Origin of the sequence: Bacillus timonensis, from assembly GCF_000285535.1 — a bacterium.
Classification (GTDB): domain Bacteria; phylum Bacillota; class Bacilli; order Bacillales; family Bacillaceae_L; genus Ferdinandcohnia; species Ferdinandcohnia timonensis.
In genome coordinates, this window is the sequence record NZ_HE610989.1 from 64,181 (window position 1) to 121,851 (window position 57,671).

Below are 57,671 nucleotides of genomic sequence, written 5' to 3' on the forward strand. Positions count from 1 at the left end.
GTCAACAGTCTGTAAGGATATCGGTTACGATATCCTCTTTTTTTGTATGTTACCCCCTTTTTGACAAAATAGTGAACTCTGCTTGTGAAAGATTGGGATGTGGTAAAATGGGCTTATAAAGTATGGAAAGGTTGTTTATGATGAAAAAAATGTATGTTCTTCTCATGCTTGTTCTTATGTTTGGGATGTTTGGCTGCTCGCAAAAAGAAGAAAGTTCAGAGTCCCATAACAAAGAACAAGTGATGGGAGATATTCGTGAGGAAACAGCCTCAATCGATGTAATGCCTTCCTTTTTAGATGATAAGCCAGAGGAAATGGTAACAATTTATCAAGCTGCCGCCATGCACAAAGATTTGCTTGAAACAATGCCTTGCTATTGTGGCTGTGCTGATTCAGTTGGTCATCGTGATAATTATGATTGCTTTGTTCATGATAATAAAGGGGATGCGGTTGTATGGGATGATCACGGTACTAAATGTAACGTATGTCTAGAAATCGCTACTACAGCGGTCCTTGAATTTTCAAAAGGAAAAACACCAACTGAGATCCGAGCAATGATTGATGAAACATATAAAGAAGGCTATGCGAATCCAACACCAACTCCAATGCCAGAAGCATAAAAAATGACGTGTGAATTGTTCACACGCCATTTTTTTACGGCTTATTCCGCGTAATACATGAATCCAATTGCTCCTGGGCCTGTATGAGTGCTAATAACTGGAGTTGTTTCGACGATATCAATGTCTCCATAACCGGTTAGCTTTTTAATTGCTTCTTTAACATTTTTTGCTAGCTCTATCGCATCTACTTGTGCAATTGCGACACCTTTAATCGTTTTATTACTTACATCTTCAGCAAATTTTTCACTCAGGTATTTTACAATTTTAGCGTGGCTTCTAACCTTTGATACCGGCGTATAGACCCCATCCTGCAATGAAGCAATTGGTTTAATATTTAATAAGGATCCGATTAAGGCCTTCCCTTTTCCAATTCTGCCACCTTTTACAAGGTTTTCCAATGTATCAACCGTTACAAATAAAGTGGAGGCTTTCCTAATTTCCTCAATCCGTTTGATGATTTCCTCTTTCGTTTGCCCCTCATTTGCCATTTTTGCAGCTTCGACAACCTGAAAGGCTAATGCTCTAGAGATATACATGGAATCAATTACAGTAACTTCGGATTCACTCAATCTAGCCGCATTTTCAGCAGAAGCCACTGTTCCACTCATTCCGCTTGTCATGTGGATAGAAATAATTTCACTTCCATCACTACCTAAGTGATTGTAAAGCTCAACGAAATGTCCGACTGCGGGCTGAGAACTCTTCGGTAATTCAGCAGATTGCTTCATCCTCATTAAAAATTCTTGTGGGGTAATATCCACTCGATCAAGAAACGTTTCTCCATCAATCGTAATAGATAATGGGACAATCGAGATTCCTAATTCTTTTGCTTCTTCATCTGTTAAATCGACTGTAGAGTCTGTTACGATTTTAACCTTTGTCATACGTTCACTTCCTACGTCTGGCATACATCTATTTACTCAAAATAGCTTGTCCTTATTATTACGGGCAAATTTGTACCTTTTTATTCATTGTTATATACCTAAGTTCAAAAAAAAGAGCCGATTTTAATGTTTTAAAATCAGCTCATTCTAAAACTATGCATTATGTTTTAACATGTCTAGTTGAAAAATACGTTCATAATCAGTCCATTTTAAAACAGTCTTCAAATATTCTCGAAACGAATACATTTGATTTGGACTTGATTTGGTCATGATTTTCGACAAAAATACCTGTAAACGAAAATCGAGCATAAAGCGATACGTGTTGCCTTTCTCCAAAACTGGAATTTCAATTACTTTAACCTTCTGTCCATAACTATTTTTGAACTCTAGGCTTTTGAATAGCAAACTATCAGTCCTTTTTCACCCGTTTCCTTTATTATACATGAGAACAAGCATTTCGTCTTTGTCTAATTTATTAAAACAATAAATTAAATAATGTACTTTCTTTGTTTAGTTCACGGAATGGGAAGCCTTTTCTCATCATTCGGTTTACTAGCGCTTGATAGTCTTCCTTATGCTTTAGCTCAATTCCAACCAATGCAGGACCGTTATCCTTGTTGTTTTTCTTCGTGTATTCAAATCGCGTAATATCATCGGTTGGTCCTAATACATCAAGTAAGAATTCTCGTAGTGCACCGGCTCTTTGAGGAAAATTCACAATGAAATAGCATTGTAAGCCTTCATAAAGCATCGAACGCTCTTTGATTTCCTGCATTCTGCTGATATCATTATTCCCACCACTTAAAACACAAACAACCGTTTTACCTTTTAGTTTATCCTTGTACAAATCCAGAGCTGCGAGTGATAATGCCCCTGCAGGTTCTGCAACAATCGCATTTTCATTATACAAATCCAAGATGGTTGTACATACCTTTCCCTCTGGTACTACAACAATATCGTCAACCAGATTTTGACTGATTTTAAACGTTTTTTCACCAACTGTTTTAACCGCAGCCCCATCAACGAACTTATCGATTTTTGGCAATGTCGTAACCTCTCCATTGGCAATCGAGGTCTTCATACTTGCGGCACCCTCCGGTTCTACACCTATGATTTTCGTTTCTGGAGAAATGCTCTTCATGTAGGTTGAGATTCCCGAAATGAGTCCACCCCCACCAATTGCAGCAAATACATAGTCAACAGGTTCAGCACAATCATTTAAAATTTCAACTGCTACTGTTCCTTGACCTGCCATGACATCTGGATCATCAAACGGATGAATAAACGTGCGATTTTCTCTTTCACAACATGCCACTGCTTCCTCATAGGAATCATCGAACGTATCACCAGTTAGTATAATCTCCACATATTCACGACCAAAAGCCTCTACTTGAGAAACCTTTTGTCTTGGAGTGGTTGATGGCATAAAGATTTTCCCTTGAATTTTTAACGCAAAACAAGAAAAAGCCACTCCTTGTGCATGGTTTCCGGCACTTGCACAAACGACTCCATTCTCAAGTTCCTGCTCAGATAAGTTTTTTACACGATTGTAAGCTCCACGAATTTTAAAAGAACGAACAATTTGTAAATCCTCTCGTTTTATTAATAAGTTACATTCGTAACGTTCTGATAGCAATTCATTTCTTTGTAAAGGTGTATGGATTATAACATCCTTTAATGTTTGATTTGCTTTTATGATATCCTCTACATGGATCCCATCTAGTTTTTGTTTTACTTCGTTTGCCATGAGCCCCATATCCCCTTTCGTGTGTTTCTACAACAATACAGTACAGTAATGAAGATTTAATTTGTTCATTATAACATGGATTCGCCTAACCGGAGTAGAATTTTCTAAATATTTTATTACTTATTTATATTGAATTCGCTTCCAGTCGCATGATTTGGATAACTCCTATAAAGAAAAAAATTACATGATAAAAAAACATTGGTTTTACACTTTTTTAGGTTTTTATGACAATTGTCATTTGTCATCCACTTTTTTTAGCAGTATGATTGGAAGAAGAAATTTAGTATGAGGTGAAAAAATATGACATTTCGACATGAGACCTTAAAAGAAGAAATTGCAAATGCGATCACACATGGTCTCGGGGTACTTTTAAGCATACCAGCGCTTGTACTGTTGATTGTTTTTGCAGTCAAATACGGGAATGTTTGGCATGTTGTAAGCTTCTCTATCTTTGGAGCCACAATGTTTCTTCTTTATTTATTTTCTACCCTATTGCATAGCATCACCCACCCAAAAGCGAAAAAAGTGTTTGCGATTTTAGATCATTCAGCGATTTATTTATTGATAGCCGGTACTTACACACCTTTTGTTTTGGTTACGATACGCGGCTGGTTTGGCTGGACCATTTTTGGAGTTGTATGGGGACTAGCGATTATTGGCATTGTGTTTAAAATCTTTTTTGTAGAAAAATTTATGATTCTCTCAACCGTTTGTTATGTATTGATGGGCTGGTTAATTGTGGTTGGCATTAAGCCACTATATGAAGGTATAGGCTTTAACGGCTTTATGTTATTGCTAACAGGCGGAATTTTATACACAGTTGGGGCTATCTTTTATGTTTGGAGAAAGTTGCCGTTTAACCATGCAATTTGGCATTTGTTCGTGCTAGCAGGAAGTGCAGCTATGTTTTTCTCTATCTTGTTTTATGTAGTGGATGTACCGTTTATTTCTTAAAAAGAAACCCGCAGATTTTAGTTCTGCGGGATTTTTTCATAGACAAAAAACGTATAATCATATGGATTTTTCTCATCTTTCGTGCCTTTTTCCTTTGATACGACTTTCCACTCAGCTTTATTAAACGCTGGAAAAAAAGTATCACCATCAAATTCCTCTTCGATTTCGGTTATATATAAGCGGTCTGAAAATGGTAGAATTTCTTTAAAAATTTCAGCACCACCGATTACAAAAAGCTCTTGTTCAGTTTCTTCACTCATTTTGACAATCTCATCAATAGAATGAATAATCTTACAGCCCTCTGCTTTATATGTAGTGTCGCGAGTAACAATGATGTTTTCACGTCCTGGGAGAGCTCGTCCGATTGAATCATATGTTTTTCGTCCCATAATAATGGGGTGCCCCATCGTCACTCTTTTAAAATAAGCTAAATCCGCAGGCAAACTCCAAGGAAGATCATTGTCTTTCCCAATAAGCTGATTTTTGTCCATTGCTACGAGTAATGAAATCATGTCTATTCTCCTTACTAAAAGATCCTAAGGTCGATTATACCCTAGGATCATAGAAATAGAAATGATTTATACAGCAACTGGTGCCTTTATAGTAGGATGTGGGTCATACCCCACGATTTCGATATCGTCCATTTCAAAGTCAAAAACAGAGTTTACTGCAGGATTCAATTTAATAGTCGGGAAAGGACGTGGGTCACGACTAAGCTGTAATTGAACCTGCTCGATGTGATTTGTGTAAATATGGGCATCCCCAATCGTATGGATGAAATCCCCAACCTCTAATCCACATTCAAATGCAATTAAATGAGTTAACAACGCATAACTAGCGATGTTGAAAGGAATTCCCAAAAACAAATCTCCCGATCTTTGATAAAGTTGGCAACTCAATTTCCCATCTGCTACATAGAATTGGAACAGACTGTGACATGGTGGCAATGCCATGAATTCCACATCACCTGGGTTATAACCAACAACAAGATGACGTCTGCTATCTGGGTTATTTTTGATTTGGTTGATGACATTTTTTAGCTGGTCAATAGTTTCACCACGTGATGTTTCCCACGCTCTCCACTGCTTTCCATAAACAGGTCCAAGTTCACCGTATTTAGAAGCAAACTCATCATCCTCTATAATTCGTGCTTTAAACTTGTCCATCTCAGCTTGGTACAACTCATTGAAGTCTGCATCAGCTAAACTTCTGTTACCGAAATCCGTCATATCGGGTCCTGTGTACTCGTCGCTCTCAACCCAATTTTTAAAAGCCCACTCATTCCAGATATTATTATTATTTTTAATAGATATCTGATATTCGTATCCCCTTTAATAAACCAAAGCAGCTCGCTCGCAATTAGACGGAACGGTACCCTCTTTGTTGTCAGTAAAGGAAATCCCTCACGTAAATCAAAACGCATTTGGTACCCAAAAACTGAGACAGTGCCTGTCCCTGTACGGTCCATTTTTTTCGTCCCGTTATCAAGAACATGTTTTAATAGATTCAAATACGTGTTCTCTCCATGTTTCAATAGATTCACTCCTTGCAAAACTTCATGCTATTATCTTACTACAAAAAACAGTTGAAATCATTGCTGAGTTTAACTTAATTCGACAAAAAACTGATAAGTCATTGGTGCTGTAAGTCTCAGCTGATTTCTTGTTTTGTTCGACAGATAATACATCGCAAAGGATTCAGCAAAATACTCTTCCGGATAATCATGAAAATAGGATTGATTCGGGAATAACTGATTGACTTCATTCTTCCAAATAGCCAAATAATATGGATCCTCACTAATTGAACCAAACACGAATTTGTCAATTGAATGTGCCAATTCATGAAGCTCCAAATTTATAGAACCATGTCCTTTTCCCTTTTCACTGGCTCCAATTTTTGCGAGCACAACCTCCGAGCCACCGATTCCCGGCACATCGTCCCAAGTGGGGCCATTTTCACTATAACCACGAGGCTTTTTCCCTTTCAAATAGGCTACAGTAGGCTCGTCCGTTAAATTTCCTGTAAATAGCTTTAACACAACACCCTCTTTAACCAACCCTTGTAAAATAAGTTCGTCAATTTGATCTATACGTTCTATCATTTTTGCTGCAGCCGTTTCATCAAAGTTTGTTTCTGGTAATAAAACGATATTTTTAATTATTTCATAGTTTTTAAGGTAAGATGTTTCTGTAAAAAGTGTGAGAGATTGATAATCTTTAAGTGGAATTCCATGGGGTGACGCTTCACCTGGATGATAGGTAAAACCGACTAGTACAAAAAGAAGTGTAAGAATAACTATTTTTTTCATAAAATGTTCACCTTAATGTAGTAGATTCATGATGTCAGTATTGTAAAAATAGTATATCATATTTTGAAAAGTGAGTTTGGTAGTTTCAAAGTGGAAAGTTTTTCTAAGTGAAAATAGCGAACAAAAAAAGCAGTCCCAAAAACGAATACTCGACTTTGGACTGCTTTATCCTTTTATTAACTTAACCATTTCGGAGGTGTATTCTTATCCCAATAAATATCACCTAGTGCATGGTGTGTTTGGAATCCATCGTGATGTGTATGGTAATGGAAGTTAAACCAATAACCTTCCTGTGGTGGATGATCCTTTCTTACATGGAAGCGAACAATGTCCTTCCCATTCGTTTTATCGAAAATATGGAAAATCTTTTCTCCATTTCCACCAGAAGGTTGCTCTGATATTTCAAGTTGATCAAGCTGTTCAGATGGGTATTGCTGTGCTACTAATTCAATTACTTCTTCAATTTTAGGTAAAATTACATTACGGAATTCATCTTCAATAACAGGCCCGATTTTACTCCCGAACTTCTCGAAGGATTTTGTTTCTGCCTGTGTCATTGCATACGTAACAAAGCTTCTACTATCATATCCATAATTTGATTCATAATTTGAATAAAGCTTTGACTCAGCATCTTGCTCATTAAACGCATTTAACTTGCTCGGCTTATCCGCATTCGGCTGCTCCATTGTCAGAGCAGGAGGAGGCGCTACCAAACCAAGGGTTAGAATGGAAAATGAGACGACTAAAGCTTTTCTCAACCATTTCTTCATAACAAAAACGCCCTTTCAGAACATTTACCCTTACGCCCATTTTAACACAATCTAGCAAAAAATTTTACTATGAAATGTACAAAACTCAAAAAAATAAGGATAAAATGCCCATCATGGCTAGTTCAAAAAAAGCATCATATTGATATGTCTTGAATTATTTTGAAAAATTAACGTTCATAAAATCTTCATTATTTGATAAAATAGGGGTAACTTTATTCACCAGAAGTTCCTCACTTCTGTAAGTTGTGATGAATGCAAAATTGATATTAAATTCACCAGATTTAATACTTGGCTGAATAAAGGTAAACCTCCGGCAGATGCCACGATTTTTCAGAGGAAATTTTTCGAGCAGAAAGAGTAAAGACTAAGTACGCCATTTCTTGTGGCAAAGTCTTTATGACCCACTTCCTGTGGGCCTAAAAAACGGGTGCAAATACGACAATGCGTATTTGACTATACATAATTGAAAGGTGGAATTTGGGAGATGACATGGATTTTTGGAATAGCAAGTGTAGCTACATTAGTATATTTTATAACTTGTTGTGTGACTGAATAATGAAACCCGCTTCTACAGCGGGCTTTTTTTGTGATATGTAATACTGCCTGTACGTTACATCTTCTTCTTTTTCTTACGTCTAGACGAATCCATTTCCATTCGTCCTGTTTCTTGATTGGTAGTCCCCTGTCCTTCTACATCCGAAGAGCCTAAGCCGATTGTTGAAGGGTCCTTCTTTCGTTCTGCCATCATCATCACCTCCGTTATTTAAAATGTCCAAAGGTGCGACAAAATATCAGGACCTCGTCACGTCAATCACTCCAAAATGGAATTTAGCTGATTTTCGTTTATTAACATGAAATCCGTATTTTTCAAATTGTTCACTTTTCCAGTGGTCCTTTAGCACCACTTTTTGTTTTGCAACCCGTTTTGCGGCTTCGATTGCTTCCGAACTGATTTTGGAGTAGATGGCAAACCTGCGAAGACCTTTAATCCCTTCAGATTCTTCAATCGTTTCTTCAAACATTGGGTCAAAATACACAACATCAATGCTTTTCGAAGGACATGAAGCTAAAAACCTTTCGTATGTATCATGCTTTACATCTATTTTGGACATTGCGTCATTCATTAACGGATAGCCGGTATCCCAGCTTTTCAGCCCACCTCTTAAAAGATAATACAAAAACAGATTGCCTTCCAGAGATGTGACTTTTCCAGCTGCACCAACGACAAAGCTTGCGACTATGCTGTCAGACCCCAACCCTAACGTACAATCTAAAAGGGTGTTCCCTTCCTTCAAACCTGATGCCTGGATGAACGGATCATGCTCACCTTTTAAAATTCTCTTCATACGAAACATTGCAGAATTCGGGTGGAAGAAAAGTGGATCCTCTCCATCTCGAGGATATATTTCAATTCGGTTTTTCCCAACAACAAGAATATCTTCCTTCGTTTGTTTTTGAAGAGTGCTAATGGACTGCTTATTCCTAGTTGTATAAAGTACCCCAAGTTCAGCAGCTATTTTTTTGCTAACTCCATCATTTCATCATTTGTCCGGCCTGCAGTCGTTACTATCATATGATCACCTATTTGCACAAAAAAGGATGTCGAGATGACATCCTTTTATCACTTATTTTTTTAGCTTTGAACGCATATTTTTAGCAATGCTTGTTTAAAGCAGATGTTACATTTTCCATAATAACTTCCATTGGGTTTGACTCAATGTCATGTCTTGGAATGAAGTGGACAACTTCTTTTCCTTTTAATAAAGCCATGGAAGGTGACGAAGGTTCATAACCTTCAAAATACTCTCTCATCTTAGCAGTTGCTTCTTTATCTTGACCAGCAAAAACAGTTACGAGATGGTCTGGCCTCTTCTCGTTATTTAAAACCGCTTGAGTTACAGCTGGTCTTGCTAGACCTGCAGCACATCCACAGACAGAGTTGACAACAACAAGTGTTGTACCTTCTGCTTTCTCCATGAAGTTTTCTACTTCTTCCTCTGTTTGAAGCTCTTCAAAACCCGCAACCACAAGTTCTTGACGCATAGGCTTTACAATTTGCTTCATATATTCATCATATGCCATTGACATAAAAAACCCTCCCTTTATATTTTAGTAAAATAAGCATACTATATGTCCACAAGGAAAATCAATTTTCAAACAACCATCAAATACCAGTACTTTTTAAATCACTTCGTTGCTAAGAGAAAAAATTAGTGGTTATTCCGGCTTTCAGTCATTTGTTTCCAAACAGAGCCTTTTGCTTCTTCGCCACCTTCGATTCGCTCAACAGCCATTTTAATTTGCATTTTCACTTCGAATTCTGGATCATTTTCAGCAGCTTTTAAGGCCCCGAGTGCTGTTTCGTCACCAACTTCAAATAAAAACATGGCAGCGCGCCATCTTACCAGCTTACTTGAATCCTTCAATGCTTCACACATTGCTCCAATTGCAGCAGGATCGCCGATATCTGACAAACAATCGCCCGCTGTTCTTCTAACTGTAACCGACTTATCTTTTAGTGCTTCATATAAATATGGCAACACTGATGGCTTCTCGATCATGCCTAAATATACTGTCGCTAAACGACGTATTGACGGCTTTTCGTCCTTTAAGGCTTTTGCAAGGACTGGAATATCCTCTTCTTCTGGATCCATTTGCTCTAAGTTTGCATACCGTTTTGTCCAATCAGGATCATCTAACATTTCCACAGTAACCTTATAGGATTGTCTTTTTTGGACAGTTGGAGCAGATGTTTGCTCAGAGATTTGCTTACCAATACGTTCTAGTCTGTCTTTCGGATAGGCTGCAGCAAGTTCATCGACAACTTCTTTCCCAATCTCATCAGGATTACCGTATCGAACGCCTTGCTCTTTCCATTCTCTCTCTAACACGACATTCCCAGAAACCTCTTGCGCCCTTAACAGCGCGTCTCTAAACACCTCTGGTAAGCCAAAACGGAATTCCTGTTCACCGTCATGAAGCTTAACCTGCATTGGAAGACCTTTGTACATTTGAACAAATACCTTCACTTCTCCAAAATGCTCATCTAACTTTGGGCTTTCATTTTCACCTTCTGCGACGTCTTCCCCAAACACTTTACGAACATTTGGTAATAACTCTTGCCAATCATATCTTGCATTTCGTTCAACTGCTAAGAAATCCGCAACATGGTAGACTCCTTTAATACCTTCGATTGCCATTATTTCCTGAATCAGAGGTGGAGCTTGATCGATATTATCTTTTTTATAATTATTACTTTTTCCCTTTGGGAGTTCCTCATCTAAAATGATTTTCATTGTATTCGGACTTGGTGTTGGTTCTATTGACTTAATTTTCAACTCTACCGCTCCTTCTCCTACTTAATATCCTACCGTAATTGTAGCACACGAATTAAGCTTATATCCATTGTGAGACATTAGATTACTTGATATCCTCTTTTAGCGCTTACGTACTAATTATCTGAACTTTTGTCATAATAGCTTATTTGCCTAAATATCATAAATGTGTATGAAATGAAAGGTTGTTTTCGCTTTTGTTGTTATAAGGATTTAAATCGAAATACGCTTTACCCGAGTTACTGCACTACATCATTCCATAGCCTTTTTTACAACAAACTATTCGAAAACATGACTATTTTTGCTTTCGCAAACACCAAGGAGGAACATCAATGAAAAAACGCTATGGAACACGCGAAGCCATTGTCGTGACATCTCTAGCTGCTGGATTTTTCTTTAACGCTCCACTTGCGGCTGATGCATCTGAAAAGCAAAACCTGGATCCATTACTAGACAAAAACTATCAATTCGATACAAAACAGGAATTACGATATGGACATACTGGTTATCCAGTCCGCTTTCTTCAATTTGAGTTACATAAGTTCAACTTTTATTATGAAACAATTGATGGGCACTATGGCGCGTCAACCCAGGAAGCCGTTAAGAGATTCCAAGAATTATATGATATAAAAATCGACGGAGTTGCTGGTGAAAAAACACTAGAAAAATTAAATGAAGTTATCCTACAGCCAACTCCACCTTTTCTGTCTGTTGGCGACGAGGGACCAGCGGTGAAACAAATTCAATCTAAATTACAAAAACTTAGGTTTTATAGTGGTTTAGTAGATGGAAAGTTTGAAAACGTTACGGAGGCGAGCGTGAAGGCATACCAAAAGAAGTTTAAATTGGAAGCGAATGGGCTTGCTACTGATGAAACGATTGACCATATTATGAAAAATAAAAATGTTAGAGGCCTCAGCATCAAAAAAGCAACGGTTGTGACAGCTCAGCCTAAATCATCAAACAATCCAGAAAATAACGAGGCAACAACTGAAACAATCGAACCACCACCAGTTGATGCGGGAGTGATTTCAATTGCAATGAATTACATTGGTGTTCCTTATGTTTGGGGCGGGACTACACCAAATGGATTTGATTGTAGTGGCTTTTTGCAATTTGTTTATGCCCAAAAAGGTGTTACTGTTTCACGAACTGTCTCAGGAATCTGGAGCCAAGGTGCAAGTGTATCTACCCCAAGTGTGGGTGATCTCGTCTTTTTCCAAACATATAAACCAGGTCCTTCACACGCGGGTATCTACCTCGGCAACAATAAATTTATCCATGCAGATTCAACGGATGGTGTGAGTATTGATGATATGACCATCAACTATTGGCAATCTCGCTATTTAGGAGCTAAGCGACTATAAGATAAAAAGCTCGGCATTTGCTAAAGGGTTCCGATTTTAGGTGTTTATTAATAAATGACATAAAAAATACTCCCCTTAAGTAGCCAGATTTTTATTTTTTAATCTGTCTACCTAATGGGGAGCATATCAAATTGGCACACGTCATTTTCTTTAATCCTTCGTATTTGACCTAAAATTGACACTCATTAGTATGACAGCAAAAAGGGTCGAACAATGTAAAATGTGTGTCAAATCTTCTATCAATTGGAATGTCGTTTCAAGCAACTACCCGTTGTGGGCAATGGCTAAGCACCCGGGCCGTTGAAAAGACGGAAAAATTCCACCTAATCAGTAATAAACACTAAAAAAGCCTTAATAGCCGGAGAAATTCCGCTTATTGACTCTAAAAATATGAAAAAGAGGTCTTTACTTTGAATAACAGGAAAACCTCTGCTTATTTAGGTCTAATTGAACTTCATTCTATATTTAAACGAAAAACCTCCGTTTATTAATTTCAACAGTTCCTCATTAATGGCAAGACAACTCACCAATTGCTAGGACAAGTTTAATGGACAATTATGTTGCAAAATCCAACTGTCATTTCGGCACTTATTTTAAGAAAAGCGCCTCAAAACAGAACCCCTTAAGCATTTGCCGAGCCACTTATTTATTCATTGACAAGTTCAGATAGTTCAGCCCATCTCTCAAGTAACTGGTCAAGGTTTTCTGATTCCTTTGCATGATCATCCATTGCCTGTTGTGCTTTCTGATAATCACTACCGGCTGCTTCAATTTCTTTCACAAGTGCTGCAACCTTTTCTTCCTGCGCTTCAATTTTGCCTTCAATTTCATCCCATTCAAGTTGGTCCTTATAGGAAAGTTTCTTTTTCTTAGGTTTCGGTACATCGTGGTTTGATGCTTTTTCAACTTTTTCCTTTGGCATCGTCTTCTTTGATTCAGCTACATTTTTCTCAAGATAATCAGAGTAATCGCCAAAATATGTTGTAATCTGATGTCCCTCTTCAAAAATTAATAACTGGTCGGTAACCTTATCCAAGAAATAACGGTCATGAGAAACTGTGATGACAACACCTGGGAAGTCATCCAAATAATCCTCTAATACAGTCAAGGTTTGTGTGTCCAAATCATTTGTTGGCTCATCCAGTAATAACACATTCGGTTCACCCATTATGATTTTCAATAAATACAACCTTCTTCGTTCCCCACCAGACAACTTTCGAATCGGTGTGCCATGTGTATTCATTGGGAATAAAAAGCGCTCAAGCATTTGTGCTGCTGAAATCATCTTTCCGTCCAAAGTATGAATCATTTCAGCTGTTTCCTTAATATACTCAATCATTCGCTTATTAAGGTCCATATCCATGCTTTCTTGCGTATAATAAGCGATTTTTACCGTTTGTCCTATTTCAATTTCGCCCGTATCAGCAGGAATTCTACCAGCAATTACATTTAATAATGTGGATTTTCCGCTTCCATTTCGACCAACGATTCCAATTCGGTCACCTGGTTTAACAAGTAAATTTACATCCTCTAAAATTTTCGTTCCGTTAAAACTTTTTGAAACATTCTTTAACTCGATTACCTTTTTACCAAGTCTACTACCGCCAACAGAAATATCAAGTGTTTCTGTGTTCACTGTTTTTTTCGCGTTCTCAATATCCTCAAAGCGTTGAATTCTTGCTTTTTGCTTAGTAGTTCTTGCCTTAGCACCACGACGAATCCATGCAAGCTCACGTCGATATAAATTTTGACGTTTTTGTTCGGAGGCTTGCTCCTGTTCAATGCGAATCGCCTTCGCCTCTAGAAAGCTGCTATAGTTTCCGGTATAGGAGTACAGTTTTCCTTCATCTAGCTCAATAATACGATTGGTCACTCGGTCCAAAAAATAACGATCATGGGTAACAACAAGCAAAGCGCCATTGTATTTTGCAAGGTAATCTTCAAGCCAAGTAATTGTATCGTAATCTAAATGGTTAGTCGGCTCATCTAAAATTAATAAGTCAGGAATCTCAATTAAGCTTTGTGCGAGAGCAACCCGTTTTTTCTGACCCCCGGACATTGCCATTACATCCTGAGAAAAATCGGTAATCCCTAACTTTGACAACACAGCCTTTGCATTTGAATTTGCCTCCCACGCATTTGCTGCATCCATTTTTTGTTGAAGGTCATATAACTTCTCCTGATTCACTGTGTTCATCGGATCCTTTTCAATCCGAATCATTGCCTCTTCGTATTCTTTTAATAATCGAAGCAATGGTGTATTCCCTTTGAAAACTTGATCAAGTACGGTGTTTCCCTCGGTGAACACAGGTTGCTGCGGTAAATAACTGATTGTATATCCTTTAGAATGGGTAATCTCACCATGGTCTGCCTCTTCGACACCCGCAATAATTTTTAATAGTGTTGACTTTCCTGTACCATTAACACCGATTATCCCTATCCGTTCATTATCCGTAATACTAAAAGAGATATCTTCAAATAATGTTTTTTCAGCATAGCTCTTCGCTACATTTTCAACCGTTAAAAGCCTCATAACTTTCCATTCCATTCTTTATAAAATTGATCAAGAAACGCTACCATAAAATCGTGACGCTCATTAGCTGCCTCTTTTGCTGCATCTGTATTAAGTGTATCTTTTAATTTTAACAATTTTTCATAAAAGTGATTAACTGCTGTGGATTTACCATTTCGGTACTCTTCCTTTGTCATGTTTTCACGGTATGGAAGATTGGGATCATACATTAAATCTCCATGAGATCCCGCATAGGCAAAGGTTCTTGCAATACCAATTGCACCAATTGCATCCAAACGGTCTGCATCTTGTACAACCTTGCCTTCTATTGTTTTCATAGGAGGTCGGTTCCCACCCTTAAAAGACATTGTTGAAATAATTTCAAGGATCTCCTCCTGGTCAGATTCAGCTATAGGTAAAGAAGATAGCCAATTTCGTACTTTTCCAAGGCCTTCTTCTTCTGATTTATTTAATTTCTCATCTGCTACATCATGTAGTAACGCAGCCATTTCAACGATAAATAAATTAGCTTTTTCTTTTTCACCAATTTGTAGGGCTGCCTTTCTGACACGTTCAATATGCCACCAGTCATGACCACTGCTATCATGTTGCAAGATGTTTTTTACAAAAGTAGTTGTTGCTTCAATTACATTTTGTTGATCCATTTTATCCTCCACTGACTTCAATATCGTAACCATTGTACCATATTACAGTTACTACTGAACGGTTGCACACGACCAATCCGTTGCATAAACTAAAAAAAGCCAGAGTAACTCCAGCTCTTTTTGAAAGGTGGTAAACTTTTATGTATCAACCATATGAAAGTTATCGGGAAATTGGAACCGCATGGTATGGACGTCATGTCGTATTCATTACTTGTAATCCGGTTACAAATCAATTTCTACAACTTCATAAAAGCCTGCATGCTCCTACTGAACCGCCACATCGAAATTGTGCAGAAACAATCTCCCAATTCTTAAGTATTGGGTATAAAATTGCTGCCATTTCCCCTTTATCAAACAACAATTTGCAATACGTGCTCGTTAAATAAATTATTTATTCATCCAGCTGATTCCGATTGTATTTTCACCGGCATGAACCCCAATTGCTACTCCTAGCGGACATGTCTTAATAGTTATAGTGTCAGGGGCAAATTCTCTAATCTTCTGTTCCCATTCCTTTGTCTTAGAATCGTCCAAGCCGTATAAAATATATATCTCTTCAATCGTATTCTTCTTGATTGCATCCTTCAGATAGCCAAGTATTTTTGTAGTCGCTTTATTTTCAGAACGAACCTTCTCTTTTACGGATAGAGCACCATCCAAAATCTGTATGACCGGCTTTATTTGCAACATGCTTCCAAGAAAATATTGGGCCGTGTTCATACGGCCACTCCGATGCAATTGCTCTAAACTACCAATGATCACATATGTTTCAAGTCTCTCCGATAAATCGACTATATGCTTTTTCACATCTGTTGATGTACCACCGTCCTGGATTAGCTCCATGCCTTCCTTCATTAATTTTGTCATTGGATAAGTTAGAATCTTTGAATCAATGACCGTTACAGGGATATTCACCAATTCTGCTGCTTGTCTAGCAGACGAAACGGTCCCACTTAACTTTTCAGAAATATGAACGGATATGATTTCATCATATTTATTTTCAAGACTCGTGTATAATTCTACAAAGCTCCCAATGGAAGGCTGAGATGTCTTCGGAATGGTTTTAGTGGTTTTTAATCTCTCAAAAAACTGAGCCGGTGTAATCGTAACCCCATCAAGGTATTCTTCCTCATCAAAGAAAACCGTCATTGGTATGACGTAAACGTCCTCATGTTTCGAAAGTTCCTCATCCAAAAATCCTGTGCTATCGGTTACCCATGCAATCTTCCCCATAATTTCGCCCCCTTATAAATGCATTTATAACTATTTTACTATATATGCCATAACGATATCATTGAAAACGATAAATTATCTGATAATTTCATTCCTTCAGCGTAAAAAAAGAGGCATAGCTGCCTCTTACGTTATAGCGTTATATAATTGTTGAATCGAATCGATCATATAGTCAATCATTTCAAGCAAATCATCGATATTGTCTTCATGAATTAAACGATGAAAAATAATTTTACTATTGTTCAGATAGTGATTTTCGGTGCCGAATTGAAATGATATTTCCTGTTGAATTTCCCTATTGTCACCCCAGATGGTAGTTAAGACTCGTTCGATGTCTAGACATGCATTCAATGATTCGAGATTCATAACAAACCCAATTTCAAGATGACAGCCCGGGTTTCGTTCATCTTGAGTACGAAGTTCGGTGACCAAATTATCAAGATCAATTTTTAAGTCGATATAAGCATGGATTTCGTTGATTGTTTTATCTTTAAAAACGATACGATAATGCCTACCCATTTTTGCCATTTCCACTTGATCCTGGCGATCTATAATCAGAAGTTGACCTACCAGATCTAAGTCATAAAGGGCTCCTTCGATTACGACCTTTAGGTTATCAAATACAGTTGGATCAAACATGTTTATACCTTCCTTTTTGTAAAAAAAGGGGGACAAGCCCCCTTAAATCAAATGCAATTTATCCTTTATGCCAGCATGCCGCTGGGGATTAGTTCCAATGTAATAATGTTAAAACAACCCGACTGCTTTTCCATCTTCATTTACATCCATATTTAATGCAGATGGTTTTTTCGGTAGTCCAGGCATCGTCATAACTTCACCAGTTAAGGCAACAATAAAGCCTGCACCAATGGATGGTCGGAATTCACGAATGGTTATTGTGAAGTCGGTTGGTCTTCCAAGCAGAGTAGGGTCATCTGAAAGCGAGTATTGAGTTTTCGCCATACAAATTGGCAGGTTGCCCCAACCAAATTTCTCAAAATCACTTATTTGCTTTTTCGCCTTGGTTGAAAACTCAACATCTTTTGCTCCGTAGACTGTTTTCGCAATCGTTTTTACTTTTTCTTCAATAGAAGCCGATAAATCATAAATCGGTGCAAAATGGTTTTCTCCTTTTTCAATCACATCTAGCACTTTCTTGGCAAGTTCCATTCCACCTTCGCCACCCTTTTCCCATACTTCGGTTAGGGCAACTGGATAGGAATGTTCTGCACACCAAGATTCAATTTTCTCAACTTCTTTTTCTGTATCTGTAACAAATCGATTGATTGCCACAACAAACGGCAAACCAAACGCTTGAACAGTTTCAATGTGCTTTTGCAGGTTTTCTAAGCCCTTTTCTAAAGCCGCAACATTCTCTTCAGTTAGATGGTCCTTTTTGACGCCACCATGCATTTTTAAAGCTCGATTTGTCGCCACAATGACAACAGCTTCTGGCTTTATCTCTGCGTACCTAGCTTTAATATCAAGGAATTTCTCGGCCCCGAGATCTGCCCCAAATCCGCCTTCTGTTAACACATAGTCAGCTAATTTCGACGCCATTTTTGTGGCAATGACACTATTACAACCATGAGCAATATTAGCAAACGGGCCACCATGAATCAATGCAGGTGTGTGTTCAAGTGTTTGAACTAAATTAGGTTTAAGTGCATCTTTTAATAAGAGCGTAAGTGCACCCTCCGCTCCAAGGTCACTAGCAGTGACTGGTTGTTTATGTATATTATAGCCGACAACGATTTTCGAAAGTCTTTGTTTCAAATCTTGTATGTCCGTCGCTAGACAAAAAATCGCCATAATTTCGGAAGCAACGGTAATATCAAAGCCATCTTCGCGCGGAATACCTTGTGTCGGTCCACCAAGCCCAACAACCACATTTCGGAGGGCACGGTCATTTAAATCAACAACCCGTTTCCACGTTACTCTTCTTACATCAATTTGAAGTTCATTTCCTTGGTGGATATGATTATCAATTAAAGCGGATAAAGTATTATTCGCAGTCGTAATTGCATGGAAATCTCCGGTAAAATGGAGATTAATATCCTCCATCGGAATCACCTGTGAATAACCACCACCTGTTGCACCGCCCTTAATTCCCATTGTTGGTCCAAGAGATGGTTCTCTCATCGCAATCATCGCTTTTTTTCCAAGCTTGGCAAGTCCTTGTCCAAGTCCCACTGTAACCGTTGATTTCCCTTCTCCCGCTGGAGTAGGATTAATAGACGTCACAAGAATCACTTTGCCGTCCTTTTTTTGTTGAAGACGCTTCATCACGTCCAAGGAAATTTTTGCTTTGTAATGACCATAGGGTTCCACTTCTTCATCAAGTAAATCAAGCTGTTCTACAATCTCCTTGATTGGCTTTAACTCAGCCTCTTGAGCAATTTCAATATCAGACTTATACTTCGTTGATAATTCCATGCACATTTCCCCCAGACTCAATTAATTAAAACTTCCCTTATCATCTCTATCTTACCTTATCCGGTACCTGTGATAAAGGGAAACTTACCTTTCCATCTATATCCTTTATCACTTAAAACAAGTAAAGATTTTTTATTTGATATTCATGTGTGAATTGTTGTAAAATTTCAATTATACACAAGAAATAGGGGATGATAGGATTGCCAATTAATATACCTCATGATTTACCTGCAAAAGAAGTGTTAGAATCAGAGAATATATTCGTGATGGATGAGGATCGCGCCTATAAACAGGACATTCGTCCACTTAATATACTAATCTTAAACATTATGCCTGAAAAAGTACGAACAGAAACTCAGCTCCTTCGACTTCTAGGAAACTCCCCATTGCAGCTGAATATTACTCTTTTATTCCCTGAAACACATGTCGCAAAAAATACAGGAAGGAATCATCTCGATAAATTTTATACAACCTTTTCTGAGATTAAGCACAGAAAGTTTGATGGAATGATCATTACAGGCGCACCAATTGAGCACCTTAGCTTTGAAGACGTGAATTATTGGGAAGAACTCAAAGTAATCATGGAATGGACAAAAACCAATGTAACCTCCACCTTACATATTTGCTGGGGCGCACAAGCAGGACTCTATTATCATTATGGAGTCAAAAAATATCCTCTACCTGGAAAATGTACCGGTGTGTTTCATCACCGGTTAGTGAAAAAGGATATGAAACTTGTTCGCGGCTTTGATGATTTGTATTTTGTACCACATTCACGTTTTACAGAGGTAAAACGTGAGGAAATTGAAAATACAGAAGGTTTATCATTACTATCTGTTTCCGATGTTGCAGGTGTTTGTCTAGTTGCCTCAGATGATGGAAAACATATTTTCTTAACCGGACACCCTGAATATGATGTTAATACATTAAAAGAGGAATACGAACGCGACCTTGCAAAAGGAAAGAAGATCATTCCCGCTAATTATTTTCCAAATGATGATCCGGCGAATTCACCAGTACACAGTTGGAGATCACACTCATATCTTCTCTTTGCGAACTGGCTCAATTATTATGTTTATCAAGAAACTCCTTATGATTGGGAATAGACGTTCGACGAAGGTATCTCATAGACGAGATACCTTCTTTTTTATTCCTTTTTTAAAATAGACACCCACATGAACGACAATGCTTGTTTAAGCTCTCTTGGAAGGCTTTTTGTCATCTCATTTTTCACAGCATTCTTATAAACTGGTTGGCCGTCAACGTCACTCCAGCCGTTTTCCGAAACCAATTGTTCAAATTCCCATGGCATCATTGTATTTTGAATCACCTTTTCACCGTATAAACGAGGATATGCATGTTGGCGAGGTCCTGCAGTTGGTCCCAATAATCCAGCACAAAAAATACCACCAGGCTTTGTCACACGTTTAATTTCATTGATTGCTTGAAGAGGTTCCTCTGTCCACTCAATAGAGTTAATCGCCATAACACCTGAAAACGTCTCCTCCTCAAAAGGGAGATTTGTCAAATCAGCTTGGATAAAGGATAGATCATCAGACTGACTACGTCTATTCGCCTTTTCAATCATTTCTGTTGAAATATCAGCTCCAACCACCTTAAAGCCGCGTTCAGAAAGTAAATATGACCCATATCCATCGCCACAACCTGCATCTAAAATATACTTATTGTCCTCTACGTATTTTGAAAAAAACGGAATAATCTTCGAGCGGCTTCCGGAATTCCACATTGATTGACTTTGTTTGCTCCAAAAATCGGCACGTCCATCCCATTGTCTTTCCGCTTCGTTATGCCATTTGAAATCAGCCATCCTCTTCACCCTCTCCAATATCTACCAATCATTATAGAAAAAAAACAATGAGAAACCAATCCCATTGTGAATTACGTAATATGTATTTTTTTATCTTGGTCATGTCGATGTTGCTTATAATACGTTACGATGTTTCCAACATAGTCCTTGAAATTAGGACAAGCCACTCCACCCTCTAGAAGCACTTTTTTCGCATCACTCGCATCATACTGCGCTCGGCATTTGAAATATTCGACCGCTTCCTTCTCCACCCCGAGGAATTTCCTAATGAAAGAAAATGATAATCCAAACTCTACTAGTTTAGGAGAAATCGTCCATGTAGGCTTCTTCCCTAGCAACTCCTCACAAATCATTCGATATAAATCACGTGCTTGATGTGGGTCCGGATCTGTTAGATGGAAAGTTTTTCCCTTTGCTGCTTCTGCTTCCGATAAATAAACCGTTGCATTGATAAGATAATCGTACGGTACAACATTAAATAAAACATCCCCCTTACCTAAATAAGGAATGCGCATAAAGCGAATTCGATCCAACATTCTCATGATAAAATAAGGGCCATCAAACTTAGACGTTTCACCAGATTCAGTGTTTCCAACCGTAATACCAGGACGAATAATCGTGAAAGGAAAATTCTGAAGCTCATGAACAAGAACCTCGGCCTTATATTTTGTTTCTTCATAATGATTTTTAAATTGCTGCCCCATCTGGAGTTCGTCTTCCTTAATAAGTCCTGTGCGGTGTCCAGACACATATGCCGTGCTAAAATACACATATCTCTCCAGAGGCTGTATCGTTTGAACAAACATATTTACATTTCTCGTTCCATCAACATTTACTTTTTCAGCAATCGGTTGTGGTACTGCCAAATCATATATGGCTGCTAAATGAAAAACATGGGTTAATTTCTCCCGCAGCTCTTCTCTATCTTCCTTTGAAAAACCAAGGGTTTCTTCCGTAATATCGCCTATTTTCACCTCAACATTATCTAACCCTTTTATTCGATCTGTGGCTACTCCAAATTGGCTTGGATGAACCAATAGTACAAAATGTGCCCCTTCGTATTTTTCCATTAATGCATGTAATAGTCTTGTTGCTAAAAATCCTGGAAATCCTGTTATCAAGATATGTTTCATACCCTCACTCCCCTCAAAAATAATCTGGCTGAAATTAAACTAGTAATCTTATAAATATTCCTTCAAACTATATTCTCGTAAAAGTCCTTCTAATTTTATCGCTTTTCCGATATCACCTTTCACTTTTAATTTCCCTGTCATAAATGCAGCCGTTCCATTAAGTTTGCCTAGTAAAAACTGTCTAAAGTTTGCAAACGATAAAATCAACGTACAATTTGCCCCTTCTGTACCTTCAGAAACGATTGCTTTACCTTCTGCTAACTGAAGTTGGTATATCCCTTCCTCATCTCCCGTGATATTGAATTGATAAATGACATTTACTCCTTCAATCGGACCTGAATTTTGGTTAATAACCTTCTCAATCCTTTTCATCATTTCTGCTAGGGTATAATTTTCAATTCCATTTGTCATTTAGACACCCTCCGATTTTTTCAATAAAAATGGCAGTACGATTTCGTATTCTATTTACAAAAAACTCAGTCCTGCATTCCCAGATTGACAAATGCGGAAATTACAATACGGTTAAGTAAACGGGAAATCTCTTCAAAATTAGGTTTTTCATCATAATTATCAAAAAAGTTTTGCATAATGACTTCATTAATCGCACCAACCATCGCCTGAGCTACAATTTTCATTTCTTGTTGTGAAACGGTTGTTGGAAGTTCCGTTTCAACGGTTCTTAAGATAATAGTAGCAAATCCTTGGTGTGACCTCTGTCTTACTAATTCTACATTACGAGATACACCAACAGACTCAATTAATAGAATTTGAGCGACATCTCTATTTTCAAAGCAAATTTGGATATAGCGATTGATCCCGGCAAATGCTTTGTATGTTAGTCGATCTTCCTGCAAAATCGCTCGCTTTACTTCCTCAGTCATTTCATTGCCAAGCTGTTCAAACAAGGCAACCATAATATCCTCTTTACTTTTAAAAAACTGATAGAAGGTTGTTTTCGAAACTCTTGCCATTTCCACAATTTCAAGTACAGATGTCTTTTGATAGCCTGTATTAGTAAATAGCTTTAGTCCCGCATATAAAAGTTTATCTCTCGCTTCAATTGGCATTTCTTTCACAAATAACAAATCGATTCATCCACCCCTAAAATACGTGTACGTATCAGTATTTCTCTTCTAATTTTATATTCAAGTAGGATACAAATCAACAAAATTTTTGGAAAACTCAAAAAAGAAGAAAGGATGTTCCTTTCTTCTTACCATCAATTCCCGTTGGGTATTTTTACTGGAAATTCAAATTCAATTTTCCCTGTTTGTTCATTCCATTTGAGATAGGCATCAAAGGTTTTGCTTTCTTTTTTAAAGCCTTTGATTAAATTCGTTTTATTACCTGAAAGTAGTTTTTGAACATTTGTTTTCGTAATCGTTTTACCTAAAATCTTACCTGAAATCGTAAATTGGCAACCATTTGTTTTATAATTTGCACAACCATAAAATTTCCCTTTGTTTATGACATTACCTCCACATTTTTTGCATGTCCCAACAACTGTTCCGATTTCTTTTTTATTGTACGAGGTTTTTGGTGAACTCACATTTTCAATTTTTACATTCGAAAAATCCCAGTTCCCACTTTGCTCTTTCGCATCATCAACGATTTTTTGAGAGAGCTTCTTTGTTTGTGTCATAAAAGACGCTGGTGAGGCCTGGCCTTGGCCTATTTCATGGAGGCGTTGCTCCCACTTTGCAGTCATTTCGGGTGAAGCAAGGATTTTGTCACCAATCACATCTATTAAAAGAATTCCTTTATCCGTTGCAAATACTTGGTTTTTTTCAACGTTAATATAATTCCGCTGTTTCAGCATCGTGATGATACCTGCTCTTGTTGCCTCAGTACCAAGTCCTTCCGTTTTTGCAAGAATTTTCTCAAGTTCATCATTCTCAATATGCTTGCCAGCCGTTTTCATTAAGGTGATAAGTTGCCCCTCAGTATAGCGCTTTGGTGGCTGTGTTTTCCCCTCTTTGGTATAGCTCTTTTCAACAACTCCTGTTTCTCCTTTTTCTAGTGGAGGTAGGATGACATCATCATCTTTTGTATCCTCCTGAAAGAGAACCTTTCTCCATCCCTCTTGAAGCTTCACTTTACCTTTAGTTATGAATTCAGCACGCTTATCAACAAGTGTTTTCACAGTGGTATAGTTAAAAATAGCTGGCTTGTAATGCGCTGCAATCAAGCGTTTCACAAGCAGGTCATAAATTTTCTTTTCATCACCTGATAGCTTAGTAGGATTTGGTACCTGCTCGGTAGGAATTATGGCATAGTGATCTGTTACCTTTTTTTCATTCACATAGCGAGAATTATTGTAAATGGATGTAATTGGTGTTGGAAAATAAGCTTTATATTCTTCAAGTTTCTCAAGTTTTGAAAAAATATCAGGGATTGTCTGTGCTTCACCTTTTGTTATATAGCTCGAATCAGAACGCGGATATGAAATAATTCCTTTTGTATAAAGGCTTTGTGCAACATCTAATGTCTTCTTCGGTGAAAATTTAAAAGCTTTGTTTGCCGTAGCTTGAAGGCTTGATAAATTAAACAATAATGGTGGCTGGTATTCTTTCTTTTCGGTTTCCACTTCCGCAATTTCAGCAGGCTTGTCCTGACAAAATGCTGCAATTTTCTCTGCCATTTCCTTTGACGAAAGTCGCGATTCCTGATCTTTCATCCATTTTCCCTCAAATTGTTTTCCGTTGATTTGGAAACTAGCAAAAACCTCCCAAAATGCTTCTGATTTAAAATTCGCGATTTCTTTTTCACGCTTTACAATCAGAGCCAAGGTTGGGGTTTGGACCCTACCGGCCGAAAACACATCAGAAATCCCTTTTTGCTTTAACAATAATGTGTATACTCTTGAAGCATTCATGCCAACAATCCAGTCCGCACAAGCACGTGCTTTCGCTTCATAATAAAGATTCCTTGTGTCATGCTCCATTAGTAAATTCTGAAACCCATCCTTTACTGCTTTTTCAGTTAAAGATGATATCCATAAGCGTTTTAAAGGTTTTGATACCTTGGACATCTCAATAATGTTTCGAATAATAAGTTCACCTTCACGCCCTGCATCACCCGCATGAATGATTTCTGTTACTTCTGGTTTTCGAAGTAGATTTTTTATAATCGTAAACTGCTTTGATTTTGACCTCATGACCCGATATAAGAAATGGTCTGGAATGATTGGGAGGGTTTCAATTTTCCATTTTTTCCATGTGGGATTATATTCTTCTGGGGGTAGCAACTCACATATATGGCCAACAGCCCAAGTAAAATAAGCTCCCTTTGGAAACAGCGGATTTGGTGCGACTTCAATAAACCCTTGGGCTTTCTTACTCTTAAAGGGAGCTGCAAGCTTCATTGCTTGGTCCGGTTTTTCCGCGATTATTACTTTCATCTTGATCCTCTTTTCAATAGCACTACTTCATTTATTCTATCAAAACTTTATTGTTTATTGAAATATTGATTTTGGTGGGAGAAATTGGAGTTTAGTTGAAGATTAGTAGGTGCTAAGGAACCATTCAAGATGGTTTCTTAGCATTCATTCCGAAATATAATTTCGTGTGGTCCACAATATGGTGGATGGAAATGACTGTTAATTCACCGTGCTGCACTGTACCAACGGCTAGACGGCCTTCATCATCTTCCACAATAAAGGAGCTACCATGTTCAGTACCCATAAGTTCGTCACAAATGGAGATGATTTTTTGATACAAATAATCCTTATTCACCTTCATATTTTTTATATGCGAGGTAAACCTGATAATAATTTCGGTTCCATGATAATTGTATCTGAACATTGTAACAGCCCCCATCAAATTTAATCGGATAAGACTCTTTCAATTTGAATTGATTTTTGAACAGATAAATCGATAATTGTATTGGAAACCTCAATTAACGGATTTAATAAATCATATGGATTGATGAATTTAATAATTCCAATTCTACCGTCTGTCAACAAAACCTGGTGGCCAATTAAAGCATTCATTATTTGCTGTAAAAAGGGCATTAAAATGGTCGGATCAAGCTTTCCAAACATATCTTCATTCATCTGCCTGATTACTTGGTAGAATGGTGTTGCATCATGATAAACTCGGTTGGATGACATAGCGTGAAAGACATCTGCTACAGCCACAATTTTTGAAAAATAACTTATTTTTGATCCGGTTAAACCAAAGGGATATCCCTTCCCATCCTCCCTTTCATGATGTTGGAGAGCAACAAGGCTAATTTTATGACCAATTCCTTCCGTGTTCTTTAAAATTTCATAACCATAAACGGTATGCTTTTTCACAGTATCATACTCTGCTTGTGTTAACCTACCCGGTTTATTTAATATCTCTGTAGGGATTTTCGTTTTACCAATGTCATGTAGGGTCGCAGCAATGGTGAGTGCTGTTAAATCCTCTTCAGACAGCGATAGCCATTTGCCTAGTAATGTCGCTATCACACCAACCCCGATGTTATGTCGATATGTATAATCATCTGCAGATTGAAGCTGATAAAACAAATGAAAAAATTGTGGGATTTCGGACGCTGTTTGGATAATTGGAATGATGGTTTTTTTAATCTCGATAAGTGGCAGCTTTTCGTGTCGTTTAACGAAATAAAAAATATCTTCAACTTGATCAATCGCTTCTTCAAGTATCCCATTAATCAATGAAACAGCTGGTTTACTAGAATGCCCAACGTCGTAAGCGTTATCAAGTTGATTGATGATACTATCAAGTTCATCTGGCTGAATCACAGTGATTTTTCTTTGATCGTTCTTCATTATGTATGACTCCCCACTAAATCCTTGTTTCTCTAATTATATCAAAAAATGGAATTTCCACAATAATTAGTTGAATATACAAAAATATCGTACAATTATTCTATCTTTATTCTTTTTTGTCACATTTTTTTCCAAGAATGCGTAAAAAACCCTTTATTCCCTTGACTTAACACGATTTAGGTTGTATATTAAAATCATCATTTAGCTAGAAGTTTTGTATTTCTTTTTTATAATATTATTATTTTCAAAGATACATAAATGATTGGCTATTTGATAAAAATTTTCACGATGCACGGTTGTGCCGAAGGTTTAGGAGGAAAAGCATAATGCAAAACGGTAAAGTAAAATGGTTTAACAACGAAAAAGGTTTTGGCTTCATCGAAGTTGAAGGCGGAGACGATGTATTTGTACACTTCACAGCTATCCAAGGTGAAGGTTACAAATCTCTAGAAGAAGGTCAAGAAGTTTCTTTCGAAGTTGTTGAAGGAAATCGTGGACCTCAAGCTGCTAACGTTGTAAAACTATAAATCTTACATTTTAAAAAATGTGAAACCAAGGCTGATTTTTTATCAGCCTTTTTTATGGCTCCTTTTCAAATAAAGGAGCCCTTTTGATTTGTTATGATAACTTTTTACCATACTCCTTCAACTTTTGACCCACTGTACAATTTTTTATACAGAAATTTTGGGCATAACGCTTGCCATATTCTTTACGAAAATGTTCCTTTACAAAACAATCTTGGCAATAGGTGTCAAGCATTTCACCAACTTCCAAAATAAGTTCCTTACGTTTCATGGAAAAATCAGCTCCTATTTTCTTATGTTTCCCGTCTCACCATTGGTAAAACCACCTTCAGATTCACTTATTTAATGAGTATGAAGAATAGGCTTAACTTTATTCTGTCGGGTTTAAACTCCGACAAAATAAAGTTAAAGCCTCCGGCGGATGCCACGATTTTTCATGGGAAACTTTTCGAGCTAGCTCGAAAAAAACCGGGCGCAAATACGCCAAGGCGCATTTGATTTATTTAACCTTTAATTTCAATTTTACTGGAAACAATTGTACCTTCCAGGGCTTGTGTAGCTAGTCTATCTGCTTCTGCATTCTGCTTTCGTCCAATTGGATCATATATTGGATGAATTCCTCGTTTTTTTATTCTCTCCTCAATTCGGTCCAACCATCGATTCAGGTTCTCCTCAAAACATGGCCACTCCCCTGATAATTGATTTAACACGACATGAGAGTCACCTTTAAAAGTGACAGTTGTATGATGCACATCTAATTCATCTAACGTATTTAACATCAACCAAAACGCGGCATATTCCGCCTCATTATTGGATTCCATTTCTTCAAACACTTCATTTACCCTAACCCGGTATGCTTTTTTGTTTTGTGTATAGTAAATAGCTACCCCTAGGCCAGCCTTACCTGTCTGTATATCATACCCTCCATCAAAATAAGCTACAATATCTTGTGGTTCTGTTTCAACTATTTTGATCAGCTTGATTACTTCTTTTTTCGTCCATTTTGTATGGCGTTCATCATAAAAAACAAGTTCCTTTGTTCGTCCCGTTCGTTCGAAGTCATCTGCAATGAGTAATGCTTCTTCGACAGAAACCTCATCAGATAGTAAAGTGATGACTTGATTTTTGGGTGTTTTATACGTCCATTCCAGCTTAAGTTTCATCACGCTCATCCTCCAAATTTGAAACTTACCATCATTTTCCCTAATTTTTTACTCATTATACACTTTTTCCATGTGATTAGGTACTTCCTCTTTTATTCATATCGTACTATAATAAACTTTTACAATTAAATGAAGTCCTTTCGCGGTTCGTGAACTCCCGCGTTATCAAAACTATAGGAGGTATAGTATGTATAATGAAATACTTTGGTTTATTTTTGCGATTGTCAATTTTGTATTAGTCCTAGCAATTTACCGTATCTTTGGTAAATCAGGATTATTTGTATGGATTGGTTTTTCTACCGTCGTAGCCAATCTTCAAGTAGTTAAGACAGTTGAATTGTTTGGACTTACAGCTACTCTCGGTAATATTATGTATGGGACAAGCTTCTTAATTACCGATATTTTAAATGAAAAGTACGGAAAAGAAGAAGCCAAAAAAGGTGTATGGCTTGGATTCTTCACACTCATTACTATGACAATTATTATGCAGTTTGCCCTTGCGTTTAAACCCCATGAAGTAGATATTGCCCAAGGCTCTTTGGAAACTATTTTTGGACTTCTTCCACGGATTGCTCTGGGAAGCTTACTTGCATTTCTTATTAGTCAATACGCCGATGTTATTATTTATTCGAAAATTAAAGCACGCTTTCCAAAAGACAATCAGCTTTGGATACGTAACAATGGAAGTACGATGCTCAGCCAATTACTTGATACATTAATCTTCACAACTGTTGCATTTCTTGGTGTGTATCCTTTTGACGTATGGATTCAAATTTTTATAACTACCTATTTTATTAAATGGCTAGTTGCCCTAATCGATACGCCATTTATCTATGTCGCAAGAACTTTTCATAAAAATGCATAAATGAATTGGAGGATGTCTTTAATAGGCATCCTTTTGCCATCATCTTAACAAAATGAGTTAATTAGTGGTAAAATGCAGTATATTCATTTAATTGGAGGCATTTGATGATTGAAGTATATATAGATGGTGCAAGTGCGGGTGACCCTGGTCCATCTGGTGCCGGTGTTTTTATTAAAGGAAATGGTATCGTCGAAAAACATTCGTTTCCACTTGGTGTGATGACGAACCACGAAGCTGAATATTATGCTCTATTAAAAGGGCTTGAAATTTGCATCAAAAATGAGTATAAAGTCGTTTCCTTTCGGACAGATTCACAGTTGGTCGATCGAGCAGTTGCAAAGGAATTCGTTAAAAACAAAAATTTGTACCATTACTTGAAAAAGCATTAAAACTTTCAAAAGAACTTGATCTTTTCTTCTTAAAATGGATCCCCAGCGCGCAAAATAAAGTTGCCGATGAATTAGCAAGGCAAGGCATCCGAAAAAACGCTTAAATAAAACCCTTGGACTAAAATAAGTCCAAGGGTTTTATGCCATTATTTTTCGTTCTTCCACAAATTGATAGGCTTGTTTGCGATTTTGAATTTGATTTTCCTTTAACATTTCTAATAATGAAATAAAAAAGCTACCGTCAAATTCTTTTTGTGCTTTCAATGTAATTTCAATAGCGACAGTCACAATTTCATCTGTTGCAGCTGTATAATGCTGGCCAAATGAAATGAATCCGACTGCATCCTCTCCCAGATGAAAGCCTTTTTGGGCTAAAAACTGCAGATACTCTTTTACCCGATTTTCCAATGTAAACAATAGTCTCCATCCCCAACAAAGATTTCTATCCTAATAGTATCGCATTTTTTGTCGAAATTCTACGATTTTTTTGTTAAAAGATGGGCTATTGTACCTGTAATCATTCCAAATATAGCACCACCAAGTACTTCTTCAGGCTGATGGCCAAGTCTTTCTTTTAACTTTTTTCCTTATTATCATGATAATGGTGGTCCTTTTGTCCCGCTAAACGTTCCACTTCTTCATCAAGTTCATTCACTTTTATCGTCAATTCCCCTGATTGGCGACGTATTCCCTGGGCATCATACATGACGATTAATCCAAATATGGTGGATAGTGCAAAGTCAATTGTGGGAACCCCTCTTTTTAACGCTACAAAGGTAGCTAATGAGGAAACACCCGCGGAGTGAGAGCTTGGCATCCCACCTGTTTCAAAAAAGGTATCCCAATCCCATTTACCGGTTTTCACTTTTTTTATTGGAATTTTCAAGAATTGAGCAAGTCCAATTGTAAGTAGTGCGGTATAAATCCCTTTGTTCACGATTCTCACCTCAAGGTTAGTTTCCTAGTTCCCTTCACTTTCTATTCAAGACATATTCCAAAACAGGATGGAAATAATACGAAATGGAGGTGACATGTCATGGCACAAAAAGGAAACAACCGTGGGAAACAACCAAAAGGCGTGAATCCACAAGGTTATAATGAAGATACCGAATTCGGGATGGAACCAAAAAGCGAGCTCGAGAATAGAGCTAAGAAGAAAAATACAAAAATTTAAGTTTATGTGGGATGCCTCTTTCGTGGTGAGCGGTGGGGCATCCTTTATTGTTTTTGGGCTATTTAGCTAGTGTCATTATTTGCTTATTAATGGCAGTATTTCGAAAATAGTGACAGTACTCTGATTACTACTGACAGTATTCTATAATTAGTGACAGTATTTCTATGAATAAACTCCGAAAATTTTTCAATCAAAAAAGAGCACTCAAACCGAGTACTCCTTATCCGATAAATTGATCCAAGCCCTTAAATTCAAGCTCAGAGAATTTTTCATGAACTTTTTCACGATTTATTTCGATTAATGCCTCATCAAGTGAACAGCTAATTGGAACTTCACAATGAATTCTCGCTAATTTACGAGATAAATGTAGCATTTCCAAGTCTTCTTTTATTTTAGTCTTTTGTGCTTTTGTTAAATTTTCTACATTTTCAAGAATGCCTTCGATTGTTTCGAATTGTTGGAGAAGTTTAAGGGCTGTTTTCTCGCCAATCCCTCTTACACCTGGATAATTGTCGCTAGTATCACCCATTAATGCTTTCAAATCAACCATTTGCTGAGGACGAATCCCTTTTTCCTCAAAAAAGCTTTCAGTCGTGTACTCCGCGTAATTACCGATTCCTTTTTTCATAATTAGAACTGTAATATTATCATCAAGTAGTTGCAGTATGTCTTGGTCACCTGTCAGAATGATCACTTCAGAGTCCTGGCTATACTGCGTAGCAAGTGTACCGATACAATCATCTGCTTCATAGCCGGATAGACCTACATTTGGAATATCAAAAGATTCAACTACATCCTTGACAAGGTCAAATTGTGGAATAAGTTCTTCTGGTGGTGCCCCGCGGTTTGCTTTGTAACCATCATACATTTCTGTACGGAATGTGGAACTGCCCATATCCCAACAGCAAATGACATGTGAAGGCTTGTACTTATTGACAGCTGTCATCATATGCTTTATGAAACCATGAATCCCATTTGTCGGGACCCCTTTACTATTTACCATAAAATAACCACTCATTGCTGTTGCATAAAAAGATCGAAATAATAACGCCATGCCATCTATTAACATAATTTGATTTTTCATTAGCGTATCCTCTCCTGTCTTAAAATCCTCATAAATGAAATTATACCATATATTCACCATGTATTAGTTTGTATCTTCCTTCCAACATAAGAAAAAGCCCTCTATCATTAGAGGACTCAATCTTACTTACTTCTCATTTTTTCTGCTTCAATTTCCGCATAAGACGCAAAATGGTAAGGAGTGGTACCTTTTCCTTCTTGCTTTTTTTCCTGTTTCGAAACGGAATCATTATCTTTCTTCAACATGCATGTCTCCTTTATGAGAGATATGTGGTTAGTATTACCTAACCTGCATGTTTTATTTGCGGAATGCGTATTCCTTCACCATATCACTTGTTACTAACTTACGTAATGGGACGATTCCTTTTTGAGCCAGTTTATTTATCTCAGTTGTCACCCTATTAATTTTTTCGACGGTGAATTCCTTGTTTTGTTTTGCTAAAGCAACGGCTTCGTCAATAAATAGTTCTCTTTGTTGTTCAAGCCCCAAGAATGTTTTTACAATCTCGTGCTGTGCTTTTGAATGTTTTGTAATTTCTTCATGGACGTTAGTCATTTTCTTTCCTCCGATGTTTCTCTCTTCATTAGTTTAACGATATGGGGTTTTGGTTCCCAGCAATTAAATTGATATTCTGGCTTTGTATCATAGCCTAAGCGTGCACATCTGTATATCATTATACCATTTTTTCGTTCAGCAACGAAATTCATACAAGTAGCACATGCATGATACTTTGATTTTGAGTCAGTCAAAAACACCTCACCTCATATGTTCTATACAATAGCTGTTTAACGTTTCATGTACCTGTTCTAGATTTTCAATATCAATATCCTCAGATAAGATTTTTATGACTCCATCAAAATATTCGCGAATTTCCTGTAATGCATTTTCTTGAAGTGCTTGAAGCCCTTTCGTAAATTCTTGTTTATAAAAGTCAACAAGGTACTCTTTGTTTTCATCTAGATAAGCACTTACAGGTGCATCCAACAAGCCTTCAAGTTCATCCTGCATTTGTTTTTTTTCATTTTTTTCGAAAAAAGATTTTGGATTTTTAAAACTAGCAAGTGCCTTTTTATAACGTGAATAATCTTCATTTGCCAGACCATTTTTAAAATCAATCGATTCGAAATGTAGTTCAATGGATTCTGAAATACTCATATTTGGATGAATTGCTTGTATTTGATCATTAAAGGTACCAAGTTGTCCATGGAGCCTCTTTGAAATAAATGTTTCTATCCGCAAAGAAGTGGCGCGCATTTCTTGGGCTAAATCAAACCCTACTGATTCTAAAAACTCAGCTAAACATGACTTTAATGCAAGTTTCAGATCACGTCCATCATCTCTAAGCGAAGCTGGATTAAATGCCTCTTTAAACATATCTGATACACGCAGGAATACCCTTTGTTTAATATAGTAGGTAAGTTCCTTGATTTCCTGTTCAACGACAGAAAATGTTTCCTTCCCATCAACACTAGTGACAATTGACTTCATTTCTTCATGTTGCTTTTTCGCTTCCTCAAGCTTCGTCTGTTTGATATCCTTATCTTCCTTAGCAGACTGAATATAGGAATCGATGATTGTCGCTGCACGCTGAATATCAACATATCCTTCATTCACTGCAACCTCTGTCAGTTCATCAATAACAAATGAATTGAAATCCGCTTCAAAGCTTTCAATGCCTGATGTCGATAGAACGCCAAGATCTTTTTTACTTACTTCATTCCGCTTTTCAAGTAAAGCAGCTCGGCTTGATACGGTATAAAGTCGTGGAAATCGAATTCCATAACTTACAAGCTGTGATTCAACGTATTCCTTTACATCTGCTAATTCTTCTATGGAATTGGCCAAATCGGCTGCATTTATCACGAAAAACATTTTATCCATACTAAAGGTGTCTTTCACTCGGCCAAGCTGGATTAAAAACTCACGGTCCGCTTTTGAGAAAGCGTGATTATAATATGTTACAAACAAAATCGCATCAGCATTTTTGATATATTCAAAAGCAACACCTGTATGGCGAGCATTGATTGAGTCAGCTCCTGGGGTATCTACTAATGTAATGCCCTGCTGTGTTAATGGACACTCATAATAAAGCTCAATCCATTCAACAAAGCATGCCTTTTCTTCCTTCGCTACATATTCATTAAAACCATTCATATCCGTTGTTAGTATCTTATCTAAATGAGGAGTTATGATTTCATAGCCTGCCAATACCGCTTTTAAAAACGAAAAATGAGGCTTTTCTTTTGCTTCAATTTTTTCGATAATACTAATCTTCGAGTGAATGATTTCTAAACTTTGAGCAAGGCTTTCTGCTTTTTCACCAAAAATGTGTAAGGAATGATTGATATCTGCTAACAATTGGTTGGTTGATTTAATTTTTACGAGTACCGTCCCATGCTTATGTTCATCGGTTGGGAAAGTGATTTTATTTATTGTTGCTGTAGTTGGATTTGGAGAAACTGGTAGTGCGTGTTTCCCCATCAATGCATTTGCAAATGACGATTTCCCAGCACTAAATGCACCAAATAAAGCAACGGTAAAATGTTTATGTTTTAAGCGATATGCCTTCTCTTGAATATCCTTAGCAAGCATCGAAAGTCCTGTAATCGGCTTGATTAACTCATGTGCATTTTCTAAATGAAGAATCGCCTGCTCAGACGAACCTTTACTTTCTTTTTGCTGACGAACTCGTTTTTCTACAGTTGTTGGAGTCGTTTCCTTTTGCTTTTCCATCTCTTGCAAAATTTCTTCTGTTGACGATATCTGCACATTTTCAACAAATCGTGAAAGTAATTTTTCTATAGAATCAGCACCGGTCCATTCAGATTTTCCATTCATCATGTCGTAAAGTTGTGTTAGGTGACCTGTACGTATAGCTTCAAATTTCTTTAACGTTTCAAAGGCGTCTTGATATCCCTTATATTTCTCTAATTCTGTTTTAATGTCTTGTTCATTGGTAGCTGTGCCTGATTTAATTTGCTCAAGTATTCCAAACAGTAATGTTACAGCTTTTTGCTTATATTTCCGCTTAATATAATTACTTACATCATCTGAATACGTTAAAATATATTCTCCTGTTACGCCGGCTCCGGGCTTTACTAATTGTTGAAGTTCTTCAGGAGCAAACTCAATAGCAAATTCGTTTCCTGTATGTTGCATTGAAAGCCGTAGTTTTTCTACAAACTTCCCAACAAAATCCTTTAAATGCCATTCTAATTGAGTTGACATTTTTTCTTTTACATCCGTAAAGAACGCATGGAGACGCTCCTCACGTTCTTTTTCTGTCTTCGTTTTTGAGAATAATAACCCGACTTTAAAATTGGATTGAGCGGATTCTACATAATTCTTCGCAAGTTCCCGGGTTTGAAACGGCATTAAAATAGCATTCGATAAAATCGATTCAATTTCATCGATAAACTCTGTTTCTAGCTGTTCCCGTTCTTTTGCAAAGCTTGCTAATTGATTTGTTAATTCCTCAATTCGGCTTGGAATGGTTTCCCTTTCTGCCTCAGTTAAGGAATGTAGCTTTTCCTTTGTCTTGTCAAGTTCTTCGGCATTTTTATCATCTAGAAATGCTATGTGCTCTAAGATAATTTGGTTTGCAGAATGGAAGACACCTTCTACTAATAACTGATCCTTATTAGCAATCTTTTCATGTAATAGCTGCTGAACTTGCGTAAATTGATTATGCTCATGATTCGGATCCTTTAGTGTTGTGTAAAAAATATCAGAGTACGATACATTCCAATTTTGAAATGCTTCCTCCACCCCTTGTTTAAAGGAAGAAAAGCTTAGCTCAGATTCTTTATGCTTATCGACTTGGTTTACGATTAAGTAAACCTTCTTATTTCGGTCTGTCAATTCTTTTGTAAATTGAAAATTCAGTTCTGACAGTACATGGTTATAGTCCATCACATAAAAAAGTAAATCTGCTAAGTGTAATGCTGATTCAGTTGATACGCGATGGGCATCATCTGTTGAATCAATTCCTGGCGTATCCATGACAATCACTTGCTCTGGTAATTTCATATTATCATGACTGATTTCAATTGATTCGATTGCTTCCCCGTCTTTCGCATATGATTTGATAAGATCGTAATCATATGGAGCTGGATATTCAATGATTTTGCCATCACGGTAATAAACACGCGCGTATTCACGCCCATGCTTTACTTTTACTAAGTTTGCACTAGTTGGAATCGGGCTTGATGGTAGAAGACTCTCCCCTATGAGTTCGTTAATCATGCTCGATTTCCCGGCTGAGAAATGGCCTGAAAAACCAATCATATATTCTAAATTTTTCAGCTTTTTTAGTAGCTGTATGATTTTTGAGCTACTTTCTTTGTCATTGTTTTTTTCAAAGATGTTATATAAGGAAGCGAGTCTTTTTTCTAAGTCTTCCTTTGTAAGATGTTTAATTTGTTGTGTTTGAATCATGTCAAATCCCCTTATTGAGCAATGCATAATTGTGTATATATATGTATTTTACTCCACACCTTTGCTTTTGACAAAGCAGAATATTACAAAAGTATATTTCCAACAAAAAAACCAGGTAATTTACCTGGTTGCGTGAATAGTATTATGCTGTGTTTTCTGGTTTCGTTTTGGATTCCCAACATTATGTAGGACGTGATACATCATAAAGCCATATATTCCAATTGTAAGTGCTACAAATAAAGTAAGCATTTATTCACCAGCTTTCAACTGATAGTGATAATTATTTTCATCTACAATCAAGTGTAACAGCAGTTTTCATTCTTTTCAATCTTTTTTTAACGTTTTCATGATAGTTGGAAGAACTCGACTTCGTAACATTCCAACCTCTTGATATTCTTCATGTACCCCCAATGCCCGTTCTTCGACAGGAATACGGACAGCCATCACAAGTAAGTTTAAAAATGAAAAAATGATTGCTGTGACATACGCCTGGAACAAGTAAGGAATGAGGATGAACTCCAATGCTACAATTATATAATTAGGATGTTTCACAAATTTATACGGACCTTTTGCTTGCACCTGACTTCTTGGCAGTATCATGATTTTCGTATTCCAAAACATCCCTAATGATTGCAGAGCCCATACTCTACCCAGCTGTGTTAAAGCAAAAAAGAAGAACAAAATTGGATAAAGTGCCGATAACTCTTTTCCAAAATAAACAACTTCAACGATAAGGGAAATAAAAAACAAAATATGGATGAGCACGATATATTTATAATGACCCTGCCCTACCTCAAAGCCACCTTGAGACAAAATCCACTTTTCATTTCTTTTGGCAATTCGTAATTCAATCAGTCGTTGGGAAATCACTAATGCAATAAAAATCCAAAATATCATCTTATTTCCTCCATTGTAAAAGGACTAACTCAGAGCTAAATCCTGGCCCTAGGGCTGTTGCAAGCCCATAATCACCTTCTTTACCTATCCGATTCTCCATAAATTCCTTTAATACATAAAGTACTGTTACAGAAGACATATTCCCTTGGTTTCGTAAAACCTTTCTAGCGATCTCTGTCATCGATTTTGGAATTCCTAGCGCGGTCTCATAGGCATCCAATACTTTTTTCCCACCAGGGTGGGCGATAAAATGTTTGATATTCTCCATTTCAAGTTGATTACCATGTAAAAATTCATCGACATTTCCTTTTAACCAAGACTTTACAATACTTGGGATGTCTTTTGAAAAGATTACATGAAGTCCAGTATTTTTAATGTCCCATCCCATCACATTTTCTGAATCAGCCATTAAAGTTGATTGGGAGGAAACAAAACTTGGTAGAAGGTCAGTTGTAGCATTATGCGTAACCTCATCGCCAACAATACAAACACATGCTGTTCCATCAGCAAATAAAGAGGTTCCAATCAAATTGCTTTTTGTGAAATCATTTTTTTGAAAGGTTAAGCTACAAAGCTCGATCGCGACCACAAGCACTACTGCCTTCGGATAAGCTTTACAATAATCAAAAGCACGCGCTAATCCAGCCGCTCCACCTGCACAACCTAGTCCCCAGATTGGGATTCGCTTCGTATGTGAATCAAAATCCATTTTATTCATAATTCTAGCCTCAATGCTAGGAGTAGCAATTCCTGAGCTTGAAACATAGAAAATCGCGTCAACTTCCTGAGGATTCATTTTTTTCATTAACATTCGGTTATTCTCTAAGCAATTTCGAATCGCTTCTGTTCCAAAAGTTACAGCTTTTTCAATATATGTATTATTTTTCTCTTCAAAACTGTGGTCTTTTGCATACCACTCTAAGGATTCGCTAAAATATCGTTCTTCTATTTCACTGTTGGCAAATACCTTAATAAGCCGGTCAATATCGGGGAAATGCTCCAAGAACAACTCCCTACTGAATTCGGTTGTTTTTGACTGATTGATTTTATGGGGGGGATTACAAATGCCAACTGAAATGACCTTAGGCATGGAAAAACCATCCTTTCCTTCAAAAGAAAAACGTAAGGTTACTTTTTCCAAATTTCCAATAAATATGCAAAAATTTACAATTAAACAATAAAAAAAGCCTTCCCACATAGCGGGAAAGCTCACGTTTCAAAGGAGTTGTTTTGTTGTTGTGCATTTATAGTATAACTCAAACTTTTTAAACATTCACTAGTTAAATTTTGGCTTCCGGCCGAAAATGACACATCGAATTTCTGCGTTGGCTACCTTTTTACGTTCCTCATGTATTAACTACATACGTTCCCGTACTCAAAGCTGCGCGGCCTTGAACTACTTGGTCCTTTTCATCCTCTTGATTGAACAAACACTTTTACAGTAATGTCTTCACTATTTCTTCTCGTTTTTTATCGATTGCTTCGAAATCCATGGCTGCTTTATAGTATTCTTCAAGCTTATCGTGAAGTCTTTTTGCCTCACTTAAAAAGTTGGTACCAATCGTCATTTTGTTTTTATATTCAAGATTAAGTTCATCGATTTCCTTTTTGAACGTATTTTCAATTTTAGGGTCCATACATAGAGCAAACATATCAATCACTTCATCTTGATCACGAAATGGGTCGACAACATGTGGTGCAGTTCCATCTACAATGGATACACCCAGCTTAGGAATAATGACCATATCAACACTTTTCGGATCAAATGCACAATGGAAATATTCAACCGACAATCCAAATTGCTCAGCATGCTTCCCGACTTTTTTCATCAATGTTGATTTGCCACTTCCAGGTCTTCCTTTTATAATATAACGTTTTTCATATTCTTCAGTGATATTATCGATAAAATTTACCGCACCCTTTGGAGTTGCAGCTCCGAAGAATCTCTTTCGTTTTGTTGGATTCTCCTCCGCTTCAAAAGACTTGCTAAATATTGTATCAATTAAATTTTGAAGAACCGCATCAGCCTTTTTAAAGTTCATAGAAGAAACATAAATATCCTCACGCTTTAGATGAACTTTCTTTGCTTCTGCAAATGTTTTATATGCATTTTCGTAGTTCTTTGAAATATCATCGGTTAGTTCAATGATTTCTTTTTTATATTTCTCTAAGTATTGATCATTGCGATATTGGCCAAGGTCAATAACCTTTTCAACTACCCCAGGGTATCTAGGCTCAATAACATGAGGTGCTGTTCCGTCTACAAATCCTAGCTTTCGCTCTGGAATAACAATCCCATCAATTGACTGATTATCAGAAGAACAGTGTAAGTATTCAAGATCATAGCCTTTATCCATGAACACAAGACCGATTTTTCGCATGAAGGTGGATTTCCCTGTTCCAGGCCCCCCTTTTAAAATATAAAGAGTCTCCAAACCCGCTAATGCCTCATCATACAATGAGTAAAAACCTACACTTGAATTGGTGCCTGCATAATAATTTTTTACTTTTGCCATATAAATTGCATACCTCCTTGTAGACATCCGCCTACATTAGAGTATGGTGGAGGTGTATAGAGTGTGAATGTAATCGTAAAATAAATACGCACTTTTTATAGAAAATTTCGTTATACTGAGATAACTACCTCTTTTCCTCCCATCAAAAAATCACTATTCGAAAATAGTGATTATGAAGACTTCTTATCATTCTTTTGTACATTAATATCAATTTGAGTAATCACACCATTTCCACATTTAAAACATCTTTCTCGATTATTAAGTAATAGCGTATGACATTTTGAACAGTAATACCTGATCATTTTCCCCACTCCCTTTTTCATATTCATATGTGTGCGGTTGCAAAGGTGCTAATCGAAATGTCACAAATCTTTCAAATATTTTCCTAACCAAATGTGATAAAAATCACTGTTTTACTAAGTTTTCACTATTAATATAGTGATTAGATTAGGAATGAACAATTTGTGAAATACGATAGAAGCGTCTAGATTTTAACAAATTGTTTTGTATGATGAAATTGTAAAAACCAAACTTATTCAGCAGGATTCGAACTCAGCTGAATAAGTTAGCCTCCGGCGGATGCCACGATTTTTTTTTCGAGCGAACTCGAAAAAAAAATCGGGCGCAAATCCGCTAAGGCGAATTTGAATTAATGCTTGAAGGGGGTCGTGAAGAATGGCAAAGACACAGCTTACAAAGACCAATCAGAAAACAAAAATTAAAGATGAAAGAACTTCCTTAAAAGGGACACTGGCATCGGTATTTTTACTTGGACTTTTCTTAATTTTATCTTGGCTTGGTGTCTATTTCTTGTTCTTAGATAGATTGTAAAAACACTTTCTACTTAGAAGAAAAGGCAAGACTTTCAAAAGAATGGCTTGTAATATTTTATGAAAAAACAGACAGAAAAAGAATGTGAAAATTCGAAAGGGGAAAAAGCCATGCATCTGCATAAATTTGAAAAAATATGGCTCATTTTTGGTATCGGAATTCTTATTATATTCCTTGCAGTTGTTGGTGTCGGCGCATTTGCTATGGGCCACCAACCAGCTAGTAATATCAAAACAATTGATCCTGAAAAGGTAGCTGAAACAGCACCATTTAATAATCCTGGACTTGTTCATATTAAAGGAAATAAATACGAGCTTAATCTCGTTGCTGAAGCTTTCTCATATACACCTAACACCATCCAAATTCCAAAAGATGCGGAAGTAACAATTAACGTAGCAACAAAGGACGTTGTACATGGTTTTTCAATTGCGGGTACAAACGTCAACATGATGGTTGAACCAGGGTATGTCAGTAGCTATACACAAACATTTTCTAAAACTGGCGAGTTCTTGGTGTTATGTAATGAATATTGTGGGGCTGGACACCACTTAATGATGGCAAAAGTTGAGGTGACCGAGTAATGGCGAATTCAATCGTTAAAGTAGACAAAAAAGATGCGAAATTAGCGATGGCTCATTTTTATGTAGCCTTCACTGCTTTACTTCTAGGAGGAACTGCAGGATTACTTCAGACACTCGTTCGTTCTGGAAAATTCACTTTACCTGCAGGAATTGGCTATTACCAATTGCTGACCGTTCACGGAGTTTTATTAGCACTCGTTCTTACAACTTTTTTCGCAATAGGTTTCTTATTTGCAAGTTTAAGTAAAACAGCTGGTACACTTTCTCCAAAAGTCCGACTTACAGGTTGGATTGGTTTTTGGGTGATGACAATCGGTACTGCAGCAACAGCAACTACAATTCTTTTGGGTGAAGCATCTGTTCTTTATACATTTTATGCACCATTACAAGCCCACCCTGTCTTCTATATCGGACTAGCGCTCGTTGTTGTTGGTAGCTGGATTAGTGGATTTGCCATGTTTGCTCACTTTGGCAATTGGAAAAAAGCAAATCCTGGTAAAGTCACCCCACTACTTAGCTATATGTCTGTAATGACAATGATTCTTTGGTTAGTAGCAACTCTTGGTGTAGCTGCAACTGTCCTGATTCAATTTATCCCATGGTCATTTGGTTGGGTTGATACGATAGACGTATTAATTAGTAGAACGTTATTCTGGTATTTCGGTCACCCACTTGTATACTTCTGGTTATTACCAGCATATATGGCATGGTATGTTGTGATTCCTAAAGTAATCGGAGGAAAAATCTTCTCTGATGCACTTGCAAGATTATCATTTATTTTATTTTTACTATTCTCAATACCAGTTGGATTCCACCATCAGTTGACTGAACCTGGTATCGATCCTAGTTGGAAATACTTACAAGTTGTTCTAACATTCATGGTTGTTATTCCTTCTCTCATGACGGCATTTTCTATGTTTGCTTCATTTGAAATGTATGGAAGATCGAAGGGTGCAACAGGTCTATTTGGTTGGTTTAGAAAGCTGCCTTGGGGAGATGCACGTTTCTTCGCACCATTCATGGGTATGTTAATCTTCATCCCTGCCGGTGCAGGTGGTATTATCAATGCAAGTCACCAGCTAAACCAAGTGATTCATAATACAATTTGGGTTACAGGACACTTCCACTTAACTGTCGCAACGACTGTATTGCTAACATTCTTTGGAATTGCCTACTGGCTCATTCCACACTTAACTGGACGTGTGATGACAAAAGCAATGAACAGACTTGCGATTATTCAAACAATCGTATGGACCATTGGTATGGCATTCATGTCAACAGCAATGCACTTTGCTGGATTACTCGGTGCACCTAGACGTTCTGCTTTCTCAACATACGGAGGTTCTGCCCAAGCAGCGGATTGGGTTCCTTATCAAATAGCACAAGCCATTGGCGGATCAATTCTCTTTATAGGAATCATTTTAGTCCTTGTCATTTTTGTTAATCTAGCCTTTTTTGCACCAAAAGGTGAAACAGAATTCCCTGTAGGTGAAGTGGCAGAAGAAGCAGAAAAAACACCAATGATCCTCGAAAATTGGAAGCTTTGGGTTGGGGTTTTAGCTGTTTTAATATTAATCGCTTATACAATTCCATTTGTCGATATGATCCAAAATGCACCACCAGGAGCAAAGCCATTCAAGCATTTGCTTTAAGCTAGAAAAGCGTAATTTGCTTTATAACTCTGTATATTAAAACATAAAAGCTACGCTAACATTTGTTAGCGTAGCTTTTCTCATCTTATAATTTATAGATTGCACTATACTTTTCTTCTAAATATTGGATTAAATAGTTTGCATTTAATCCCTCACCTGTAACATCATTGATAATTTCTAATGGCTTTTTCATTTTACCATACTGATGAATATGTTTTGTTAACCATTCTTTAATCGGAAGTAAGTTCCCCTCTTCTAGCAATTCATCATAGTTTGGTAAATCTTTTAGCATCGTATTTTTAAATTGAGCTGCATACATGTAGCCGAGTGCATAGGATGGGAAATAGCCAAAGCTGCCTCCTGCCCAATGAACATCCTGTAATACCCCTTTTGCGTCATTTTCTGGACGAATCCCTAAATACTCTTCATATTTTGCATTCCAGATTTCTGGTAAATCTTTTACTTCTATTTCATCATTAAATAATCCTTTTTCGATTTCATAACGTACCATGATATGCAAAGGATATGTCAATTCATCTGCTTCAATTCGAATTAATGATGGCTTTGATTCATTGATAGCACGATAATACTCTTCCACTGGAACTTGATCAAATTGACCACTTGCATATTCTTTTAATAACTCAAAATTATTCTTCCAAAATGGTAAGCTGCGTCCCAGAATATTTTCATAAAAGAGTGATTGAGATTCATGGATTCCCATTGAAGTTCCATCTGCTAGATTTGTTCCAACTAAATCTGTTGAAATGTTTTGTTCATAGAGTGCATGACCACCCTCATGGATGGTTCCAAAAACGGCTGTTCTAAAATCTTTTTCCACATAATTTGTCGTAACACGAACATCTCCAGGATTTAATCCAGTAGCAAATGGGTGTACGGTCTCGTCAAGTCGACCCGCTTCAAAGTCGTAACCCATTTTTCTTAGAATTTCTAGGCTAAATGCACGTTGCTTCTCTTTTGGAAATTCAGTAAATAGAAAAGAAGTTTCTGGCTTGTTATTTGATTCGGTAACAGCTTTGACAAGTGGGACAATTTTATCTCGTAATTGAGCAAACACTTTGTCGACTACCTCTACTGTCACGCCTGGTTCATACATATCGAGCAAGGTATTATATTTGTTTCCTTTATAGCCCCAGTAACCAATAAATTTCTTCGTGAATTCAACAAGCTTTTCTAGATAAGGGCGAAACATCTCGAAATCAGATTTTTCTTTTGCATCCTCCCAAACAGATTCAGCCTTCGATTGAAGGATGACAAACTCACGAAATTCATCAGCCGGAATTTTTTTGTTACGCTCAAAATCCTTTTGACATTCTTCAACTACTTTTTTCGTAATTTCACGAAGGTTATTTTCCGCCTCTGGAGTGGTTAATTCTTTTAAATAAGCCTCCATTTCGGCAGAGGTAGACATTGCAAAGACCTCTGACGAAAGCATCCCAATCACTTCAGAACGCTGCTCAACTCCCTTTTTCGGAGCTCCTGTACGTAAGTCCCAATACATAACACCAATGGCTTCATTATAGCTAGTTATCTTTTTTACTAATTCAAGAAAAGCTTCCTCAGTTTGTTTTAGTTGCTCAGTCACTTTTAATCCTCCCTTTGTTTACGTTCAATCTCTACGGGTAGTACATTTTTTATTTTATCGATGACTTCGTTTGAAATAGTATCTTCTACAAAAATACTAACAGTTCCTTCATCTTCACTTGAACGAATGAGTCGACCCACTCCTTGTCTCAAGCGTAATAGCATGTATGGTAAATCTACACGCTCATATGGGTTATCCTCCGTTTTTCGTTTCGCTTGAAAAACAGGATCATTTGGAGGAAACGGCAATGACCAGATGATGACGTTTGATAAGGATTGGCCTGGTATATCAAGTCCCTCCCATAATGAAACCGAGCATAGGATACTATGTTCATTATTTTGGAACTTGGAAACTAGTTCACTTATTTCTTGATCCCCTTCAAATAGCAGGTCATATTTTTCTGTCTTGCAGTTCTCTTTAAATGTTTGAAGCTCTTCCTTTGAATTAAATAATAGCAATGCTCGGCCATTTGATTTTTCAATTTCATTCCATGCAAATTTAAATTTGGAATGAAACAAATCTTGACTCGAAGGAAACATTGGCATTTGAATCTTCATCTGATTTTCATAGTCGAATGGTGATTCGACAGAAAATGATTGATAGTTCCTGATTCCTATGCTATTCGCAATGTAATCAAAGGATTTATTTTCGGATAATGTTGCTGAAGAAAAAATGAACGGTATCTCTTTTGAAAATACTTTTTCTGCTAAAATGGACTCAACTGCTTGTGGCATTATCACCAGGGTATAACTATCACCATCTGCCTCAGCCCAAGTGATTACATCATTTTCTTCACTAAACAATTTTAACGAATATTCAAGTTGATCCAAATATTCATCGACAATATGTAATTCGTATTGGTCAATGGTGTAGGTCTCTGCTTCAAACACGAGATTGTTTCCAATTTCAACTACCATGTCATACAGCTTTTTGGACTCAGAAATTAACCAGTTTGTTCGCTCAATATCCATCCGATCAGAGCCTTCGACTGTTTGACTGTTTCCTTGTAGACTCCTAAAAAGGTGATCATTTTGTTCAATTGTATCCTCAATTAGTTGAGCAAATTCTTCACGGATATCATTTTCTAATAGCCTTGTTAACAAAGACTCCAATGTTGTTTCTTGGACACGGTAGGTAAGTGCTTTTTGCGCAGAGAATTCTAGTAAATGACCTTCATCAAAAACGACACAGCTACTTTCGGGTAAAAATGGTAGCTGACCTTCTCTTTTTCTCGCTTCCATTGTCCATACATGCTCCATATAAAAATCATGGGAGCATATGATTAAATCAACCGCCTTACGGTAATGCTCTCTTGAAAGTGTTAATCCACAACGGTGCCGTAGCTCGCAAGAAAAGCAGTCCTGAAAGCTGTCCCATGCCACACTTTTCCATTCCTCATCCGCGAGGTTTGGATATGTTTTTCTATCCCCATAATGGTGGAATGTTTGCAAAGTAGAATGATTATGTACAAAGTCTGGTAACTCATTATAAATTTGCGCAAATGTTTCGTTTGTTGTTCGACGAGTGGCATTATCTAATTTCCGTAGACAAAGATATTGGTCCTGTGCTTTTGCAAGACGAACATCGATTTTAAGATCCAGAGCGTCTGCGATTTTCGCAATATCCCCTTCAGGCTTAACAAGCTGTTCGATTAAGGATTCATCTGCACATGAGATAATGGCAGGTTTTCTCATATATCTTGCATAACAAATCGCATATAACAGATATACAATTGTTTTACCAGTCCCTACCCCAGCTTCCGCGAACACAATTGATTTTTCCTTAAATGCTCTCTCCAACTGAAATGCCATAAAAATTTGCTCATCACGTAGTTCAAAACCTTTATCAGGTAAGATGTCATAAAAAACATCGCCAATCCACTCATTAAATTTATCAAAAAAATTTTCATTTCTAGAAATTTGAAAGGGCAACCTTTCTCCAATCATAGTAAAAACCCCCAAATCCAAGGTACACGCCAATATTAAATTATCTACTAGTAATCGTGCAAAGTCAATAAACGCAATAAAAAAACCCGCCGAAGCGAGTTCCTTTCTTCATTCATTTTTGTATCGTAATAAGTCAACATCAATTGCAGTTGAATGTGACATAGCTTGAAGAAGGTCGTCCTTTGCTTTTGCGATGGATTTAAGTGGAGCCATTTCCATTCCCATCTCCGTTTCAAGAACCCGATATGTATCATTCAAAACATCTTGGATTTTTTTAAAATCTAGGTAATTCATTGTTCTTTCACTCCTGATTTTTTGTAGACACCAATAAAGTATATGTCGTTTGGAGTGGAAGTATTCATGAATACTAAATAACCTATGTTTTAACGTTCTCTAGGTGGTCTTTTGCCCCAATACTGATAATAATCAGTTCGGATAAACCCATTAAACAATTTACGTTTTTTCGTTGCAGGTTTTCCGTATAACTGTTCAAACTCAGGGTGTGAAGTTAACATATAGACAGACCATGTATCATATGGACGAAGGGTTGTCCCCATTACGCGATACATTTCTTCCACAGCCTTCTTTTCTCCAAGTCTTTCTCCATATGGAGGGTTGCCAACAATCACACCATATTCTTTTGATGTTGTAAAATCGCTAACTTGCATTTGTTTAAAATGAACCAAATCCCCAAGGCCAGCTTCCTCAGAATTATCCTTTGCAATTTGAATCATGCGGTGGTCGATATCAAATCCGCTAATATCAAGAGGCTGATCATATTTTGCTAAATCCTCCACCTCTTGACGAGCTTCATTCCATCTCTTCTTTCCAATCCATTCCCATCCTTCAGATACGAAATCACGATTAAATCCAGGAGCGATGTTTTGTCCAATTAAAGCTGCTTCAATTGGAATTGTCCCAGAACCGCAGAAAGGATCGACAAATGGTCTATCGGGTGTCCAATTTGTTAGCATGACTAAAGTAGCGGCAAGTGTTTCTTTTAAAGGTGCCTCCCCTTGTCCTGTACGGTATCCACGTTTATGAAGTCCTACTCCACTACAATCAATAGTTAGTGTCGCAACATCTTTAAGTAAGGCAATTTCAATACGGAATAACGGACCTGTTTCCTCAAACCAACCAGATGTTTTACGGTAATGCTTTTTCATGCTTTCCACTACTGCTTTTTTAACAATACTTTGGCAATCTGAGACACTAAATAGTTTTGATTTCACGGATTTACCGATGACAGGGAACTCTGCATTTTCAGGTATCAAGTCGCCCCAATTAAGCGCCTTTGTTTTTTCAAATAGTTCATCAAAGGTAGTTGCCTTAAATTCTCCAACCTTCAGTTTGATACGGTCTGCGGTTCTAAGCCAAAGATTGCTGCGGCAAATCGCTTGTTCGTCAGCTTCATAGATAACTTTTCCGTTTTCAACCGTGCATTCATAGCCTAAATCCCGAACTTCTTTTGCTACAATTGATTCAATTCCCATCGCAGCTGTTGCAATTAGTGTTATCTTTCCCATTTACGTTCACCCTACCTATGTATGTATAGCTTTATAGTAAAAGAATAAAGAAACAAACCGTGTAAATCAAGATTTACTATCGTAAAAACATAAAAACATACAAAAAGCTCTTCAAAATGAAGAGCTTTGCTTCTTTATTTTTTTAAATTCGTTTTATTAATAACGTTCTGTAAGCCATGTTTTGTACCTTTGTACTTCAATCGGCATAACGAATGCCTCGTACTCCGGTGGTAATCATCTATCTACAGACGTCAGAACGCCTGTCCTTCTCCTTGTTCATTTCCAAAAGAGAAAGTGCCCCTACCATAATTTGGGTTTCTCGCTCGTGGGGTTTACCTCGTTCCACTCTTGTAATTTCTTACAAGACTTCGTCACTGTGGCACATTATAGGTAGTCAAACCATATCCAATTGGACTTAGGTTTTTTCCCTGCCGTTAGCAAAGCATGGAAGCCTCACTACCCTAGCTTATCGTTTCGCTAGGCACGAACACTACGGACATCTCAGACCGTGCGAGCATGGACTTTCCTCTGCAGGTTATGCAGCGATTACCCGAACGTTATTAATGTGTGCAAGAAATAGTATAGTAAAAAAACATTACGATTGCAAGTGATAACACACTAGTAAATTTTATCAATCATACAATTTACTGCCAAAAACGTGTTTTTCTAAGTTTGATAATCGTTTTAAAATATCAAAATTAGTTGTACCTGTTTGCGCCTGAGGTTGTTTTTTATAAGAGTCCTCAAGCTGCCGCTTTAAACGTAGATTTTCTTGTTGTAGTTCTTCAATTTCTTGGTAAAACATTTCATAATCTTTAATGATTACATCTAAAAATTTATCAACTTCTTCTTGTTTATAGCCTTTCATGCCTGTTTTAAATTCTTTTTCAAGAATTTGTGTCGCATTTAATTTTATTTTATCAGATAACATACCATTCACCTCTATAGACTTTCCCCATTATTCCTAATCCTATTTTTTCAAAAATTTTGTGTATTGTCAATTTAAATAGCAAATGCTACCAAGTTCAATACTCATTATTGGCGTATTGTTCTTCTTCAATGATTGTTTGAAGGTCGTATGCATTAATGGTAAATAGCTGATAGCCTTCATTTTCAGCTTTCTTTTTAGCTTCTGCAAAAATATAACGAGGACTACCATCCTTCTCCTCATCATAGAGAATTAGTAATGCATCACTTTTATCAAGAAAAAATGCATTTTTCAATCGGAATTGTGATGGGTTATCGTATTTCCGATTTGTGATGCTGTTAACATAGGATGCTTGGGACAGAATAAACTGATAGTATTCCTTGTTTGTTTCATTCCATTTCTCCTCTTGATCAAGAAATGGAGTAATAACAGCAAGCTTTAGCTCTGGATATTCCTCTTGAAGCTCATAAGTCATTTCCGCAGCCCAGAGCTCAACGCCAAGCTGGCCACTAATAATAACCCACTCTAATCCATCTTCAATTAGAGGGATCAACCTATTTTTAAGAGCCAGTTTGATATATCGAATTCCAGGATGGTCTTGTCCAAAAATGCCAAGTTCAAATGGTTTATAACCAGTGATTGCAACTACTTTAATCATGTCAAGACCCCCTTAATTATTTTTTCAAACAGCTTTACGAATCATCATATGTAAAACAGGAACCAATATAGTTCCTGTTGTTAACATCTTTATACGTTACATTTTTAAATTTCGTTATTTTTTTATCGACCCATAAATGGTCCCATTACTGGGCCTGGTGGTCTTGCTCCACAATTGAAGTGTTGATTTGTTACCTCCGTCGCAACAGATTCTGTGTGTGGGTAATAATGCATATGTTGGTACATATGGTGATTTATATGTTGCGTATGAGAAGGATGAATATGTGGAACAATTGTTTTACAGCAGTGGTGTTGAACACAGCATTTAGTTGGATGCACAATAGGTTGCATTACATTTGTTGGACAATACATTTATTTATCTCCTTTCCTTCATCTGTCTTACAGTAATAGCCTATGAAAGTAGGGATAGTCATGTACTAATCAAAACACCTATTTTTTTGAGGTTTTTAAAATAATGTAAATTATGCTACAACAAAATTTCTGCTTCAATCTCCTATTAAAACACCTTTTTTATGAAAAAAGTGCATATGAGCCGTCTTTTAGTCCAGTTAACACAATTACTATTAAAACAAGAACAAAAAAGTATAGAAATAAAATTTTCTTATACATTTACTCTCTCTCCATCTAAAATAATATTTCCTTTACACAAAACACTATTTTACATGGTATTACATCGTTCTACAACGACAAATATAGGAAGTTTGTAAATCTTCATAAAATCGACAAATAAAGCGCGAAAAAACGCTAAATTTGCGCTTGCCCGGGTAATATTTTCTAACTATTTTGAAGTTTCCTGGATATTCTTGCGATTCGTTTCTCAAACTCGCACTCTATCTTCATATTCTTTGTTTTATTCCCTGAGTTCTTCGACATTTGCCATTTTAAATATCCATTTTTGGTAAAATCCAGGGCAAGTTCGTAATCTTTTCGATGGTGCTCATAATATTTTGCTAGTTCTACACATGCCACAACTGCATCCTGATCATCACCACGCTCAGACACCTCAAAAAACAGCTTCATCGCTTCCTCCAGCTTTTTTTCCTTTTTTGAAAGAAAGGCAAGAGCAAGTTTTGCTTTCATCTCCTTATCTGAATCAACGTCAACGACTTGTTCATATAATTTCTGTGCCTTCGCAATTTCACCTAATGCCTCAAGCCATCTGGCTACTTCATATTTGTCAGATGTATGTTTATTCTTTTCATTCAACATCACCACACCTGATAAATGGATGTATAAAGTCAACAATGATAATATATCTATTTCGTTGTGGCGCATGACGCCAAAGATGCCATCTGGCACTTGATTTTCCACGAAATCAAAATAAAGAATTGGAGCTAAATATCCCGGGACATCACCATCGCGTTTGATATCTAGGATTTCTTTCTCAACATTTGATAGTCTTACAGAATCAAGTTTGTTTTTCCAGAGTCGCCTAGCCGCATGATACAAATCAAAGTGTCCAAAATCAGGCAAGTTGGGAAGTGCATCCCGTATCAATGTATGCCTTGTTTTTACTTGTGGCCAATCAAAAGATTTTCCATTATATGTCACAAGTGTTGTATAATCGACACTTGAAAGAAAGCTTTGATAAAGGGCCACCTCGCTACCTGGATTTGGTAAAAAATGTTGGGTAAGAACAACGCGATCCTCATGAACCCTTGCATGCCCTAATAAAAAGATCGTGTTACCTGTCCCCCCACCTAAGCCTGTTGTTTCTGTATCAAAGAAAAATAAGTCTTCAAGTTGATGTCCTTTAGCAGACAAAGGATGCTTTAAAGAAGAAGAATCCCACATTTCGATTACATCGTTTAACTTAGAAAACGAATATAAGCCGTGCTGATAATCTAAAGGATACTCCACTTTACGAACCATACAATATGTGTCATCGAAATAAAATGGTTCTGCCCCAAACTCTTTCCACTTATCGAGAAAGGGAATTTTTTCCAAAACCACAGAAGAACTAACAGGCTTTGTTTTTACCTCTTCCTCTTTGACAATATGACTTTTTAATCGATTTAATTTTCCTTTAATCGACATCATAATACTCCTTACTGTTTTGAAGCTTGTTTTAGTTTAGAAATTAATGTAAGAGCATCAACTTTTGCTCGTTCATTTAACACATCTGTTCCTATGCATGAAGGACATCCAGTCTCACAAGAACAGCTTTGAATCATCCGTTGCGATTCATTAAGAAGATTCTCCATCACATCATAGACTTTTTCGCTCAAACCAATTCCACCTGGATAGCGGTCATATAAAAAGATTGTTGGCTGCTCATTGTGTACAGCTTTCACCTGCGGTACCACATGTAAGTCAGACGGATCACACATTGTCATTAATGGAGCAACATGCCTCAAGACATTTGCAACACCAACTAGTCCTTCCTCAATCCGTTCATCCGTTATTCCCTCAAGTTCTGACTTTTTTAGGCTTATCCATGCGGAGGATGTGTGTAACTCCTCTTCTGGTAAATGAATCGGGCCAGAGCCAATGTTTTCATGTGTTTCAAATTTTATCTTTTTAAAAATCGTCGCCATCGCTTGAACGGATACATCGCCAAAGCCAATTTCTAGTTTTTCATTTGTGCGCTGTTTATCCACCTCTAAAACGCGGAGACTAACAGCTAGGTTTGCATCGGTATAATAATCGACATCCACTTCCCTCACAAATGCTTTTTTCTCTTCCCAATCTAACTTCTCAACCTGAAATTGAACACCTTGATGTAAATAAATCGCTTCATCATGGAGCAATGTCATCGCACTAAAACGGTCCATTTCACCAATGACTTTCACGGCTGCTATATCAGTTTGGTCAATGATTACAACATTTTCTTGTGAGGCTGAACGTAGGCTAATGTTGTGGGCTGGAAAAGAATCATTCATCCAGTACCATTTGTCACCATTTTGATGAAGAACCCTCTCTTCTGTTAAAAATTCTAAAATATCTTCAAGGTCTAAGTCGCCAAATGTATCACCTGATTTAAACGGTAATTCATAAGCAGCACATTTAATATGGTCAATTAATATTACAAGATTATTAGGATTAATTCTGGCTGTCTCAGGATTTCTACTAAAAAAGTATTCCGGATTTTGAATCATAAATTGATCAAGTGGATTGGAGCTTGCAACCATAAAAATCACGGCCTCCCCTTGACGTCGACCTGCACGGCCTGCTTGTTGCCACGCACTTGCAATTGTTCCTGGGTAGCCTGTCATGATACAAACCTGTAGTTGGCCAATATCCACTCCTAATTCAAGGGCATTTGTACTAATGACTCCGTAGATTTCACCATTCCTAAGACCTTGTTCTATTTCTCGTCGTTGCTTAGGTAGATAGCCTCCACGGTATCCTCGGATTGCTTTCGGACCAATCTTATGTTTCACAAGTTCCTGTAAGTATGTTAGGATGATTTCCACCCTTACCCTGCTTCTTGCAAAAACAATCGTTTGAATTTTATTTTGTAAAAATTCGCTCGCTAGTTTCCGTACCTCAAGTGTTGCACTTCTTCGAATGTTGAGCGGTTTATTGACAATCGGTGGATTGTAAAACACAAAATGCTTCCTACCTGTTGGTGCACCGTTGTTTTCAATTAACTCCATTGGGGTTCCTGTCAAGTTTTCAGCTAGTTCTTTTGGATTCGCAATTGTAGCTGATGTACACATAAAAATGGGATTACTTCCATAAAATTTGCAAATCCGTTTTAACCGTCTAATTACATTTGCCACATGGCTACCAAACACTCCACGGTATGTATGCAACTCATCAATTACAACGTATTTTAGGTTTTCAAACAATGAAACCCATTTTGTATGGTGCGGTAGAATTGCGGAATGTAGCATATCTGGATTAGTAATAACGATATGGCCTGCTTTTCTAACCTTTTGACGGATATTCGCCGGTGTATCACCATCATATGTATAGCTATTAATCGCAACTCCCATTTCCTCGATGATTTCATTTAATTCACTTTTTTGGTCCTGTGCTAACGCTTTTGTAGGAAATAAATATAATGCACGTGACTTGTCATTTTCCACAATCGTTTGTAAAACCGGAAGATTATAGCAAAGTGTTTTTCCAGATGCTGTTGGAGTCACAGCGACAAAATTTCTACCACTTCTGGTTACTTCATAAGCGGAATACTGGTGAGTATACAGTTGATGAATCCCTCTTTTGTCCAATGCTTCTCGTAATCTATTATCAATGGATGCTGGCATATCCATGGATTTGGCCGAAGTCGCCTCTATCGTATGCCAATGCACAATGTTATTCGCGTATTGTGGGTTTTCTTTTATGAAATTAATGGTCTCTTGGATATTCTTTCGAAATTTCATTTGAATCACCTCAGGGTTTCTATTACCTATTGTACAGAATAAACGTTCGTTTTTGAAGTGATTACTTCTGGTATTTTTATCATAAAAAATAGACACACCAAAAATGGCGTGCCCGTTCTCAGGTTCCACAGAATGTCTGATATGGTTTGTTTGAAGGTTCAGGTGGTTTTGCATATTCAGCTTGCTCTGGTGAGTGTGCATATGGATCTTTTAATACTTCTAAAAGCTTCCCCATAACACTGTAATCCCCTTCAGCAGCAACCTCCAATGCTGCTTCAACACGATGGTTTCGTGGAATAACAGCTGGATTGGAAGAACGCATCAATTCCTTTATCTTAGTTTCTGATTTCTTCTGTCTTGATTGTCTTTCCTTCCATTTTTGCAGCCAATTTTCAAATTCATTCTTGTTACACATCATTATGCCGTCTAAATGATCAAAGGTTAATGCAGCAAAAGTATTGGTATAATCTAAACTGTTTGTTTTCATAAGTTCTAGGAGTTCTTCAATAAGCTCCTTATCTTCTTCCTCTTGATTGAATAAGCCAAGTTTTGCTCTCATTCCATTCAACCAATTATCACGATATATCCCATTATATTTTGTAATTTCATCCTGTGCTAATTGGAGTGCCTTCTTTTCATTTTCATCTAATAAAGGTAAGAGGCTTTCTGCAAACCTAGCAAGATTCCAGCCGCCAATGTAGGGCTGATTCCCATAGGCATAACGTCCCCCCGTATCGATTGAGCTGAACACAGTTCCAGGATCATATGTATCCATAAAGGCACATGGACCATAATCAATCGTTTCCCCACTTATTGCCATATTATCGGTGTTCATAACGCCATGGATAAAACCTACAAGCTGCCATTTCGCAAGTAAGGCTGCTTGACGATTAATCACCTCACGTAACAAAGCTAGATAAGGCTTATCATCATCTTTAATTTCTGGATAATGTCGCCGAATTGTATAATCCGCAAGAAGCTTTAGTTCTTCTCTTTTTCCTAATCCTGTAATGAATTGAAATGTACCAACACGAATATGACTTGACGCAATCCGTGTGAGAATCGCTCCTGGTAGGACTGTTTCTCGATAGATTGGTTCTCCTGTTGTTACAACGGCTAAACTTCGAGTAGTGGGAATTCTTAGTCCATGCATGGCCTCACTAATGATATATTCACGAAGCATCGGCCCTATTGCAGCACGGCCATCACCACCTCGTGAGTATGGAGTGCGACCTGCACCTTTTAATTGGATGTCAAAACGTTCTCCCGTTGGAGTAATTTGTTCACCAAGTAAAACCGCACGACCATCTCCAAGCATCGTAAAATGACCAAATTGATGTCCCGCATAGCTTTGCGCAATTGGTTTAGCACCATTAGGAATTTTATTACCTGCAAAGACCTCGACACCACCCTCCAGTAATCCCCTAACATCTAAGCCAAGTGATTCTGCTACATATTTATTGAAAATGACAAGTTCAGGTTCATTTACTGGAGTTGGATTTACTTCCGAATAAAATTCCTTAGGTAATCGTACATAACTGTTATCAAAATTCCACCCTATTTCACTTTTCGTAATCGTAAACACCCCTTTCTTACTTTCTTAGTATTAATGAATTCTTAAATAATACCAAAGGAAATTTGTAAAAGTATTTACCTCCGCCTCCAATTCAGTTTGTACAAAAGATTTTTGAAATGGTTGTATTAGAGGCTGAAGGACACTTTTTCGAAGCCTTTCCCGTTGTAATTCCGAAACAATCGTATCATATAAATCTTGCTGATCGGTTGTAAATGTTGTTCTTTCTTCTAGATTCTTTGCTAGATCTACCAGTTCATCAAGAGATATAACCTTTCGATCAATTCTCGCTTGTAAAAAATGAAGTGAAGATGGGTCAAGCAATGTTCTACCATTTTTATTCATAATAGGAATAATGGCTTCCAAATATGATAACAACACTTGGACGGTCCGATGAATCGATTGTGTACTATTTGTAATCTTTAATGTAAATAAGATATAATGCATCATTCCATAAAAAAGAATGGAAAGCTCGAAAGCAAATTGCCTTATCTCTTCTCCATAAACTTCAATGAATCTTCCCGCTAACCATTCTATTTCATGGATACGGTGATGCATGACCAATTTTTTTAGTTCCACTTCATTCGAATTTAAAATGGCTTCAAAAATGGTGTTAAGATTTCGTTCTTTATTTAATTGAGTTAAAATCGATATTTGTTCAATTAAAATTGTTCGGTCCGTTTCATCTTTTCCAACCTGCATATGCATGCGAATTTGGCTGGCATCATATCGTAAGCCTTCCAAAATTTCAGCAATACAATCGTTTTTATTTGAAAAATAATTATAAAATGTACCTTTTGAAATATTGGCTTGTTCAATAATATCCTGTATCGATGTCTGTTGAAATCCTTTCTCAACGAATAATTTCAATGCTACATCTGCCACTTTTCTCCTACGCTGATTCATACGCCCTCCACTAGCATCCTATTTATTCCAAGTAACCAATTTATTTGCTATTACTAGCATATTATACCGTAAGTATAAAAACATTGCACAAATTGAACTTGTGGTATAAAATCATTCAAGTAAATAATTTCGAACGAAATGAGGGGAAAAAATAATGGGTACTACTTTACAAGAAAAAAAGCCTCCATATCTGATGTTAGCGATACTTTTTGTTGGAGCATTTGTTTCATTTTTAAATAACTCATTATTAAATGTTGCTTTACCATCTATTATGATTGATTTAAATATTGAGAATTACTCAACTGTACAATGGCTTGCAACAGGATATATGTTGGTTAGCGGTGTTTTAATTCCTGCTTCCGCCTATTTAATCACACGGTTTTCGAACCGTAGCTTATTTATTACAGCAATGATCATTTTCACTCTTGGTACTGCTATGGCAGCATTTGCACCAAACTTTAGCGTATTAATTGCGGGACGCATGGTTCAGGCAGCTGGTTCCTCCGTAATGGGACCATTATTGATGAACATCATGCTTGTAAGTTTTCCACCAGAAAAACGTGGTACGGCAATGGGCGTTTTTGGATTAGTTATGATTACTGCACCTGCAATCGGACCAACTTTATCTGGTTATATCGTAGAGAATTATGATTGGCGTTTATTATTTGAAATGATATTACCACTTTCTGTTATTAGTTTAGTCTTAGCAGTTTGGAAATCTACAAATGTTATGGAAGTAAATAAAAATGCAACGATCGATACTCTTTCAGTCATCCTATCAACAGCTGGTTTTGGTGGATTATTGTACGGTTTTAGTTCTGTAAGCAATGATGGCTGGACTGACACACTTGTATTAACCTCTTTAATCATTGGAGGGATTACACTCATTGCGTTTATTTTACGCCAACTAAGAATTGAAAAACCAATTCTTGATTTAAGAGCTTATAAATATCCAATGTTCGCACTTGCATCAGTAATTGCGATTGTTAACGCAGTTGCGATGTTCTCAGGAATGATTTTGACACCTGCATATGTACAAAGTGTTCGTGGAATTTCCCCATTCGAATCTGGATTAATGATGCTACCTGGGGCCATCGTGATGGGAATCATGTCTCCAATTACTGGTAAACTATTTGACAAGTTTGGTCCACGTCTCTTATCAATTATTGGACTTATTGTTACTGCAATTTCAACTTATTTATTATCTCATCTACAAATCGATTCATCTTATACCTATATCATCACAACATATACACTTCGTATGTTTGGTATGTCAATGGTAATGATGCCGATTATGACTAATGGTTTAAATCAATTACCAGCAACATTATACCCGCACGGAACAGCCATCAATAATACAGCTCAACAAGTATCTGGTTCAATTGGTACAGCTGTATTAGTAACGATTATGAATAGTGTGGCTAAGTCAGAAGGTGAGAGTCTAATCGCCAATGTGGATCCAACTACTTTAACTGAAAGCACTCAGGCTCTAATTGCT

Annotated in this window: 53 protein-coding genes, 1 other RNA gene and 4 pseudogenes (1 of these 58 cut by a window edge); 13 read left to right on the forward strand and 45 right to left on the reverse strand. The window is 37.1% G+C overall.

Annotated elements, in window-relative coordinates; translation table 11 throughout:
- Positions 1-137: 137 nt before the first annotated feature.
- Entirely contained in the window at positions 138-620 is a 483-nt protein-coding gene (locus tag BTHG_RS20470) for a PCYCGC motif-containing (lipo)protein (protein WP_010283897.1), read from the forward strand.
- Positions 621-661: 41 nt separating this feature from the next.
- Here the strand turns inward: BTHG_RS20470 and BTHG_RS20475 are convergent, their stop codons facing one another.
- From BTHG_RS20475 to ilvA, 3 genes are all read right to left on the reverse strand, one after another.
- On the reverse strand, positions 662-1,504 hold the full coding sequence (locus BTHG_RS20475) for a DegV family protein (RefSeq protein ID WP_010283899.1): 843 nt from the start codon (positions 1,502-1,504) through the stop codon (positions 662-664).
- Between the two features lie 153 nt (positions 1,505-1,657).
- A complete protein-coding gene (locus tag BTHG_RS20480) occupies positions 1,658-1,909 on the reverse strand; it encodes a DUF2535 family protein (RefSeq protein ID WP_010283901.1) in 252 nt (83 codons plus the stop codon).
- Positions 1,910-1,979: 70 nt separating this feature from the next.
- Positions 1,980-3,251 (reverse strand): threonine ammonia-lyase IlvA, encoded by a 1,272-nt coding sequence (gene ilvA / locus BTHG_RS20485; RefSeq protein ID WP_010283904.1) that lies wholly within the window; start codon positions 3,249-3,251, stop codon positions 1,980-1,982.
- Positions 3,252-3,551: 300 nt separating this feature from the next.
- Between ilvA and trhA the strand changes: the two genes are divergently transcribed.
- Positions 3,552-4,205, forward strand: coding sequence for a PAQR family membrane homeostasis protein TrhA (gene trhA / locus BTHG_RS20490; RefSeq protein ID WP_010283908.1), 654 nt, complete (start codon positions 3,552-3,554; stop codon positions 4,203-4,205).
- Between the two features lie 17 nt (positions 4,206-4,222).
- Here trhA and BTHG_RS20495 read toward each other — a convergent pair whose 3' ends face one another.
- The 8 genes and pseudogenes from BTHG_RS20495 to BTHG_RS20535 form a co-directional block, all read right to left on the reverse strand.
- Entirely contained in the window at positions 4,223-4,717 is a 495-nt protein-coding gene (locus BTHG_RS20495) for a dihydrofolate reductase (RefSeq protein WP_010283911.1), read from the reverse strand.
- Between the two features lie 66 nt (positions 4,718-4,783).
- Positions 4,784-5,739, reverse strand: a pseudogene (locus BTHG_RS25500) (thymidylate synthase).
- A gap of 69 nt (positions 5,740-5,808) precedes the next feature.
- A complete protein-coding gene (locus BTHG_RS20510) occupies positions 5,809-6,513 on the reverse strand; it encodes an anthrax toxin lethal factor-related metalloendopeptidase (RefSeq protein ID WP_010283917.1) in 705 nt (234 codons plus the stop codon).
- Positions 6,514-6,689: 176 nt separating this feature from the next.
- Positions 6,690-7,283 carry a YpjP family protein gene (locus tag BTHG_RS20515; protein WP_010283923.1) on the reverse strand — a complete coding sequence of 198 codons (594 nt, stop codon included), beginning with the start codon at positions 7,281-7,283 and terminating at the stop codon, positions 6,690-6,692.
- A 610-nt stretch (positions 7,284-7,893) separates the two neighbouring features.
- Complete coding sequence (locus tag BTHG_RS26405) at positions 7,894-8,028, reverse strand: YuzL family protein (protein WP_010283926.1); 135 nt, start codon at positions 8,026-8,028, stop codon at positions 7,894-7,896.
- A gap of 46 nt (positions 8,029-8,074) precedes the next feature.
- A pseudogene (locus BTHG_RS25505) lies at positions 8,075-8,856 on the reverse strand (class I SAM-dependent methyltransferase).
- 80 nt (positions 8,857-8,936) lie between these two features.
- Complete coding sequence (locus tag BTHG_RS20530) at positions 8,937-9,371, reverse strand: BrxA/BrxB family bacilliredoxin (RefSeq protein ID WP_010283931.1); 435 nt, start codon at positions 9,369-9,371, stop codon at positions 8,937-8,939.
- Between the two features lie 122 nt (positions 9,372-9,493).
- Positions 9,494-10,621: a conserved virulence factor C family protein gene (locus BTHG_RS20535; RefSeq protein ID WP_010283933.1), complete on the reverse strand. Its 1,128-nt coding sequence runs from the start codon at positions 10,619-10,621 to the stop codon at positions 9,494-9,496.
- Positions 10,622-10,950: 329 nt separating this feature from the next.
- Here BTHG_RS20535 and BTHG_RS25510 point away from each other — a divergent pair, with 329 nt between their 5' ends.
- Entirely contained in the window at positions 10,951-11,985 is a 1,035-nt protein-coding gene (locus tag BTHG_RS25510) for a C40 family peptidase (protein WP_010283936.1), read from the forward strand.
- Between the two features lie 646 nt (positions 11,986-12,631).
- Here the strand turns inward: BTHG_RS25510 and BTHG_RS20545 are convergent.
- Together BTHG_RS20545 and BTHG_RS20550 are read right to left on the reverse strand one after the other, a co-directional pair.
- The gene (locus tag BTHG_RS20545) at positions 12,632-14,518 is read right to left on the reverse strand and encodes an ABC-F family ATP-binding cassette domain-containing protein (protein WP_010283937.1); all 1,887 of its coding nucleotides are present in this window, start codon (positions 14,516-14,518) and stop codon (positions 12,632-12,634) included.
- Complete coding sequence (locus BTHG_RS20550) at positions 14,515-15,162, reverse strand: HD domain-containing protein (RefSeq protein ID WP_010283939.1); 648 nt, start codon at positions 15,160-15,162, stop codon at positions 14,515-14,517. The genes BTHG_RS20545 and BTHG_RS20550 overlap by 4 nt, the downstream gene beginning before the upstream one ends.
- 140 nt (positions 15,163-15,302) lie before the next feature.
- Here BTHG_RS20550 and BTHG_RS20555 point away from each other — a divergent pair, with 140 nt between their 5' ends.
- On the forward strand, positions 15,303-15,548 hold the full coding sequence (locus tag BTHG_RS20555; RefSeq protein WP_010283940.1) for a hypothetical protein: 246 nt from the start codon (positions 15,303-15,305) through the stop codon (positions 15,546-15,548).
- Position 15,549: 1 nt separating this feature from the next.
- Here the strand turns inward: BTHG_RS20555 and BTHG_RS20560 are convergent, their stop codons facing one another.
- From BTHG_RS20560 to BTHG_RS20570, 3 genes are all read right to left on the reverse strand, one after another.
- Positions 15,550-16,395 carry a DegV family protein gene (locus BTHG_RS20560; protein ID WP_010283944.1) on the reverse strand — a complete coding sequence of 282 codons (846 nt, stop codon included), beginning with the start codon at positions 16,393-16,395 and terminating at the stop codon, positions 15,550-15,552.
- Positions 16,396-16,521: 126 nt separating this feature from the next.
- Positions 16,522-17,034 carry a hypothetical protein gene (locus BTHG_RS20565; RefSeq protein WP_010283946.1) on the reverse strand — a complete coding sequence of 171 codons (513 nt, stop codon included), beginning with the start codon at positions 17,032-17,034 and terminating at the stop codon, positions 16,522-16,524.
- A 108-nt stretch (positions 17,035-17,142) separates the two neighbouring features.
- A complete protein-coding gene (locus tag BTHG_RS20570) occupies positions 17,143-18,831 on the reverse strand; it encodes a formate--tetrahydrofolate ligase (protein WP_010283947.1) in 1,689 nt (562 codons plus the stop codon).
- A 200-nt stretch (positions 18,832-19,031) separates the two neighbouring features.
- On the opposite strand from BTHG_RS20570, the gene metA reads away from it, so the two are divergent.
- Entirely contained in the window at positions 19,032-19,937 is a 906-nt protein-coding gene (gene metA / locus BTHG_RS20575) for a homoserine O-acetyltransferase MetA (RefSeq protein WP_010283949.1), read from the forward strand.
- A 41-nt stretch (positions 19,938-19,978) separates the two neighbouring features.
- Here the strand turns inward: metA and BTHG_RS20580 are convergent, their stop codons facing one another.
- The 7 genes from BTHG_RS20580 to BTHG_RS25515 all read right to left on the reverse strand — a co-directional run bounded on the left by BTHG_RS20580 (position 19,979) and on the right by BTHG_RS25515 (position 26,569).
- Positions 19,979-20,659 (reverse strand): class I SAM-dependent methyltransferase, encoded by a 681-nt coding sequence (locus tag BTHG_RS20580; protein ID WP_010283950.1) that lies wholly within the window; start codon positions 20,657-20,659, stop codon positions 19,979-19,981.
- A gap of 71 nt (positions 20,660-20,730) precedes the next feature.
- On the reverse strand, positions 20,731-21,792 hold the full coding sequence (locus tag BTHG_RS20585; RefSeq protein WP_010283954.1) for an SDR family oxidoreductase: 1,062 nt from the start codon (positions 21,790-21,792) through the stop codon (positions 20,731-20,733).
- 48 nt (positions 21,793-21,840) lie between these two features.
- Positions 21,841-22,203, reverse strand: coding sequence for an SCP2 sterol-binding domain-containing protein (locus BTHG_RS20590; protein WP_010283956.1), 363 nt, complete (start codon positions 22,201-22,203; stop codon positions 21,841-21,843).
- A gap of 65 nt (positions 22,204-22,268) precedes the next feature.
- Positions 22,269-22,868, reverse strand: coding sequence for a TetR/AcrR family transcriptional regulator (locus BTHG_RS20595; RefSeq protein ID WP_232284508.1), 600 nt, complete (start codon positions 22,866-22,868; stop codon positions 22,269-22,271).
- Positions 22,869-23,011: 143 nt separating this feature from the next.
- Positions 23,012-25,192: a DNA topoisomerase III gene (locus BTHG_RS20600; protein ID WP_010283960.1), complete on the reverse strand. Its 2,181-nt coding sequence runs from the start codon at positions 25,190-25,192 to the stop codon at positions 23,012-23,014.
- A 124-nt stretch (positions 25,193-25,316) separates the two neighbouring features.
- Positions 25,317-25,595, reverse strand: coding sequence for a hypothetical protein (locus BTHG_RS20605; RefSeq protein ID WP_010283964.1), 279 nt, complete (start codon positions 25,593-25,595; stop codon positions 25,317-25,319).
- A 20-nt stretch (positions 25,596-25,615) separates the two neighbouring features.
- Positions 25,616-26,569: an HD-GYP domain-containing protein gene (locus tag BTHG_RS25515; RefSeq protein WP_010283967.1), complete on the reverse strand. Its 954-nt coding sequence runs from the start codon at positions 26,567-26,569 to the stop codon at positions 25,616-25,618.
- A gap of 326 nt (positions 26,570-26,895) precedes the next feature.
- On the opposite strand from BTHG_RS25515, the gene cspD reads away from it, so the two are divergent.
- Complete coding sequence (gene cspD / locus BTHG_RS20615; protein ID WP_010283969.1) at positions 26,896-27,096, forward strand: cold-shock protein CspD; 201 nt, start codon at positions 26,896-26,898, stop codon at positions 27,094-27,096.
- 91 nt (positions 27,097-27,187) lie between these two features.
- On the opposite strand, the gene BTHG_RS26410 is transcribed toward cspD, so the two are convergent.
- Positions 27,188-27,364, reverse strand: coding sequence for a zinc-finger domain-containing protein (locus BTHG_RS26410; RefSeq protein WP_010283971.1), 177 nt, complete (start codon positions 27,362-27,364; stop codon positions 27,188-27,190).
- A gap of 232 nt (positions 27,365-27,596) precedes the next feature.
- On the reverse strand, positions 27,597-28,256 hold the full coding sequence (locus tag BTHG_RS20625) for a ribonuclease H family protein (RefSeq protein ID WP_010283972.1): 660 nt from the start codon (positions 28,254-28,256) through the stop codon (positions 27,597-27,599).
- A gap of 187 nt (positions 28,257-28,443) precedes the next feature.
- On the opposite strand from BTHG_RS20625, the gene BTHG_RS20630 reads away from it, so the two are divergent.
- Together BTHG_RS20630 and BTHG_RS25520 are read left to right on the forward strand one after the other, a co-directional pair.
- Positions 28,444-29,121, forward strand: a complete 678-nt coding sequence (locus BTHG_RS20630; RefSeq protein ID WP_010283975.1) for a queuosine precursor transporter — start codon at positions 28,444-28,446, stop codon at positions 29,119-29,121.
- Positions 29,122-29,225: 104 nt separating this feature from the next.
- Positions 29,226-29,614, forward strand: a pseudogene (locus BTHG_RS25520) (reverse transcriptase-like protein).
- Positions 29,615-29,648: 34 nt separating this feature from the next.
- Here BTHG_RS25520 and BTHG_RS20640 read toward each other — a convergent pair.
- Positions 29,649-29,927, reverse strand: a complete 279-nt coding sequence (locus BTHG_RS20640; protein ID WP_010283979.1) for a DUF6123 family protein — start codon at positions 29,925-29,927, stop codon at positions 29,649-29,651.
- 59 nt (positions 29,928-29,986) lie between these two features.
- A pseudogene (locus tag BTHG_RS25525) lies at positions 29,987-30,447 on the reverse strand (divergent PAP2 family protein).
- A gap of 99 nt (positions 30,448-30,546) precedes the next feature.
- On the opposite strand from BTHG_RS25525, the gene sspL reads away from it, so the two are divergent.
- Positions 30,547-30,684 carry a small, acid-soluble spore protein L gene (gene sspL / locus BTHG_RS20650; RefSeq protein ID WP_010283991.1) on the forward strand — a complete coding sequence of 46 codons (138 nt, stop codon included), beginning with the start codon at positions 30,547-30,549 and terminating at the stop codon, positions 30,682-30,684.
- A 220-nt stretch (positions 30,685-30,904) separates the two neighbouring features.
- Here sspL and BTHG_RS20655 read toward each other — a convergent pair whose 3' ends face one another.
- From BTHG_RS20655 to BTHG_RS20695, 6 genes are all read right to left on the reverse strand, one after another.
- Positions 30,905-31,768 (reverse strand): 5'-3' exonuclease, encoded by an 864-nt coding sequence (locus BTHG_RS20655; protein ID WP_010283993.1) that lies wholly within the window; start codon positions 31,766-31,768, stop codon positions 30,905-30,907.
- 297 nt (positions 31,769-32,065) lie between these two features.
- Complete coding sequence (locus BTHG_RS20665) at positions 32,066-32,323, reverse strand: DUF2533 family protein (RefSeq protein ID WP_010284000.1); 258 nt, start codon at positions 32,321-32,323, stop codon at positions 32,066-32,068.
- 201 nt (positions 32,324-32,524) lie between these two features.
- Positions 32,525-36,205, reverse strand: coding sequence for a dynamin family protein (locus tag BTHG_RS20675; protein ID WP_010284004.1), 3,681 nt, complete (start codon positions 36,203-36,205; stop codon positions 32,525-32,527).
- Positions 36,206-36,529: 324 nt separating this feature from the next.
- Positions 36,530-37,102 carry an isoprenylcysteine carboxyl methyltransferase family protein gene (locus BTHG_RS20680; RefSeq protein WP_010284008.1) on the reverse strand — a complete coding sequence of 191 codons (573 nt, stop codon included), beginning with the start codon at positions 37,100-37,102 and terminating at the stop codon, positions 36,530-36,532.
- Position 37,103: 1 nt separating this feature from the next.
- Positions 37,104-38,192 (reverse strand): type III polyketide synthase, encoded by a 1,089-nt coding sequence (locus tag BTHG_RS20685; RefSeq protein WP_026021916.1) that lies wholly within the window; start codon positions 38,190-38,192, stop codon positions 37,104-37,106.
- Positions 38,193-38,538: 346 nt separating this feature from the next.
- The gene (locus tag BTHG_RS20695) at positions 38,539-39,618 is read right to left on the reverse strand and encodes a PRK06851 family protein (RefSeq protein WP_010284011.1); all 1,080 of its coding nucleotides are present in this window, start codon (positions 39,616-39,618) and stop codon (positions 38,539-38,541) included.
- A gap of 675 nt (positions 39,619-40,293) precedes the next feature.
- Here BTHG_RS20695 and BTHG_RS20700 point away from each other — a divergent pair.
- The 3 genes from BTHG_RS20700 to BTHG_RS20710 all read left to right on the forward strand — a co-directional run bounded on the left by BTHG_RS20700 (position 40,294) and on the right by BTHG_RS20710 (position 42,682).
- The gene (locus BTHG_RS20700; RefSeq protein WP_010284018.1) at positions 40,294-40,449 is read left to right on the forward strand and encodes a cytochrome c oxidase subunit 2A; all 156 of its coding nucleotides are present in this window, start codon (positions 40,294-40,296) and stop codon (positions 40,447-40,449) included.
- A gap of 110 nt (positions 40,450-40,559) precedes the next feature.
- On the forward strand, positions 40,560-41,030 hold the full coding sequence (locus BTHG_RS20705) for a cytochrome c oxidase subunit II (protein WP_010284019.1): 471 nt from the start codon (positions 40,560-40,562) through the stop codon (positions 41,028-41,030).
- Complete coding sequence (locus BTHG_RS20710; RefSeq protein WP_010284020.1) at positions 41,030-42,682, forward strand: b(o/a)3-type cytochrome-c oxidase subunit 1; 1,653 nt, start codon at positions 41,030-41,032, stop codon at positions 42,680-42,682. Before BTHG_RS20705 ends, BTHG_RS20710 begins: the two co-directional genes overlap by 1 nt.
- Positions 42,683-42,767: 85 nt before the next feature.
- Here BTHG_RS20710 and BTHG_RS20715 read toward each other — a convergent pair whose 3' ends face one another.
- The 12 genes from BTHG_RS20715 to BTHG_RS20770 form a co-directional block, all read right to left on the reverse strand.
- A complete protein-coding gene (locus BTHG_RS20715) occupies positions 42,768-44,285 on the reverse strand; it encodes a carboxypeptidase M32 (protein WP_010284021.1) in 1,518 nt (505 codons plus the stop codon).
- 2 nt (positions 44,286-44,287) lie between these two features.
- On the reverse strand, positions 44,288-46,231 hold the full coding sequence (locus tag BTHG_RS20720; RefSeq protein WP_010284025.1) for an ATP-dependent DNA helicase: 1,944 nt from the start codon (positions 46,229-46,231) through the stop codon (positions 44,288-44,290).
- A 108-nt stretch (positions 46,232-46,339) separates the two neighbouring features.
- Positions 46,340-46,525, reverse strand: coding sequence for a hypothetical protein (locus BTHG_RS20725; protein ID WP_010284029.1), 186 nt, complete (start codon positions 46,523-46,525; stop codon positions 46,340-46,342).
- Positions 46,526-46,614: 89 nt separating this feature from the next.
- Positions 46,615-47,757 carry a THUMP domain-containing class I SAM-dependent RNA methyltransferase gene (locus BTHG_RS20730; RefSeq protein ID WP_010284034.1) on the reverse strand — a complete coding sequence of 381 codons (1,143 nt, stop codon included), beginning with the start codon at positions 47,755-47,757 and terminating at the stop codon, positions 46,615-46,617.
- Between the two features lie 165 nt (positions 47,758-47,922).
- An RNA gene (gene rnpB / locus BTHG_RS26415) (RNase P RNA component class B) lies at positions 47,923-48,315 on the reverse strand.
- 73 nt (positions 48,316-48,388) lie between these two features.
- Positions 48,389-48,688 (reverse strand): cell division regulator GpsB, encoded by a 300-nt coding sequence (gene gpsB, locus BTHG_RS20735; protein ID WP_010284036.1) that lies wholly within the window; start codon positions 48,686-48,688, stop codon positions 48,389-48,391.
- A 94-nt stretch (positions 48,689-48,782) separates the two neighbouring features.
- Positions 48,783-49,340, reverse strand: coding sequence for a DUF1273 domain-containing protein (locus BTHG_RS20740; RefSeq protein WP_026021917.1), 558 nt, complete (start codon positions 49,338-49,340; stop codon positions 48,783-48,785).
- A gap of 125 nt (positions 49,341-49,465) precedes the next feature.
- The gene (locus tag BTHG_RS20745) at positions 49,466-49,714 is read right to left on the reverse strand and encodes a spore coat protein (RefSeq protein ID WP_010284039.1); all 249 of its coding nucleotides are present in this window, start codon (positions 49,712-49,714) and stop codon (positions 49,466-49,468) included.
- 423 nt (positions 49,715-50,137) lie between these two features.
- Positions 50,138-51,400, reverse strand: a complete 1,263-nt coding sequence (locus BTHG_RS20755) for a ribonuclease H-like domain-containing protein (protein WP_010284042.1) — start codon at positions 51,398-51,400, stop codon at positions 50,138-50,140.
- An 11-nt stretch (positions 51,401-51,411) separates the two neighbouring features.
- Positions 51,412-53,694 carry a DEAD/DEAH box helicase gene (locus BTHG_RS20760; protein WP_010284043.1) on the reverse strand — a complete coding sequence of 761 codons (2,283 nt, stop codon included), beginning with the start codon at positions 53,692-53,694 and terminating at the stop codon, positions 51,412-51,414.
- 118 nt (positions 53,695-53,812) lie between these two features.
- Positions 53,813-55,279, reverse strand: coding sequence for a protein adenylyltransferase SelO (locus BTHG_RS20765; RefSeq protein ID WP_010284044.1), 1,467 nt, complete (start codon positions 55,277-55,279; stop codon positions 53,813-53,815).
- Between the two features lie 21 nt (positions 55,280-55,300).
- The gene (locus BTHG_RS20770; RefSeq protein WP_010284045.1) at positions 55,301-56,173 is read right to left on the reverse strand and encodes a TetR/AcrR family transcriptional regulator; all 873 of its coding nucleotides are present in this window, start codon (positions 56,171-56,173) and stop codon (positions 55,301-55,303) included.
- A gap of 154 nt (positions 56,174-56,327) precedes the next feature.
- On the opposite strand from BTHG_RS20770, the gene BTHG_RS25530 reads away from it, so the two are divergent.
- On the forward strand, positions 56,328-57,671 hold the 5' portion of the coding sequence (locus BTHG_RS25530) for a DHA2 family efflux MFS transporter permease subunit (RefSeq protein ID WP_010284055.1). 162 nt of this gene lie beyond the right edge of the window; only the first 1,344 of its 1,506 coding nucleotides appear in the window; its start codon is at positions 56,328-56,330; its stop codon lies beyond the right edge, outside the window.

Excerpts from the sequence above, each read along its gene's own strand:
- BTHG_RS20470 (WP_010283897.1), top strand. The coding sequence starts at position 138 with ATGATGAAAAAAATGTATGTTCTTCTCATGCTTGTTCTTATGTTTGGG.
- BTHG_RS20475 (WP_010283899.1), bottom strand. The coding sequence starts at position 1,504 with ATGACAAAGGTTAAAATCGTAACAGACTCTACAGTCGATTTAACAGAT.
- ilvA (WP_010283904.1), bottom strand. The coding sequence starts at position 3,251 with ATGGCAAACGAAGTAAAACAAAAACTAGATGGGATCCATGTAGAGGAT.
- trhA (WP_010283908.1), top strand. The coding sequence starts at position 3,552 with ATGACATTTCGACATGAGACCTTAAAAGAAGAAATTGCAAATGCGATC.
- BTHG_RS20495 (WP_010283911.1), bottom strand. The coding sequence starts at position 4,717 with ATGATTTCATTACTCGTAGCAATGGACAAAAATCAGCTTATTGGGAAA.
- BTHG_RS20510 (WP_010283917.1), bottom strand. The coding sequence starts at position 6,513 with ATGAAAAAAATAGTTATTCTTACACTTCTTTTTGTACTAGTCGGTTTT.
- BTHG_RS20515 (WP_010283923.1), bottom strand. The coding sequence starts at position 7,283 with ATGAAGAAATGGTTGAGAAAAGCTTTAGTCGTCTCATTTTCCATTCTA.
- BTHG_RS26405 (WP_010283926.1), bottom strand. The coding sequence starts at position 8,028 with ATGGCAGAACGAAAGAAGGACCCTTCAACAATCGGCTTAGGCTCTTCG.
- BTHG_RS20530 (WP_010283931.1), bottom strand. The coding sequence starts at position 9,371 with ATGTCAATGGCATATGATGAATATATGAAGCAAATTGTAAAGCCTATG.
- BTHG_RS25510 (WP_010283936.1), top strand. The coding sequence starts at position 10,951 with ATGAAAAAACGCTATGGAACACGCGAAGCCATTGTCGTGACATCTCTA.
- BTHG_RS20545 (WP_010283937.1), bottom strand. The coding sequence starts at position 14,518 with ATGAGGCTTTTAACGGTTGAAAATGTAGCGAAGAGCTATGCTGAAAAA.
- BTHG_RS20550 (WP_010283939.1), bottom strand. The coding sequence starts at position 15,162 with ATGGATCAACAAAATGTAATTGAAGCAACAACTACTTTTGTAAAAAAC.
- BTHG_RS20555 (WP_010283940.1), top strand. The coding sequence starts at position 15,303 with ATGTATCAACCATATGAAAGTTATCGGGAAATTGGAACCGCATGGTAT.
- BTHG_RS20560 (WP_010283944.1), bottom strand. The coding sequence starts at position 16,395 with ATGGGGAAGATTGCATGGGTAACCGATAGCACAGGATTTTTGGATGAG.
- BTHG_RS20565 (WP_010283946.1), bottom strand. The coding sequence starts at position 17,034 with ATGTTTGATCCAACTGTATTTGATAACCTAAAGGTCGTAATCGAAGGA.
- BTHG_RS20570 (WP_010283947.1), bottom strand. The coding sequence starts at position 18,831 with ATGGAATTATCAACGAAGTATAAGTCTGATATTGAAATTGCTCAAGAG.
- BTHG_RS20580 (WP_010283950.1), bottom strand. The coding sequence starts at position 20,659 with ATGGCTGATTTCAAATGGCATAACGAAGCGGAAAGACAATGGGATGGA.
- BTHG_RS20585 (WP_010283954.1), bottom strand. The coding sequence starts at position 21,792 with ATGAAACATATCTTGATAACAGGATTTCCAGGATTTTTAGCAACAAGA.
- BTHG_RS20590 (WP_010283956.1), bottom strand. The coding sequence starts at position 22,203 with ATGACAAATGGAATTGAAAATTATACCCTAGCAGAAATGATGAAAAGG.
- BTHG_RS20600 (WP_010283960.1), bottom strand. The coding sequence starts at position 25,192 with ATGAAAGTAATAATCGCGGAAAAACCGGACCAAGCAATGAAGCTTGCA.
- BTHG_RS20605 (WP_010283964.1), bottom strand. The coding sequence starts at position 25,595 with ATGTTCAGATACAATTATCATGGAACCGAAATTATTATCAGGTTTACC.
- BTHG_RS25515 (WP_010283967.1), bottom strand. The coding sequence starts at position 26,569 with ATGAAGAACGATCAAAGAAAAATCACTGTGATTCAGCCAGATGAACTT.
- cspD (WP_010283969.1), top strand. The coding sequence starts at position 26,896 with ATGCAAAACGGTAAAGTAAAATGGTTTAACAACGAAAAAGGTTTTGGC.
- BTHG_RS26410 (WP_010283971.1), bottom strand. The coding sequence starts at position 27,364 with ATGAAACGTAAGGAACTTATTTTGGAAGTTGGTGAAATGCTTGACACC.
- BTHG_RS20625 (WP_010283972.1), bottom strand. The coding sequence starts at position 28,256 with ATGAAACTTAAGCTGGAATGGACGTATAAAACACCCAAAAATCAAGTC.
- BTHG_RS20630 (WP_010283975.1), top strand. The coding sequence starts at position 28,444 with ATGTATAATGAAATACTTTGGTTTATTTTTGCGATTGTCAATTTTGTA.
- sspL (WP_010283991.1), top strand. The coding sequence starts at position 30,547 with ATGGCACAAAAAGGAAACAACCGTGGGAAACAACCAAAAGGCGTGAAT.
- BTHG_RS20655 (WP_010283993.1), bottom strand. The coding sequence starts at position 31,768 with ATGAAAAATCAAATTATGTTAATAGATGGCATGGCGTTATTATTTCGA.
- BTHG_RS20665 (WP_010284000.1), bottom strand. The coding sequence starts at position 32,323 with ATGACTAACGTCCATGAAGAAATTACAAAACATTCAAAAGCACAGCAC.
- BTHG_RS20675 (WP_010284004.1), bottom strand. The coding sequence starts at position 36,205 with ATGATTCAAACACAACAAATTAAACATCTTACAAAGGAAGACTTAGAA.
- BTHG_RS20680 (WP_010284008.1), bottom strand. The coding sequence starts at position 37,102 with ATGATATTTTGGATTTTTATTGCATTAGTGATTTCCCAACGACTGATT.
- BTHG_RS20685 (WP_026021916.1), bottom strand. The coding sequence starts at position 38,192 with ATGCCTAAGGTCATTTCAGTTGGCATTTGTAATCCCCCCCATAAAATC.
- BTHG_RS20695 (WP_010284011.1), bottom strand. The coding sequence starts at position 39,618 with ATGGCAAAAGTAAAAAATTATTATGCAGGCACCAATTCAAGTGTAGGT.
- BTHG_RS20700 (WP_010284018.1), top strand. The coding sequence starts at position 40,294 with ATGGCAAAGACACAGCTTACAAAGACCAATCAGAAAACAAAAATTAAA.
- BTHG_RS20705 (WP_010284019.1), top strand. The coding sequence starts at position 40,560 with ATGCATCTGCATAAATTTGAAAAAATATGGCTCATTTTTGGTATCGGA.
- BTHG_RS20710 (WP_010284020.1), top strand. The coding sequence starts at position 41,030 with ATGGCGAATTCAATCGTTAAAGTAGACAAAAAAGATGCGAAATTAGCG.
- BTHG_RS20720 (WP_010284025.1), bottom strand. The coding sequence starts at position 46,231 with ATGATTGGAGAAAGGTTGCCCTTTCAAATTTCTAGAAATGAAAATTTT.
- BTHG_RS20725 (WP_010284029.1), bottom strand. The coding sequence starts at position 46,525 with ATGAATTACCTAGATTTTAAAAAAATCCAAGATGTTTTGAATGATACA.
- BTHG_RS20730 (WP_010284034.1), bottom strand. The coding sequence starts at position 47,757 with ATGGGAAAGATAACACTAATTGCAACAGCTGCGATGGGAATTGAATCA.
- gpsB (WP_010284036.1), bottom strand. The coding sequence starts at position 48,688 with ATGTTATCTGATAAAATAAAATTAAATGCGACACAAATTCTTGAAAAA.
- BTHG_RS20745 (WP_010284039.1), bottom strand. The coding sequence starts at position 49,714 with ATGTATTGTCCAACAAATGTAATGCAACCTATTGTGCATCCAACTAAA.
- BTHG_RS20755 (WP_010284042.1), bottom strand. The coding sequence starts at position 51,400 with ATGTCGATTAAAGGAAAATTAAATCGATTAAAAAGTCATATTGTCAAA.
- BTHG_RS20760 (WP_010284043.1), bottom strand. The coding sequence starts at position 53,694 with ATGAAATTTCGAAAGAATATCCAAGAGACCATTAATTTCATAAAAGAA.
- BTHG_RS20770 (WP_010284045.1), bottom strand. The coding sequence starts at position 56,173 with ATGAATCAGCGTAGGAGAAAAGTGGCAGATGTAGCATTGAAATTATTC.